The organism is Tsukamurella ocularis (genome assembly GCF_965138335.1).
In the GTDB taxonomy this organism is placed as follows: Bacteria; Actinomycetota; Actinomycetes; order Mycobacteriales; family Mycobacteriaceae; genus Tsukamurella; species Tsukamurella ocularis_A.
The window spans coordinates 1-54,737 of record NZ_CBCSDV010000026.1; the positions used below are offsets into that span (position 1 = coordinate 1).

54 protein-coding genes and 1 pseudogene (1 of these 55 running past the window's edge) are annotated in these 54,737 nt (G+C 71.9%); 25 read left to right on the forward strand and 30 right to left on the reverse strand.

Features of this window, described 5'->3' with window-relative positions; all coding sequences use genetic code 11:
• The first annotated feature begins 230 nt into the window (after positions 1 to 230).
• The gene (locus ACNAYW_RS19430) at positions 231 to 1,547 is read left to right on the forward strand and encodes an ABC1 kinase family protein (protein ID WP_415851291.1); all 1,317 of its coding nucleotides are present in this window, start codon (positions 231 to 233) and stop codon (positions 1,545 to 1,547) included.
• Positions 1,548 to 1,555: 8 nt separating this feature from the next.
• Here ACNAYW_RS19430 and ACNAYW_RS19435 read toward each other — a convergent pair whose 3' ends face one another.
• On the reverse strand, positions 1,556 to 1,975 hold the full coding sequence (locus ACNAYW_RS19435; RefSeq protein ID WP_415851292.1) for a MarR family winged helix-turn-helix transcriptional regulator: 420 nt from the start codon (positions 1,973 to 1,975) through the stop codon (positions 1,556 to 1,558).
• A 48-nt stretch (positions 1,976 to 2,023) separates the two neighbouring features.
• Between ACNAYW_RS19435 and ACNAYW_RS19440 the strand changes: the two genes are divergently transcribed.
• Entirely contained in the window at positions 2,024 to 2,374 is a 351-nt protein-coding gene (locus tag ACNAYW_RS19440) for a VOC family protein (RefSeq protein ID WP_415851293.1), read from the forward strand.
• On the opposite strand, the gene ACNAYW_RS19445 is transcribed toward ACNAYW_RS19440, so the two are convergent.
• The 4 genes from ACNAYW_RS19445 to ACNAYW_RS19460 form a co-directional block, all read right to left on the reverse strand.
• Positions 2,375 to 4,354, reverse strand: a complete 1,980-nt coding sequence (locus ACNAYW_RS19445; RefSeq protein WP_415851294.1) for an acyl CoA:acetate/3-ketoacid CoA transferase — start codon at positions 4,352 to 4,354, stop codon at positions 2,375 to 2,377.
• A 113-nt stretch (positions 4,355 to 4,467) separates the two neighbouring features.
• Complete coding sequence (locus tag ACNAYW_RS19450; RefSeq protein WP_415851295.1) at positions 4,468 to 5,676, reverse strand: acyl-CoA dehydrogenase family protein; 1,209 nt, start codon at positions 5,674 to 5,676, stop codon at positions 4,468 to 4,470.
• A gap of 206 nt (positions 5,677 to 5,882) precedes the next feature.
• On the reverse strand, positions 5,883 to 6,188 hold the full coding sequence (locus ACNAYW_RS19455; protein WP_415851296.1) for a WhiB family transcriptional regulator: 306 nt from the start codon (positions 6,186 to 6,188) through the stop codon (positions 5,883 to 5,885).
• Between the two features lie 551 nt (positions 6,189 to 6,739).
• Positions 6,740 to 8,830 carry an ATP-dependent DNA helicase UvrD2 gene (locus tag ACNAYW_RS19460; protein ID WP_415851297.1) on the reverse strand — a complete coding sequence of 697 codons (2,091 nt, stop codon included), beginning with the start codon at positions 8,828 to 8,830 and terminating at the stop codon, positions 6,740 to 6,742.
• 77 nt (positions 8,831 to 8,907) lie between these two features.
• On the opposite strand from ACNAYW_RS19460, the gene ACNAYW_RS19465 reads away from it, so the two are divergent.
• Positions 8,908 to 9,147, forward strand: coding sequence for a mycoredoxin (locus ACNAYW_RS19465; RefSeq protein WP_068522052.1), 240 nt, complete (start codon positions 8,908 to 8,910; stop codon positions 9,145 to 9,147).
• Positions 9,148 to 9,224: 77 nt separating this feature from the next.
• On the opposite strand, the gene ACNAYW_RS19470 is transcribed toward ACNAYW_RS19465, so the two are convergent.
• Together ACNAYW_RS19470 and nudC are read right to left on the reverse strand one after the other, a co-directional pair.
• Positions 9,225 to 9,770, reverse strand: a complete 546-nt coding sequence (locus ACNAYW_RS19470) for a hypothetical protein (protein ID WP_415851298.1) — start codon at positions 9,768 to 9,770, stop codon at positions 9,225 to 9,227.
• Positions 9,771 to 9,965: 195 nt separating this feature from the next.
• The gene (nudC, locus tag ACNAYW_RS19475) at positions 9,966 to 10,868 is read right to left on the reverse strand and encodes an NAD(+) diphosphatase (RefSeq protein WP_415851299.1); all 903 of its coding nucleotides are present in this window, start codon (positions 10,866 to 10,868) and stop codon (positions 9,966 to 9,968) included.
• A gap of 14 nt (positions 10,869 to 10,882) precedes the next feature.
• Here nudC and ACNAYW_RS19480 point away from each other — a divergent pair, with 14 nt between their 5' ends.
• From ACNAYW_RS19480 to ACNAYW_RS19490, 3 genes are all read left to right on the forward strand, one after another.
• Positions 10,883 to 11,677 (forward strand): sulfurtransferase, encoded by a 795-nt coding sequence (locus tag ACNAYW_RS19480; protein WP_415851300.1) that lies wholly within the window; start codon positions 10,883 to 10,885, stop codon positions 11,675 to 11,677.
• Positions 11,678 to 11,757: 80 nt separating this feature from the next.
• Entirely contained in the window at positions 11,758 to 12,108 is a 351-nt protein-coding gene (locus tag ACNAYW_RS19485; RefSeq protein WP_415851301.1) for a hypothetical protein, read from the forward strand.
• Positions 12,109 to 12,168: 60 nt separating this feature from the next.
• Positions 12,169 to 13,038, forward strand: coding sequence for a TIGR03621 family F420-dependent LLM class oxidoreductase (locus ACNAYW_RS19490; protein WP_415851302.1), 870 nt, complete (start codon positions 12,169 to 12,171; stop codon positions 13,036 to 13,038).
• Here ACNAYW_RS19490 and ACNAYW_RS19495 read toward each other — a convergent pair.
• Positions 13,035 to 14,138 (reverse strand): potassium channel family protein, encoded by a 1,104-nt coding sequence (locus ACNAYW_RS19495; protein ID WP_415851303.1) that lies wholly within the window; start codon positions 14,136 to 14,138, stop codon positions 13,035 to 13,037. The two genes, ACNAYW_RS19490 and ACNAYW_RS19495, sit on opposite strands and share 4 nt — an antisense overlap.
• A gap of 96 nt (positions 14,139 to 14,234) precedes the next feature.
• Here ACNAYW_RS19495 and ACNAYW_RS19500 point away from each other — a divergent pair, with 96 nt between their 5' ends.
• Positions 14,235 to 14,642, forward strand: coding sequence for a DoxX family protein (locus tag ACNAYW_RS19500; protein WP_415851304.1), 408 nt, complete (start codon positions 14,235 to 14,237; stop codon positions 14,640 to 14,642).
• On the opposite strand, the gene ACNAYW_RS19505 is transcribed toward ACNAYW_RS19500, so the two are convergent.
• Complete coding sequence (locus tag ACNAYW_RS19505; RefSeq protein WP_415851305.1) at positions 14,639 to 17,953, reverse strand: ATP-dependent DNA helicase; 3,315 nt, start codon at positions 17,951 to 17,953, stop codon at positions 14,639 to 14,641. The two genes, ACNAYW_RS19500 and ACNAYW_RS19505, sit on opposite strands and share 4 nt — an antisense overlap.
• The gene (locus ACNAYW_RS19510) at positions 17,946 to 21,254 is read right to left on the reverse strand and encodes an ATP-dependent helicase (RefSeq protein WP_415851306.1); all 3,309 of its coding nucleotides are present in this window, start codon (positions 21,252 to 21,254) and stop codon (positions 17,946 to 17,948) included. The genes ACNAYW_RS19505 and ACNAYW_RS19510 overlap by 8 nt, the downstream gene beginning before the upstream one ends.
• Before the next feature lie 88 nt (positions 21,255 to 21,342).
• On the opposite strand from ACNAYW_RS19510, the gene ACNAYW_RS19515 reads away from it, so the two are divergent.
• Both ACNAYW_RS19515 and ACNAYW_RS19520 read left to right on the forward strand, forming a co-directional pair.
• Entirely contained in the window at positions 21,343 to 22,104 is a 762-nt protein-coding gene (locus tag ACNAYW_RS19515) for an alpha/beta hydrolase (protein ID WP_415851307.1), read from the forward strand.
• A 4-nt stretch (positions 22,105 to 22,108) separates the two neighbouring features.
• Complete coding sequence (locus ACNAYW_RS19520; RefSeq protein ID WP_415851308.1) at positions 22,109 to 22,399, forward strand: MGMT family protein; 291 nt, start codon at positions 22,109 to 22,111, stop codon at positions 22,397 to 22,399.
• On the opposite strand, the gene ACNAYW_RS19525 is transcribed toward ACNAYW_RS19520, so the two are convergent.
• The 4 genes and pseudogenes from ACNAYW_RS19525 to ACNAYW_RS19540 all read right to left on the reverse strand — a co-directional run bounded on the left by ACNAYW_RS19525 (position 22,387) and on the right by ACNAYW_RS19540 (position 24,392).
• Positions 22,387 to 23,073: a sirohydrochlorin chelatase gene (locus tag ACNAYW_RS19525; protein WP_415851309.1), complete on the reverse strand. Its 687-nt coding sequence runs from the start codon at positions 23,071 to 23,073 to the stop codon at positions 22,387 to 22,389. The genes ACNAYW_RS19520 and ACNAYW_RS19525 overlap by 13 nt on opposite strands.
• On the reverse strand, positions 23,061 to 23,774 hold a 714-nt coding region (locus ACNAYW_RS19530), incomplete at its 5' end, for a TIGR02569 family protein (protein WP_415851310.1). The genes ACNAYW_RS19530 and ACNAYW_RS19525, both read right to left, overlap by 13 nt.
• A 1-nt stretch (position 23,775) precedes the next feature.
• Positions 23,776 to 23,915: pseudogene (locus ACNAYW_RS19535) on the reverse strand (TIGR02569 family protein); the annotation flags it as partial.
• A 36-nt stretch (positions 23,916 to 23,951) separates the two neighbouring features.
• Entirely contained in the window at positions 23,952 to 24,392 is a 441-nt protein-coding gene (locus tag ACNAYW_RS19540) for a nitroreductase/quinone reductase family protein (protein ID WP_415851311.1), read from the reverse strand.
• Positions 24,393 to 24,430: 38 nt separating this feature from the next.
• Here ACNAYW_RS19540 and ACNAYW_RS19545 point away from each other — a divergent pair, with 38 nt between their 5' ends.
• On the forward strand, positions 24,431 to 25,018 hold the full coding sequence (locus ACNAYW_RS19545; protein ID WP_415851312.1) for a hypothetical protein: 588 nt from the start codon (positions 24,431 to 24,433) through the stop codon (positions 25,016 to 25,018).
• A 1-nt stretch (position 25,019) separates the two neighbouring features.
• Here ACNAYW_RS19545 and ACNAYW_RS19550 read toward each other — a convergent pair whose 3' ends face one another.
• Complete coding sequence (locus tag ACNAYW_RS19550) at positions 25,020 to 25,712, reverse strand: alpha/beta fold hydrolase (protein ID WP_415851313.1); 693 nt, start codon at positions 25,710 to 25,712, stop codon at positions 25,020 to 25,022.
• A gap of 97 nt (positions 25,713 to 25,809) precedes the next feature.
• On the opposite strand from ACNAYW_RS19550, the gene ACNAYW_RS19555 reads away from it, so the two are divergent.
• Complete coding sequence (locus ACNAYW_RS19555; RefSeq protein WP_415851314.1) at positions 25,810 to 27,339, forward strand: acyl-CoA synthetase; 1,530 nt, start codon at positions 25,810 to 25,812, stop codon at positions 27,337 to 27,339.
• Here the strand turns inward: ACNAYW_RS19555 and ACNAYW_RS19560 are convergent.
• Genes ACNAYW_RS19560 through ACNAYW_RS19570 form a run of 3 tightly spaced genes read right to left on the reverse strand, consistent with a single transcriptional unit; the run spans position 27,314 to position 30,653 of the window.
• Positions 27,314 to 28,030 carry a hypothetical protein gene (locus tag ACNAYW_RS19560; protein ID WP_415851315.1) on the reverse strand — a complete coding sequence of 239 codons (717 nt, stop codon included), beginning with the start codon at positions 28,028 to 28,030 and terminating at the stop codon, positions 27,314 to 27,316. The two genes, ACNAYW_RS19555 and ACNAYW_RS19560, sit on opposite strands and share 26 nt — an antisense overlap.
• A complete protein-coding gene (locus tag ACNAYW_RS19565; protein WP_415851316.1) occupies positions 28,027 to 29,124 on the reverse strand; it encodes an alpha/beta hydrolase fold domain-containing protein in 1,098 nt (365 codons plus the stop codon). Before ACNAYW_RS19565 ends, ACNAYW_RS19560 begins: the two co-directional genes overlap by 4 nt.
• Positions 29,121 to 30,653 carry a flavin-containing monooxygenase gene (locus ACNAYW_RS19570; RefSeq protein WP_415851317.1) on the reverse strand — a complete coding sequence of 511 codons (1,533 nt, stop codon included), beginning with the start codon at positions 30,651 to 30,653 and terminating at the stop codon, positions 29,121 to 29,123. The genes ACNAYW_RS19565 and ACNAYW_RS19570 overlap by 4 nt, the downstream gene beginning before the upstream one ends.
• Positions 30,654 to 31,029: 376 nt before the next feature.
• Here ACNAYW_RS19570 and ACNAYW_RS19575 point away from each other — a divergent pair, with 376 nt between their 5' ends.
• Positions 31,030 to 31,890: a phytanoyl-CoA dioxygenase family protein gene (locus tag ACNAYW_RS19575; protein WP_415851318.1), complete on the forward strand. Its 861-nt coding sequence runs from the start codon at positions 31,030 to 31,032 to the stop codon at positions 31,888 to 31,890.
• Positions 31,891 to 31,994: 104 nt separating this feature from the next.
• Positions 31,995 to 33,224, forward strand: coding sequence for a PucR family transcriptional regulator (locus ACNAYW_RS19580; RefSeq protein WP_415851319.1), 1,230 nt, complete (start codon positions 31,995 to 31,997; stop codon positions 33,222 to 33,224).
• Between the two features lie 84 nt (positions 33,225 to 33,308).
• On the opposite strand, the gene moeZ is transcribed toward ACNAYW_RS19580, so the two are convergent.
• The 3 genes from moeZ to ACNAYW_RS19595 form a co-directional block, all read right to left on the reverse strand.
• Entirely contained in the window at positions 33,309 to 34,499 is a 1,191-nt protein-coding gene (gene moeZ / locus ACNAYW_RS19585; RefSeq protein WP_415851320.1) for an adenylyltransferase/sulfurtransferase MoeZ, read from the reverse strand.
• 87 nt (positions 34,500 to 34,586) lie between these two features.
• Positions 34,587 to 35,249, reverse strand: a 663-nt coding sequence (locus ACNAYW_RS19590; RefSeq protein WP_415851321.1) for a DUF3152 domain-containing protein, incomplete at its 5' end; no start/stop codon positions are given.
• 430 nt (positions 35,250 to 35,679) lie between these two features.
• The coding region (locus tag ACNAYW_RS19595) for an alpha/beta fold hydrolase (protein WP_415851322.1) at positions 35,680 to 36,526 on the reverse strand (847 nt) is incomplete at its 5' end.
• Between the two features lie 216 nt (positions 36,527 to 36,742).
• On the opposite strand from ACNAYW_RS19595, the gene ACNAYW_RS19600 reads away from it, so the two are divergent.
• Entirely contained in the window at positions 36,743 to 37,414 is a 672-nt protein-coding gene (locus tag ACNAYW_RS19600) for a TetR/AcrR family transcriptional regulator (protein WP_415851323.1), read from the forward strand.
• A gap of 18 nt (positions 37,415 to 37,432) precedes the next feature.
• Here the strand turns inward: ACNAYW_RS19600 and ACNAYW_RS19605 are convergent, their stop codons facing one another.
• Complete coding sequence (locus ACNAYW_RS19605; RefSeq protein ID WP_415851324.1) at positions 37,433 to 38,581, reverse strand: DUF418 domain-containing protein; 1,149 nt, start codon at positions 38,579 to 38,581, stop codon at positions 37,433 to 37,435.
• Between the two features lie 76 nt (positions 38,582 to 38,657).
• Complete coding sequence (locus ACNAYW_RS19610; protein ID WP_415851325.1) at positions 38,658 to 40,283, reverse strand: DEAD/DEAH box helicase; 1,626 nt, start codon at positions 40,281 to 40,283, stop codon at positions 38,658 to 38,660.
• Positions 40,284 to 40,487: 204 nt separating this feature from the next.
• On the opposite strand from ACNAYW_RS19610, the gene ACNAYW_RS19615 reads away from it, so the two are divergent.
• The 3 genes from ACNAYW_RS19615 (at position 40,488) to ACNAYW_RS19625 (ending at position 42,745) form a co-directional block, all read left to right on the forward strand.
• Positions 40,488 to 41,159 carry a ferritin-like fold-containing protein gene (locus ACNAYW_RS19615; protein ID WP_415851326.1) on the forward strand — a complete coding sequence of 224 codons (672 nt, stop codon included), beginning with the start codon at positions 40,488 to 40,490 and terminating at the stop codon, positions 41,157 to 41,159.
• Positions 41,160 to 41,242: 83 nt separating this feature from the next.
• Positions 41,243 to 41,470 (forward strand): DUF3107 domain-containing protein, encoded by a 228-nt coding sequence (locus ACNAYW_RS19620; RefSeq protein ID WP_415851327.1) that lies wholly within the window; start codon positions 41,243 to 41,245, stop codon positions 41,468 to 41,470.
• 36 nt (positions 41,471 to 41,506) lie between these two features.
• The gene (locus tag ACNAYW_RS19625; protein ID WP_415851328.1) at positions 41,507 to 42,745 is read left to right on the forward strand and encodes an Rv3212 family protein; all 1,239 of its coding nucleotides are present in this window, start codon (positions 41,507 to 41,509) and stop codon (positions 42,743 to 42,745) included.
• A gap of 33 nt (positions 42,746 to 42,778) precedes the next feature.
• On the opposite strand, the gene ACNAYW_RS19630 is transcribed toward ACNAYW_RS19625, so the two are convergent.
• The gene (locus tag ACNAYW_RS19630; protein ID WP_415851329.1) at positions 42,779 to 43,582 is read right to left on the reverse strand and encodes a ParA family protein; all 804 of its coding nucleotides are present in this window, start codon (positions 43,580 to 43,582) and stop codon (positions 42,779 to 42,781) included.
• Positions 43,583 to 43,619: 37 nt separating this feature from the next.
• On the opposite strand from ACNAYW_RS19630, the gene ACNAYW_RS19635 reads away from it, so the two are divergent.
• The gene (locus ACNAYW_RS19635; protein WP_415851330.1) at positions 43,620 to 44,234 is read left to right on the forward strand and encodes an acid phosphatase; all 615 of its coding nucleotides are present in this window, start codon (positions 43,620 to 43,622) and stop codon (positions 44,232 to 44,234) included.
• 6 nt (positions 44,235 to 44,240) lie between these two features.
• Here the strand turns inward: ACNAYW_RS19635 and ACNAYW_RS19640 are convergent, their stop codons facing one another.
• Complete coding sequence (locus tag ACNAYW_RS19640; RefSeq protein WP_415851331.1) at positions 44,241 to 44,711, reverse strand: hypothetical protein; 471 nt, start codon at positions 44,709 to 44,711, stop codon at positions 44,241 to 44,243.
• A 40-nt stretch (positions 44,712 to 44,751) separates the two neighbouring features.
• Here ACNAYW_RS19640 and ACNAYW_RS19645 point away from each other — a divergent pair, with 40 nt between their 5' ends.
• Positions 44,752 to 45,747 (forward strand): diacylglycerol/lipid kinase family protein, encoded by a 996-nt coding sequence (locus ACNAYW_RS19645; protein ID WP_415851332.1) that lies wholly within the window; start codon positions 44,752 to 44,754, stop codon positions 45,745 to 45,747.
• Between the two features lie 373 nt (positions 45,748 to 46,120).
• Positions 46,121 to 46,375, forward strand: coding sequence for a WhiB family transcriptional regulator (locus tag ACNAYW_RS19650; protein ID WP_013125780.1), 255 nt, complete (start codon positions 46,121 to 46,123; stop codon positions 46,373 to 46,375).
• A gap of 65 nt (positions 46,376 to 46,440) precedes the next feature.
• On the opposite strand, the gene ACNAYW_RS19655 is transcribed toward ACNAYW_RS19650, so the two are convergent.
• Positions 46,441 to 47,934 carry a sensor histidine kinase gene (locus ACNAYW_RS19655; protein WP_415851333.1) on the reverse strand — a complete coding sequence of 498 codons (1,494 nt, stop codon included), beginning with the start codon at positions 47,932 to 47,934 and terminating at the stop codon, positions 46,441 to 46,443.
• A gap of 86 nt (positions 47,935 to 48,020) precedes the next feature.
• On the opposite strand from ACNAYW_RS19655, the gene ACNAYW_RS19660 reads away from it, so the two are divergent.
• Positions 48,021 to 48,095, forward strand: coding sequence for a 50S ribosomal protein bL37 (locus ACNAYW_RS19660; RefSeq protein ID WP_370452957.1), 75 nt, complete (start codon positions 48,021 to 48,023; stop codon positions 48,093 to 48,095).
• 102 nt (positions 48,096 to 48,197) lie between these two features.
• Here ACNAYW_RS19660 and rsrA read toward each other — a convergent pair whose 3' ends face one another.
• The 3 genes from rsrA to ACNAYW_RS19675 form a co-directional block, all read right to left on the reverse strand.
• The gene (gene rsrA, locus ACNAYW_RS19665; protein ID WP_415851334.1) at positions 48,198 to 48,479 is read right to left on the reverse strand and encodes a mycothiol system anti-sigma-R factor; all 282 of its coding nucleotides are present in this window, start codon (positions 48,477 to 48,479) and stop codon (positions 48,198 to 48,200) included.
• Positions 48,476 to 49,150 (reverse strand): sigma-70 family RNA polymerase sigma factor, encoded by a 675-nt coding sequence (locus ACNAYW_RS19670; RefSeq protein WP_415851335.1) that lies wholly within the window; start codon positions 49,148 to 49,150, stop codon positions 48,476 to 48,478. The genes rsrA and ACNAYW_RS19670 overlap by 4 nt, the downstream gene beginning before the upstream one ends.
• Positions 49,151 to 49,252: 102 nt before the next feature.
• Positions 49,253 to 49,723, reverse strand: a complete 471-nt coding sequence (locus ACNAYW_RS19675) for a nitroreductase family deazaflavin-dependent oxidoreductase (RefSeq protein WP_415851336.1) — start codon at positions 49,721 to 49,723, stop codon at positions 49,253 to 49,255.
• A 249-nt stretch (positions 49,724 to 49,972) separates the two neighbouring features.
• Here ACNAYW_RS19675 and ybaK point away from each other — a divergent pair, with 249 nt between their 5' ends.
• Both ybaK and ACNAYW_RS19685 read left to right on the forward strand, forming a co-directional pair.
• Positions 49,973 to 50,461, forward strand: a complete 489-nt coding sequence (gene ybaK / locus ACNAYW_RS19680; RefSeq protein WP_415851337.1) for a Cys-tRNA(Pro) deacylase — start codon at positions 49,973 to 49,975, stop codon at positions 50,459 to 50,461.
• A gap of 67 nt (positions 50,462 to 50,528) precedes the next feature.
• Entirely contained in the window at positions 50,529 to 52,628 is a 2,100-nt protein-coding gene (locus ACNAYW_RS19685) for an SDR family oxidoreductase (protein ID WP_415851338.1), read from the forward strand.
• A gap of 64 nt (positions 52,629 to 52,692) precedes the next feature.
• Here the strand turns inward: ACNAYW_RS19685 and ACNAYW_RS19690 are convergent.
• On the reverse strand, positions 52,693 to 53,223 hold a 531-nt coding region (locus tag ACNAYW_RS19690), incomplete at its 5' end, for a helix-turn-helix transcriptional regulator (protein ID WP_415851339.1).
• Between the two features lie 191 nt (positions 53,224 to 53,414).
• Between ACNAYW_RS19690 and ACNAYW_RS19695 the strand changes: the two genes are divergently transcribed.
• Both ACNAYW_RS19695 and ACNAYW_RS19700 read left to right on the forward strand, forming a co-directional pair.
• Positions 53,415 to 53,807, forward strand: a complete 393-nt coding sequence (locus tag ACNAYW_RS19695; protein WP_415851340.1) for a VOC family protein — start codon at positions 53,415 to 53,417, stop codon at positions 53,805 to 53,807.
• Positions 53,808 to 53,901: 94 nt separating this feature from the next.
• A protein-coding gene (locus ACNAYW_RS19700) for an NAD-dependent succinate-semialdehyde dehydrogenase (RefSeq protein ID WP_415851341.1) crosses the window boundary here: on the forward strand, positions 53,902 to 54,737 show its 5' portion. It continues 517 nt past the right edge of the window; only the first 836 of its 1,353 coding nucleotides appear in the window; the start codon lies at positions 53,902 to 53,904; its stop codon lies beyond the right edge, outside the window.

Here is a 54,737-nt window from a genome sequence, read left to right on the forward strand (position 1 = left end):
GNGCNGGCCACGGCACAGGTCCTGCGGATCACCGCGGCCGTGGCCGCACAGCAGGTCGCGACCGTCGCCGCGGGGCGGTGGGATGCGGCGGACCCGCCGGACGTCCTCGGCTGTACTTTGGAGGTCGAGGGCAGCGCGATCGCCGTCCGACGATGGTTCATGCACCCCGGGTGCGGATGCGGGGTCCCCGCCCCCGCGGCCGAGGCTGCTCGTTGAGTTCAGGGGGCCAGGTGTCCGAGATCACCCGGGGCAGCGCCAAACGTACGGCCAAGCTCGCGGGCCTACCGCTCGGCATGGCCAGCCGGACGGCGGTGGGCTGGGGCAAGCGGCTCGCCGGCGCCGACAAGGACGAGGTGAACGCCGAGCTGCAGGCCAAGGCCGCCGAGCAGCTCTTCGAGGTGCTGGGCCAGCTCAAGGGCGGAGCGATGAAGCTCGGCCAGGCCATGAGCGTGATGGAGGCGGCGGTACCGCCGGAGTACGCGGCCCCGTACCGCGATGCGCTCGCGAAGCTGCAGAACGAGGCGCCGCCCATGCCGGCGGCCACGGTGCACAAGGTGCTCGACCAGCAGCTGGGCACGGGCTGGCGCGACCGCTTCAGCTCCTTCGACGACGAGGCCGCCGCGTCGGCGTCCATCGGGCAGGTGCACCGCGGCGTGTGGTCGGACGGCCGCGAGGTCGCGGTCAAGGTCCAGTACCCGGGCGCCGATGAAGCGCTGCGCGCCGACCTCAAGGCCCTCGGCCGGCTCAGCTCGGTGCTCAAGCCGCTCACCCCCGGAGCCGACGTGAAATCTCTGGTCCAGGAGCTCACCGACCGCACCGAGGCAGAGCTCGACTACCGCTACGAGGCCACCAACCAGCGCAAGTTCGCCAAGGCCTTCGACGGCGACCCGAACGTCCGGGTGCCGAAGGTCTTCGCGAGCTCGCCGACCGTGATCATCAGCGAGTGGGTGACGGGGCGGCCGCTGCGCGACGTGATCGCGAACGGCACGCAGCAGGAGCGGAACGACGCCGCCCTGAAGCTCACCGAGTTCGAGGTCAGTGCGCCCGCGCGCACCGGCCTGCTGCACGGCGACCCGCACCCCGGCAACTTCATGATCGCGCCCGACGGGCGGCTCGTCGCCCTCGACTTCGGCGCCGTCGCCGAGTACCCCGGCGGCATCCCGCCGGCCGTGGGCAAGATCCTGAGGCTCGCGCGCGACGAGGACTACGACGCGCTGTTCCCGCTGCTCCGCAGCCAGGGCTTCATCCCGCCGCGGCTGGAGATCACGCCCGAGGACATCCGCAGCTACCTGGCGCCGTACGTCGACCCGCTGCGGTCGGAGAGCTTCCACTTCACCCGCAAGTGGCTGATGAAGGCCGCGTACACCGCGACCGACGTGCGCAGCGAACAGTTCCAGACGGGCCGCAAGCTCGCGCTACCGCCCGAGTACGTGATGCTCTTCCGGGTCCTGCTCGGCATGGTCGGCATCTGCTCGCAGATGGAGGCGGAGGCGCCGTACCGCGCCATCGTCGAGCATTGGGTCCCGCTGCTCGACGGCGAGGACTGACGCCGCGATCAGCCCTCGCGCAGCCGCCTGAGCACGCGCAGCGCCACGGTGAGGTCCGCGCCGTCGAGGTGTTCCGACCGACGTGCCGCCCACTCCGCGCGCGCGGGCGCGACGTCGCGCAGCGCGGCCCGGCCCCGGTCGGTGAGGGTCACCAGCGGCGCCCGGCGGTCCTCCGGATTCGGCTCCCGGACGACGAGGCCGTCGCGCGCGAGCCGTTCGACGGTCTCGCGCACGCTCTGCCTCCGCAGCCCCCGGCGGCGGGCGACCTCGGCGACGGTGGCGGCACCGTCGGCGAGGAGGCCCAGTACGCGCCACCCGGCGGCCGTCGTGCCGATCCCGGCGGCGAGCTCATCGCCCTCCGCGAGCAGGGCGGCGTTGAGCCGGAAGACCTCGTCGACCAGTTCCGTGAGTAGGTGCGGCCGGTCCATCCACTCCCCTTATTGACAGGTGCCTGTCGATCATCGTAGCGTTGCGGAATGGCCGCGTCGATCTCCCGCCTCGTCGTCTCCGTCGCCGCCCTGGGCCGCGCGCTCGCCTTCTACGAGGGGCTGCTCGGGCTCCGGCTCGCGCGGTCCGCCGGCGAACTGGCGTGGCTCGTCACGGCCGACGGGATCGAGGTCATGCTGCACGAGCGCCCCGCGACGCCCAGCGACACCGCCGTCGCCCTGGGCCTCATCGTCCCGGACCTCGACGACACCGTCGGCACGTGGGCAGCGCGCGGCGGCGCCGTCGTCGATCCTCCGGAGACCCGACCCTGGGGCGAGCGGATGGCCGTCGTGCGCGATCCCGACGGCCACCTCGTCTGCCTGTCGCAGGCGGTCGACTGATCACCCGTCGCTCGACGACGCGTGGGCGACGGCCTCCGTCCGGCTCTCGTACAGGTGCGGCGCGAGGCCGCGGTCGGCGAGGTGATCCGCCAACTTGAGCCGGAGGAAGGCAGACGTGGTGTACCTGGTCACCGATTCGTAGTACTTGCTCATCCTGCGGACCCGGGCGGCGTACTCGTCGACCAGATCGGGGCCGAGGACGAAGTTGTCGTAGTTGATCACGACGTGGACCGGGCGACCGATCTCGGCGAGCCTCCGCTCGATCTCGTCGCCGGCGCGCGCCACCTCCTCCTCCGTGCGCACCGCGATGCCCTCGAAGTTCATGAAGAACAGGTTCCGCGACTCGTCGTAGCTGAAGCGGGCCTCCAGCGGCACGGAGAGCAGATCCTCGCGCAGGCCCATCGGTTCGTCGCGGAAGATCCGCGGGTCCATGACGGCCGGCGGGGTGTCCATGATCGGCTCGAAGCCCAACAGGTCCAACACGTCGCGCTGCAGGTCGATCCCGGGCGCGATCTCGATGAGTTCCATGCCGCGCTCGGTGAGCCGGAAGACGCACCGCTCGGTGATGTACATGACGGGCTGGCCCGATCGGAGGGCGTACTCGCCGGAGAAGGTGCGCTGGTCGACGGACGCCACGAACTTGGGCGCCGCCGGGCCGTCGGAGGTGACGACGGCACCGTCGGCGATCTCCGTGCGCGACGGGGCCAGGAAGGTACCCAGGAAGTACACGGCCTTCGCGTTCTGGCTGATGTTGATGAAGCCGCCGGCGCCGGCGAGACGCGGCCCGAACCGGCTGACGTTGACGTTGCCGCCGCCGTCGGCCTGCGCCATGCCGAGGAAGGCGGCATCGAGGCCGCCACCGTCGTAGAAGTCGAACTGCGAGGGCTGCGCGAGGATCGCGTCCGCGTTGATGGCGGAACCGAAATCGGTGCCGCCGGCGGGCATGCCGCCGATGACGCCGGGCTCGGCGGTGAGCGTGAGGTACTCGAGGACGCTCTCCTCCGCGGCGACGGCGGCCACCCCTTCGGGCACGCCGATGCCGAGGTTGACCACGGAGTTCGGGCGCAGCTCCAGCGCCGCGCGCCGCGCGATGACCTTGCGCGGATCGAGCGGCATCGGGCGGATCCAGCCCATGGGTTGCCGGATCTCGCCGCTCATCGCCGGGTTGTACTGCGAGCCCCACGACTGGGTGTGCCGCTCGGGGCTGGTCGCGACGACGACGCAGTCGACGAGGGCGCCGGGGATCTTCACGTCGCGCGGGTTCAGCGAGCCGCGGTCGGCGATCCGCTCGACCTGCACGATCACCAGGCCGCCCTTGTTGTGCACCGCGATCGCCGTCTCCAGCGCCTCGAGCGTGAGCGCCTCCTTCTCCATCGTGACGTTGCCGCTCGGGTCGGCGGTGGTCCCGCGCAGGAAGGCGACGTCGAGCCGCTCGAAGGCCTTGTAGAAGAGGTACTCGCGGCCATCGATCTCCATGAGCCGCACGCGATCCTCGGTCGTGGCGTCGTTGACCTTGCCGCCGCCGAGGCGGGGGTCGGCGAAGGTGCCCAGACCGACGTGCGTGAGCAGTCCCGGCTTCCCCGCGCCGGTGTCGCGCAGGAGCTGCGCGATCACGCCCTGCGGCAGGTTGTAGGCCTCGATCTCACCGGAGAGCGCCAGCTTCTGCAGCGCCGGGGCCATGCCGTAGTGACCGCCCATCGCCCGCTTGAGCATGCCGTCGTGGCACAGGTGGACGGTGCCGCGCTCCCCGCGGTCCCCCTGCGCCACGGTGAAGACCAGCGAGAGGTCCTTGGGCGAGCCGGTCGCGAGGAAGCGCTCCTCCAGCGCCAGCACGAGCTCCTCGGCGAACCCCTGTCCCGCGAACCCCTCCAACACGAGGTTGTCGCCGTCGCGGACCAGCCGCACCGCCTCCTTCGCGGTCACCACCTTGTCCCGGATCGGGGACTTCGCCGTGGGCATCAGGATCGGGTCGATCGACATCGCGTACCGCCTCTCACTCGCCCCCTCGCGGTGGGGCCGCGACCGCGATGTGCGATCGCACTGTGATGTGTATCACGTGCCACGGACGCATTCGCGGGATTCCGCGACAGCGGTCAGACGAACGCGCTCTTGCCCGTGACCTCGCGCCCGACCAGCAGCGACTGGATCTCCGCGGTCCCCTCGTAGGTGACCAGCGCCTCCATGTCGCAGAGGTGCCGCATCACGTGGAAGTCGAGGGTGATCCCGTTGCCGCCCAGCACATCGCGGGCCAACCGGCAGACGTGCCGAGCCTTGACGCTGCAGTAGTACTTGGCGAGCGCGGCCATGGTGTCGGTGACCGCGCCCTCGTCGAGCAGGCGGCCGAGCCGGATGCAGTAGAGCTGCATCGCCGTGACGTCGCCGAGCATCTCGACGAGCTTGCTCTGCACGCTCTGCGTGGCGGCGATCGGCTTGCCGAACTGGGTACGGCGCTGCGCGTAGGTCAGCGCGATCTCGTAGGCGGCCACCGCATGCCCCGTCGACGACCAGGCGACGGCGTTGCGGGTGCCCATGAGGACCTTGGAGACGTCGGGGAAGCCGTTGCAGTTCACGAGACGGCGATCGTCGGGCAGGCGGACCTCGTCGAGCACGATGTCGGCGTTCTGCACCATGCGCAGGGAGACCTTGCCGCCGATCTTGGTGGCGCTGTAGCCGGGGTCGCCCTTCTCCACGACGAACGCCTTGACCTTGCCGTCGCCGGTGTCGCGGGCGAAGACCACGATGACGTCGCACCACGTGGCGTTGCCCGGCCAGCGCTTGAGGCCGTTGAGGATCCAGTCGCTCCCGTCGCGCGTGGCGGTGGCCTCCAGCGCGACCGAGTCGGAGCCGTGGTCGGGCTCGGTGAGCGCGAACGCGCCGATCTTGTCGAGGTTCGCCATCGCCGGCAGCCAGCGCTGTCGCTGTTCCTCGGAGCCGAGGATGTAGATCGACTGCATGGCGAGGCCGACGTGGACCCCCATGAACGTGGCGATGCTGCCGTCGATGCGGCCCAGCTCGTAGGAGACGAGCCCCTGCCCGACGGCGGTCATCGGGGTGATGCCGTACCCGGTCATGGTGTCGCCGACGATCTGCAGGTCGCGCAGCTTCGGCAGGATCTCGAAGGGGAACTCGCCGCGCTCCCAGTAGTCGTTCACGATCGGCAGCAGTTCCTTGTCGCCGAACTTACGGACCTTGACCAGCAGGTCCTTCTCCTCCTCGGAGAGCAGCGCCTCCATGTCCAGGTAGTCGGTGTCACGGGAGCGGGCGATGCCCTCCGCCAGGGACTCGGTGGTCTGATCCGTCATCGGGCGTCCTCACTTCGGGTCGATTCGACGTGGATCAACTGTGCTCCGCGTCACAGTGCGAACGCAGTGTTTTCGCGGACAACGCCGTCGCGACTTTCCGCTCGCCCAGCCCATTGCGCGGCGGGCGGGTGCCGCGCTCATCGCGGGGCGGTGCGGCCCCCGGAAACGAGTGAGCCCCGATCCACTCGGATCGGGGCTCACTGCGCTCAGGCCGCATTCTTCCGCGGCCGGCCGCGCGGGCGCTTGCGCGCGATCACGACGCCCTGCTCGAAGATCTGGCCGCCCCACACACCCCAGGGCTCGCCGCGCTCGAGGGCGGCGGCCAGGCAGGCGCGCTGCAGGGGGCAGGTCTCGCAGAGGGTCTTGGCTCGCTCAAGGTCCGACGGGGCCTCGGCGAACCACAGGTCGGGATCGCCTGCGCGACAGGGCACGCGGCTCTCGATGTTGATACTGACGGATTCGATGCTCCGGACGACCCCTTCCACGGGGCGCTCGTCCATGATGGTCGGCACTTCTGGTCACCATTCCACCTGTGTCTCAGGTGGCCTCGGTAGCGGCGCCCGGTCAGGCGCACGGGATGTTTCTTCCGGGTGGGTGCGCGAGCCGTGTGGCGGCCCTCGATCCCCGACGAGGCGGGGATGACGAGAGACCGCGAATCCACGGGGTCCGCGCGGCTGCGGGTCCCGTGGTGAATGTGAAGAGGTGGGTCCTGAGACCTAACCTCGTCGCGAAAGACACACGGGGCGCGTGAGCGGTTCGTGATCGACGGCGTACGTCGCCTGCTCCCGACGCAGTCGCCACAGGCGTGGCGACATACCGGGCAGGGCGTGGGAGGCCTCGACACGAACCGCTACTGCAGCGAACACTCCACCCTCTGCTGCGGTGAACTGCTTGCTTGCGTTGATGATTGCGTTGTTCATTTCGTTTGCCTCCTTTCGCGCGCTGGTCAATCACGTTCCGGCGGCGAGGCAGTACCTCGCGCGTCATCCCGTGCGGTCGTGTTCCACAGTATGCGGGCGAAACTATTCGCACAAGTTATTTTTGACCTGCGGTTTTGCGCCTCTCAGGCGTGCTCGGAAACGAGCGCCAGCACCTCGTCGCCGTACTTGTCGATCTTCGTCGAGCCGATGCCGTTGATCCGGACCAATTGGGCGCGAGTGCGCGGCTGGTGCTCCGCGATCGCGAACAGGGTGGCGTTGGAGAAGATCGTGTACGGCGGCACCTGCTGGTCGCGGGCCTGGCCGGTGCGCCAGATCTTCAGCGCCTCCACGAGCGCGTCGTTGAGGTCGGACGGGCAGTCCTCGCAGCGCGAGCGCAGCTTCTCCTCGCGGGTGTCGAGGATGCCGCCGCACACGCGGCAGACGTCCGAGGAGCGGCGCTTGCCCTTGCTCGGCCCGGACTCGGTGCGCGGCCGGCCCGCGTCCGCCTGGCCGGCGACGACGTCGAGGAATCGGGTGCGCTTGCGCGTCTTGCGACCGCCCTCGTTGCGGGCGAGCGCCCACGACAGGTGCAGGTGCTCCCGGGCGCGCGTGACGCCGACGTAGAGCAGGCGGCGCTCCTCCTCGATCGGCTCGGGATCACCCTTGGCGATGGCCTGCGAGATCGGCACCGAGCCCTCGGTGAGGCCGACCAGGAAGACCGCGTCCCACTCCAGGCCCTTCGCCGCGTGCAGCGACGAGAGCGTGACGCCCTGCATCGTGGGGGGATGCTTGGCCTCGGCCCGGGCGCGGAGCTCGCCGATCAGCTCGGCGAGGGTCAGCCCCGGCCGCTCCGTCCCGAGGTTCTCCGCGAGGTCCACGAGGGCGCCGAGCGCCTGCCACCGCTCGAGGGCACGGGCACCGTCGGGCTGCGCCTCCGTGAGGCCCAGTGGCTCGAGCGCGCCCCGAACCAGCGTCAGGAGCTCGGTACCCGAGACGCCGCCGAACTGTCCCGCGCGTTCCATGAGCGCGCGCACGGCCTGGCCGATCTCGGGTCGCTCGAAGAAGGCGCTGCCACCGCGCACCTGGTACGGGACGCCCGCCTCGGTGAGCGCGGCTTCGTGCACGGCCGACTGGGCGTTGATCCGGTAGAGGATGGCGATCTCGCTGGCGGGGACGCCCTTGGCGAGCAGTTCGCGGATCCGCTTGGCGACCAGCTTCGCCTCCGCCGGCTCGTCGTCCACCTCGGCGTAGACCGGCGCCGGCCCCTCGGGGCGCTGGCCGACGAGTTCGAGGCGGGTGCCGGCGACGCGGCCCTGCGCCGCGCCGATCACCTTGTTGGCGAGCGCCACGACCTGCGGGGTCGAGCGGTAGTCGCGCTGCAGCCGGACGATGGTGGCGTCCTCGAAGCGGCGCGTGAAGTCGAGCAGGTAGTTCGGGGTGGCGCCGGTGAACGAGTAGATGGTCTGGTTCGCGTCGCCCACCACCGTGAGATCGTCGCGGTCGCCGAGCCAGGCGTTGAGCAGCTGCTGCTGCAGCGGCGTGACGTCCTGGTACTCGTCGACGACGAAGCTGCGGTACCGGTCGCGGAACTCCTCGGCGACCACGTGGTTGTCCTCGAGGATCGCGGCCGTGACCAGGATCAGGTCGTCGAAGTCCAGCAGGCGGTTGCCGTCCTGGTCGGTCTTGCGCCGCTCGTAGGCCGCGTAGACGTCGGCGACGGTGCCCGGCGCCATCGGGGCCGTACGGCCCGCGTCCTCGACCGCCTTCGCGTAGGTCTCGGGGGTGACGAGGGAGGCCTTCGCCCAGTCGATCTCGCTGAGCAGGTCCCGGATGGTGTCGGTCTCGGGACGCAGGTCGCAGTCGCGCGCCGCGCGACCGATCACGGGGAACTTGTTGTCGAGCAGCTCCCAGCGGGTGTCGCCGATGGCGCGGGGCCAGAAGTAGCGCAGCTGCCGCATCGCGGCCGCGTGGAACGTGACGGCCTGCACGCCCGGCTGACCGTCGCCCCCGCCGATGCCGAGCCCGCGCAGGCGCGCCCGCATCTCTCCCGCAGCCCGCGAGGTGAACGTGACGGCGAGGACTTGACCTGCGGCGACGTGCCCCGTGGACACCTGATGCGCGATGCGGTGCGTGATGGTGCGGGTCTTGCCCGTGCCCGCGCCCGCCAGCACGCACACCGGTCCGCGCGGCGCGAGAACCGCCTCCTGTTGCTCCGGGTCCAGTGCTTCGATCACACCGTCGAGTATTCCAGCCGGGTCCGACAGGTCGGGCCCGGGGAAGAACTCCGGGCGCGGCGTGGTTGAGTCAAGGCATGAGCCAGCTGACGATGTACACCACCACGTGGTGCGGTTACTGCAACCGCCTCAAGACGGGCCTCAAGGCCAACGGGATCGAGTGGACCGAGATCAACATCGAGGAGGATCCCGCGGCCGCCCAGTTCGTGGAGGGCGTCAACGGCGGTAACCAGACGGTCCCCACCGTCAAGTACGAGGACGGCTCCACCGCGACCAACCCCTCCCTCGCCGACGTGAAGCGCAAGCTGGGCGTCTGACCCTCTCGATCGACCGAAGTCCGGTCATCCGCTCCAACGATCATGGAGACGGGTGACCGGACTTCTGCGTTCGGTCGTCACGCCGCGACGAGCGCGGCCCGCCGCTCCCCGATCCGCGCGACGTACGCCCGGGTGAACATCGCCGGTGCGGCGAAGCCCAGCGCCTGGACGGCGATCCGCACGGGCTCCGGCTCGCCCAGCGCGACACAGACCGCGCCGAGCAGAGCCGTCGTCGCGAAGGACGCCGACCACACCGCGGTGATGACCGTGTTGACGTGCAGGAACATCGGATGCCGCGCGGTCCGCTCGTCGACCGAGCGGCGCGCGACGGCGAGCGTGAACGGGCGTCCCGTCGCCAGCCCGATGCCCGCGATCACCGCGAGCCACGCCGCCGAGAGCGCACCGTCGTAGGCCTCGAGCGGCGAGTGCGGCGCGACCCGCGCGAGCACCGCGAGCGCGAGGAAGTAGGCGACCCCGCCGAGTTCGAGCGCACCGGCCCGGCGGTCGGCGCCGATCAGCACGAGGCCGGTGGCGAGAGCGCTCACCGCACCCCACTGCCAGCCGAAGGTCGACGACACGATCGCCAGGACGATCCAGGGGAGGAAACCTCGTACGTAGCTCATGGCGACAACGCTATGAGCGGCAGCGATGAACCGCCTCGGCCCACAGGTGGAGATCCGGGTGGAGACCGCCACTCGGTCGGGGAATCAGCCGGTTTCCGGCCGGCGACGCCCCATACGGATCGCCACGCCGGAATCGGCCGATTTCACGACGTCCCGGCGACCTCCACCGAGATGAAGGACGCTGCCCGTGACGTGCTACATCGCCGCCCAGGCCTCGGTGATCGCGCGGGCGATGGAGATGGAGTTGGGCAGCAGCAGCGGCGCGTCGGGGGCGTCGGTGCTCCAGTCCCCGGCGGCGAGCGCGTCGCGCACCTGCGTCCGGCTGAACCAGTGCGCCTCGGCGATCTCGCCGTCGCGGAAGTCGACGACCGCATCCCGGGAGGCACGCGCGGTGAAGCCCAGCATCAGCGAGCGGGGGAAGGGCCAGGGCTGGCTGGCGACGTAGGTGATGTCGTCGACCTCGATGCCCGCCTCCTCGCGCAGCTCGCGCGCGACGCACTGCTCCAGCGATTCGCCGGGCTCGACGAACCCGGCGAACAACGAGAACAGCCGCTCCGGCCATTGGTGCTGCCGGCCCAGCAGGACGTGGTCGGCACCGTCGTGCACCAGGGTGATCATCGCGCCGTCGGTGCGGGGGAACTCCTCGCGGCCGTCGGCGGTCGTGCGCACCCAGCCGGCCTTCCCGGGGAGCGTCGGCGCACCGTCGACGGGCGAGAACCCGGCGGTGGCGTGCCAATTGAGGATGCCGAGGGCCTGCGCGAGCAGCGCGGAGTCGACCGGCGAGAGCAGGTGGCCGCGCATCCGGAGGTCGGCGCCGTCGAACTTCTCGACCCGCAACGCGAAGACGATCGCCCCGTCGACCCGGCCCAGCAGCACCGCGTCGGCCGGTCGCGCCGGCGCGACCTCGTGCCCGCGGGCGAAGACGAGGTCGGTGCCGTCGAGGTCGAAGCGGCCGCGCGGATCGAGGCGCAGCACCTTCGCGGTCGCCCACGCCGCGTCGAGCGCGGCGTCGTCGGCGCGCAGTTCGTCGGCGCGGTCGACGTGATAGCGCGAGAGGAGCGGGGGCACGGTCAGACTGAGCTTCGCCACGCTCATCATCGTAGGCTGACCGCATGATCGAACCGTTCGTGGACGCCGCATGGGTGCGGGCCAACCCCGGCGTGATCCTCGCCGACACCCGCTGCTACCTCGACGGGCGGTCCACCCGCGAGGCCTACGACGCCGGACACCTCCCGGGCGCGGTGTACATCGACCTCGACGGCTTCCTCGCCGCCGAGCCCTCGCCCGCCGGGGGCCGGCACCCGCTGCCCACCCCCGAGGCCTTCGCCGCGGGCCTCTCCGCCGCCGGGATCGGCGACGGAGCGACGGTGGTCGCCTACGACGACGCGGGCGGCGTGATGGCGGCGCGCCTGGTCTGGTTGCTGCGGGCGCTCGGCGAATCGGCCGCACTGCTCGACGGTCCGCTCGGTCCCCTCGACGACACCGGCACGGTCGCGCCCACCCCTGCGAGCTTCACCCCGCGGCCGTGGCCCGCGGACCGCCTGGCCACCATCGACGAGGCGGCCGGCGGCGCGGTCCCGGTGATCGACGCGCGCCCCGCGGACCGGTTCCGCGGCGAGAACGAGACCGTCGACCCGCGCGCCGGCCACATCCCCGGGGCCGTCAGCGTGCCGTGTCGGGAGAACGTCGCCGACGGTGCGCTGCTCCCCCGCGCGGCCCTCCGCGCGCGGTTCGCGGAGGCGGGCCTGCGGCCGGGCGAGGACTTCATCGCCTACTGCGGCTCCGGCGTCACCGCCTGCCACGACCTGCTCACCTCCGAGCACGCCGGCTTCCCCGGCGGCCGCCTCTACCCTGGCTCGTGGTCGCAGTACGCCGCCACGGACCGACCCGCCGCGACCGGCGACTGACCGTGCGCGCCCGACTCGCCCTCGCCCTGGCGACTGTCGCGGCTCTCGTCGGAGGGTGTTCGTTGCCCGGAGGCGAACCGGTGGTCCAGCGCCACTGCGCCAACGACGACCTGCCGAAACTGCTGGCGGAAGCGCGGGTCCCGGCCGACTCCGAGCAGCTGGGGGTGCGACTCGTCCACGTGAGTTCGGACTGCGGCCTCGACATGGGCTCCCGATTCAGCATCGACGCCCAGCCCGCGGGCATCGCGACTCTGGTCCAGCGCATGGGCATGGATCGCAGTGGCGAACACGGCAGCGTCGGGTCGACGGGCTACTGGGTTCAGGATCGCGTCCAGACCGCGTCCTTCGGTTCGCTGGTCCGCGATCTGAAGATCGACTCCACGACGGCGACGGGCAACGTCACCGGCGTCCTGCAACTCTTCACCACCTGACCCACCGCGACCGGCGACCGACGCCCGGCGGGCGGCGTCCGCCGCTGATTCAATGACCGCATGGTGCACGACTTCCGCTTCGGTGTGGCCCTCGGCGCCGCCCCGTCCCGCGCGGCATGGCTGGACCGCTGCCGCCGCGCAGAGGCGCTCGGCTTCGACGTGATCGGCGTCCCCGATCACCTCGGCATGCTCGCGCCCTTCCCCGCGATGATGCTCGCCGCCGAGGCCACGGAGCGGGTCCGGCTGAACACCTTCGTACTCAATGCGCCCTTATACAGCCCCGCACTCCTCGCGCGCGACGCCGCCACCGCCGACCTGCTGACCGACGGGCGAGTGGAACTGGGGCTCGGCGCGGGCTACGCAGCCGACGAGTTCGACCAGGCCGGTATCCCGTTCCCGACGGCGCGCGAGCGCATCGACCGGTTGGACGCCACGGCGGCCGCGCTGCGCGCCGCCTTCGCGGACCCGAAGCACACGCCGCACCCCGCGCAACCCGGCGGGCCGCCGCTGTTCATCGCGGGCTGGGGAGACCGGCTGCTGGGCGTCGCCGCCCGGCACGCCGACATCGTCGGTCTCACCGGCGCGCGCACCGACGACGCCGGGCGCCTACGGCTCACCACCGAGGCCGCCGCCGCGGGCCGGATCGCGCACCTGAACACCTTGTTGGGCGAGCGCGCGGGCACCGTCGAGATCAACCTCGTGCTCCAGGCGCTCCTCCCGTTGGGGACGGGCCGCCCGGACGGGCTGACCCGGCGGGTCACGTGGGACGAGGACGCCGCGGAGGAGCACATCAGCCTGCTCGTGGGGACGCCGCGCGACATGGCGGACCGCCTGCTGGAGCTTCGCGCGCGGCTCGGCATCGGCTACCTCACCGTGCTCGACCACAACCTGGAGGCCATGGCTCGTGTGATCGAACTGCTCAGGGGCTAGCCGGACGCCTTCACGTCGGCATTGCGGACGAACAGCAACCGGTCACCCGCCTCGACCACCGACACCGCGGGCGAATCGACGCGGTACAGGTTGCCCTTGCGGACCACGCCCAACACGATGTTCGGCAGGTGCCGCGGCGAGCGGCCGACCTCGACGCGGGTCACCTCGCGCTCGGCGATGTTGAAGCCGTCGCCGGGCGAGAGCAGGTCCTCGATCATCTCCACGACCGACGGGGTGGTGGTCGCCATGCCGAGCAGGCGGCCCGCCGTCTCCGACGAGACGACCACGGAGTCGGCGCCGGACTGGCGCAGGAGGTGCGTGTTCTCGGACTCGCGGATCGACGCGACGATCTTGGCGCGCGGCGCCAGTTCGCGTGCGGTCAGCGTGACCATCACCGCGGCGTCGTCACGGTTGGCGCCGATGATGATCGACGCGGCGCGCGGCGCGCCGGCGAGCCGGAGCACATCGGCCTTCGTCGCGTCGCCGCGGACCGTGACCAGCCCGTCGATCTCGGCGACCTCGAGGGCGGCCTGATCGGTGTCGACGACGACGATCTTGCCGGGCTCGATGCCGTCGTTGATCATCGCGCTCACCGCGGTCCGGCCCTTCGTGCCGTAGCCCACGACGATCGTGTGGTTGTGCACAGCAGACCTCCAACGTTGGATCTTGAACGCCTGGCGGGACCGCTCCGTGAGCACCTGGAGCGTGGTACCGACCAAGACGATGAGGAAGAGAATGCGCAGCGGCGTGATCAACAGGACGTTGACCAGGCGCGCGGATTGGGTCACCGGGGTGATGTCGCCGTAGCCCGTGGTCGAGAGGGAGACCGTCGCGTAGTAGAGGCAGTCGAGGAAGGTCAGGGACGTCTTGCCATCGAGTCCCGCCTCGATCGCGGAGTCCCGGTACCCGTCCCGCTCGAGGTAGACGATGAACACTGCGAGGAACAGGGCGCCCAGGGCCACCAGGACGCGCGCGCCGATCGCCCGCCACGGGTTCGTGGAGTCGCCCGCCGGGATGCGGAGGACACTGACCAGCGCGTGGTCGGGGAGGTCCGTCAGTTCGGATTTGCTCCGTCTGCGGAACGTGGTGCGTGCGGACATACCTACCTGGACGATTCCTCACGAGAATTGCTGGTCGTTACCCATCCGGTCTAGCACGTCCGGCGGAGCCGACGAGCAATCTGCCACAATCTTCAGATGGTGTCCACAAACCGGCCCGCCCGTCGCACCGACAAACTCGCCCGAGGCATGGCGCTGTCCCTCGCCGGGATGGGCGCGCTGCACTTCGTCGCGCCGAAGCCCTTCGATTCGATCGTGCCGCCGAACCTTCCGTTCGGCCTCACGCCCCGCCGCGCGACGCAGCTCTCGGGCGTCGCCGAGCTGACCACCGCCGCGCTGCTCGCCGCGCCGAGGACCCGCCGGCTCGGCGGCGTCGCCGCGACCGCGCTCTTCGCGGCGGTGTTCCCGGCGAACGTGCACATGGCGCAGCAGTGGGCCGACAAGCCGCTGCCGCTCAGGCTGGGCGCCTACGCCCGCCTGCCGCTGCAGCTGCCGATGGTCGTCTCGGCCGTGAAGATCGCGCGCGACAGGGACCCGGCCGCCTAACCCTCCCCCGCGCTCGTGATCAGGTCCGCGAGGCCCTGATGCTCGATCAGATCCGACGGTGCCACCGTCTCCCCGGAGCGCACGTAGAAGAACGCCGCCCGCACGTCGCCGACGGGCACATCCCGCAGGCGTGCCCACGCGAGCCGGTACGCCGCGAGCTGCACCGCGGCGGCGCGCTCGTCCGCCGGCTCGGTGGGCCGCACGCCGGTCTTCCAGTCGACCACGGTGAAACCGCCCCCCGGGTCGCGGAAGACGGCGTCCATCCGCCCGCGCACGACGGTGCCGGCGGCCGCGATCTCGAAGGGCACCTCGATGTCGACGGGGGTGCGCGCCGCCCATTCGCTCTCCTCGAACCGCCGCTGCAGCAGCGCGAGGTTCTCGTCGGCGCCCGCGGCTCCGTCGGCCGCGCCGGGCAGCTCGTCGAGATCCAGCAGGCGCGACGCACCGTACCGCCGTTCGAGCCACGCGTGGAAGGCGGTGCCGCGCCGCGCGTACGGATTCGGCTTGAACGGCACGGGCCGGCGCAGCCGGCTCGCGAACGTGGCGGGGCTGCGCCGCAACTCCACCAGCTGGCTCACCGAGACCTCGCGCGGCACCGCGACTTCCAGCTCGGCCTGCGCCTGGCGGGCACGCTCCGCGAGGAGAGCGGTCACCTCGGCGGCCCAGCCGTACGGATCCGGCTCGTCCGCATCGGGTTCCGCGGCGCCGCGCGCGAGCTCGGCGAGCACCAGCTCGGCGCCGGCGTCCACGTCGGGGCGGTGGGCGCCGAGGAAGTCGCGCGGCCACGGCAGGCGGATCGGCTCCGTCTCCAGCGGATTCGGCGCGTCCTCGAGGGGCTCGCCCGCCCACTCCGTCACGGCGTCCGGCGCGTGGTCGCGCGCGGCCACGAGGAAGCGCGACGGGGCCTTCGGCGTCTTCACGTCCTCGCTCCAGTAGTGCCCGGACAGCAGGAGCACCGACTGGGTGCGCGTGACGGCGACGTAGAACAGGCGCTCGTCCTCGTGCATGTTCATGCCCTTGAGCGCCTTCCGGTGCGCGTCCAGGGCGTCCTCGAGGTCCTTGCGGTTGTTGCAGCCGTCGAGGTCGAGGCGGGGCACGCCGTCGGTCTCGCCGGGTTCGGCGAGGTCGCCGCGCAGGCCCGGCTGCAGTTCGGCGGGCGTCGACAGCCACGTGGGCAGCGCCCGGTTGGAGGGGAAGATGCCCTCCGAGAGGTGCGGCACCGCCACCACATCCCACTCGAGGCCCTTCGCGGAGTGCACCGTGAGCACCTGCACCCGGTCGGTGGCGACCTCCACGTCTCCGGGCGTGAGACCGCCCTCCACCCTCTCCGCGGCCGCGAGGAAGGCGAGCAGGCCCGGGAGGGTCGCGGTGGGTCGCTCGGCGTAGGAGACGACCACGTCCGCGAAGGCGTCGAGGTGCTCGCGGCCGGTCGCGCGGCCGCCGAGTTGCCGGGACGCGCGGATGCGGGTCTCGATGCTCACGCCCAGCACCCGCTCGGCCTCGGCCACGACCTCGGGCAGCGGATGCCCGAGCCGCTCCCGGACGTGCCGCACCTCGCGGTCGAGCGACCGGATCTTCGCCAGGCCCGCCGCCGAGTAGTCGGCGTCCGCCCCCGGGTCGGCGATCGCGTCACCGAGACCCGCGGCGTCGAGGCTCTCCGAGGGCAGCGTCGCGTCCAGCGCGGCGTCGAGCTGCTCCGGCGTGGCGACGGCGCCCGCGGCCGCGCGGCCCGTGGTGTGCGCGATCCTGCGCGCGCGGTTCCACAGCGCCCGGAGGTCGGCGGCACCGAGCTGCCAGCGCGGCCCGGTGAGCAGCCGCATCGCGGCGGTGCCGGCGAGCGGCTCGACGGCCAGCCGCAGCAGCGCCACGACGTCCTGCACTTCGGGGGTGTGCAGCAGGCCGCCGAGGCCGACCACCTCGACGGGCACGCCGCGCTCGCCGAGGGCGGCGGCGATCCCCGCGGAATCGGCGTTGCGGCGCACGAGCACCGCCACGGTCGGTGGCTCCTCCCCCGCCTCGATCCGCCCGCGCCACTGCTCCGCGATCGCATCGGCGGCCCAGTCGCGCTCGTCGATCACCGTGGAGTGCAGGGAGATCCGCAGGTCGCCCCCCGGCGCGTCGGGACGCGCCTTCAGCTCGGAGACGGGCACGCCGCGGCTGCGCAGGTCCTCCGAGACGGCGTTGGCGAGGCTGAGCGCGCTCGTCGGATTGCGCCAGCTCGTGAGCAGTTCGCGGCGCGGGGCGGGTCTGCCGTCGGCCTGCGGAAAATCGGTGGCGAACCGGGGGAGGTTCGCGGCCGACGCGCCGCGCCAGCCGTAGATCGATTGGATCGGATCGCCCACCGCGGTCACGGCGGCGGCACCCGACGGTCCGCCGAACAGCGACGCCAGCAGCATCCGCTGCGCGTGCCCGGTGTCCTGGTACTCATCGAGCAGGACGGCGCCGAACCGGGCCCGCTCGAGGCCCGCCACATCCGGATTGGCGAGCGCGAGCTGCGCGGCGAGCCCCATCTGGCTGCCGAAGTCGAGGACCTCGCGGGCCCGCATCTCCGCGGCCACGGCCCGCACCAGCGGGATCAGCCGGCGCCGCTGCTCCTGCACTTCGGCGGCCTTGAGCAGCGCGGCGTTCGGCGCGGCCCGCTGCCGCGGCCCGGGCGGGAGGAGGCCGATGAGCCGCTCCAGCTCGTCGTCGTCGGCCTCCAGCTGGTCGGGGGTCACCAGATGGTCCGCGAGCGCCCCGGACAGCCCGAGCACCCATTCGGTGAGGTTCGCCGGGTTCCGGTCGAGTTCGAGCGCCTCGTCCCATCCGGTGACCACGTCGTACGCGATCTGCCAGCGCTCGGTCTCCGAGACCAGTCGCACCGACGGCTCGACCGGCAGCAGCATGCCGTAGTCACCGAGCAGCCGCCCCGCGTAGGCGTGGTACGTGCTGATCTCGGGCTCGACGGTGCGCAGCGACGCCCGCAGCTCGCCCGACGGATCGATCCGGTCGACGACGGGCGCACCGGCGAGACGCGCGAGCCGCTTGCGCACGCGGATCATCAACTGCTGCGCGGCCTTGCGGGTGAAGGTGAGGCCCAGCACCTGGTCGGGCGTGACGTAGCGGTTCGCGATGAGCCACACCACGCGCCCGGCCATCGTCTCCGTCTTACCCGCGCCCGCGCCCGCGACCACGAGGCACGGCCCGAGCGGCGCCTCGATGACGGCGCGCTGCTCGTCCGTCGGCGCGAACGCCTGGCCCAGCTCGTGTGCCAGGTCCACCGCCGAGATCAGCGGCGCGTGCGGGAACCCGTCGGTCACTCCCTCAGTCATCGGTGACGCTCCGTCCCTTGTCCACGACCGGGCAGCAGGACGCCACCGCGCAGTACTGGCACGAGGCGTTGAGGGTGGCGGGGAACTCCGGCCCACGAGTGCGGCGCGCGGCCTCGCGGATCACGCCCAGCCACTCGTCCACATCGGCCGGGGTGAGCGCGTCCTGTTCGCGCACCGTCGCGCCGGTCTTGGTGTGCGCCTTGGCGACGTACACCAGCTTGCCGCCGCCCGGGGTCTCCGGCACGCCGTCGATCCCGCCGTGCGCGAGCGCCACCTGGTACGTGCGCAACTGCGCCTGGGCCTGCCCGTCCGCCTGGGTCGGGAGGGTGCGCCCCGTCTTGACGTCCACCACGACGGCACGGCCGAGCGCGTCGCGTTCGAGTCGATCGATCCGACCGCGGATCCGCACGTCGGGATCGGTGCCGCCGGCCGTGACATCGCCCGGGATCACCGCGTCGACGCCGATCTCCACGCCCGCCTCGGTGAGTTCGCCGCGGCTCCCGGCCAGCCAGGACCGGAAGGACTCCAACATCTCCTCGGTGCGCGCCAGCTCCCGCTGCGCGAACCAGTCCGCCTCGAGGTCGACGCGGTCCCACACCTTCTCCAGCGAGCGGGTCACCTCGTCCTTGGGGATCCGTCCCGCGACCGCCTGCACCAGGGTGTGCACCAGGTTGCCCGTGGCCTGCTTGGCGGAGTCGCCGTCGCTGCCGCCGAAGCGCTCCAGCATCCACCGCAGCGCGCACGCCGAGAGCGCTTCCACGTTCGACGGGGACAGCGCCACCGGCCCGTCCTCCGGCGTCCACAGCGGATCGTCGGTGCTCGCGCCCGCCATGCCGTACCAACTGTCCGGGTGCGCGCCCGGAACGCGGTCGGCGGCGAGCCGCGCGAGCTGCCGGGTGGCGTGGGCGCGCTCCTGCGGCTCGCGCGCGGGATCGCAGGCGGCGGTGCGCAGCACGGCCACCAGAGTGCGCAGGTCCAGTGCGGCCGACGGTGCGCTCTCCACCGCGGGCGTGTAGGTCTCCGGGTCCTCGTCGCCCGACGGCGCGATCCCCTGCAGGAACCGCGACGGCACCAGGTCGCCGTCACCGTCCGCCGTGTCGACCGCGGTGATGAGCAGCGTGCGGCGGGCCCGCGAGCAGGCGACGAGGAGCAGCCGCCGTTCCTCCGCGAGCAGCGGCAGCGACCGCGACACCGTGGGCAGCGCCGCGGGATCCATCCCGTCGAGCGCATCCAGCAGCTCGTCGGTACCGAGCAGGCCGCCGCGGCGCCGCAGGTTGGGCCAGCGGCCCTCCTGCACGCCGGCGACGGCGACGACGTCCCATTGCCGCCCGACCGTGCTGTGCGCCGACAGCAGCGTCACCCCCGGAACGGTGGCCTGCCCGCTGCGGCCGCGGGCGCGGTCGGACCGCGGGATCTGCAGCTGTTCCAGGTATTCGACGAACGCGCCCACGGAGGCGGTGGGCAGGGTGTCGGTGAAGTCGGCGGCGGAGTCGAACAGCCCCATCACCGCGTCGAGGTCGCGGTCGGCCTGCTCGCCCAGGGTGCCGCCGCGCAGCGCGAGCGCGCCCCAGCGGGCGGCGAGCCCGGTGGCCGCCCACGCGGCCCACAGCACCTCCTCGACGGTGCCGTGCTCGGCGGCGGCGCCGGCGGCCCGGACCGCGGCGAGGACCCGCTCCACGGGCTCGGCCTCGAGCTCGGTGAGCACGGCCTTGTAGGGCGCGAACTCGGCGGCGCCGGTGAGCACCGCGGCGAGGATCTCGGCGGAGCCGCGGTCCTCCGCCGGATCGGCGCGTCGCACCGCCCGCCGCACCCGGCGCAGCGTCAGCGGGTCGCCGCCGCCGACGGGGCCGGACAGCAGGGTGACGGCCTCCGCCGGGTCGAGCCCCTCGGGGGCGACGGCGGCGCGGAGCACGAGGAGCAGTGCGTACACGGCGCGCTGCCGGGCGAGCGGCACGTCGTCCGCGGGCACGGTGACCGGAACGCCCGCGTAGGCCAGCGCGCGGCGCAGCGGCGCGATCGACGCCGAGACCGACCGCACGACGACGGCCATGTCCTCCCACGGGACGCCCCCCAGGACGTGCTCGCGCCGCAGCATCGCGGCGATCGCGTCGGCCTCCTTCGCGGGCGTGGAGAACAGCCGGACGGCCGCGGTGCCGGGCCGCGGCCGCTCGGGCGCGACGGCCCCGAACCGGTGCGGCAGGCGCGCGGAGATCCGGTTCACGGCGCCCGCCACCTCCTCCCCGAAGCGGAAGCTCCGCTCGAGCAGCACGTCCCGTTCCGGCGTGACGTCGAGGTTCTGCAGGAAGCGGGTGCTCGCGCCGCGGAAGGAGTTGACCGCCTGATCGGGATCCCCCGCGATCACGGTGAGCTCGGTCCCCGTACCGAGCAGCCGGATCAGCGCCGAGGCCAACGGGTCCAGGTTCTGCGCATCGTCGACGAGGAGGAACCGGATGCGCTCGCGCTGCTGGGCGAGCAGGGCGTCGTCGGAGGCGAGTGCCGTGACGGCCGCGTCGATGAGCTCCGCGGCGTCCACCGCCGGGGCCACGGCCTGCGGGCCGGCGAGGCCGACGGAGCCGCGCAGCAGCGTGGTCTCCTGGTACTCGCGCAGCGCGTTCGCCGCGGCGAGCCATTCGCCGCGGTTGTACCGGCGGGCGAGGTCCTCGATCTCGTCCGGACCCGCGCCGCGCTGCGCGGCCTGCGCGAAGAGGTCGCGCAGCGCTCCCGCGAAGCCGTGCGTGACCAACGCGGGACGCAGGCGCTCGGGCCAATGGGCGCCGCCGTCCTCGAGGTTGCCGCGCAGCAGCTCCCGCACCACCGCGTCCTGCTCCGAACCGGTGATGAGGCGCGGCGGCGGGCTGCCCGTGCCGGCGGCCTGCAGCCGCAGCACCGCGAAGGCCAGCGAGTGCACGGTGCGCACCAGCGGCTCCCCCGAGGCGTGCACCCCCTCGCTCCCCGCCAGCACCCGCGCCGAGAGCTCGCGCCGCAGGTCGGCCGCCGCTCGTTTGTTGCCGGTGAGGAGGAGCACCGATTCCGGTTCGACGAACGGGTCGGTGAGCTTCGCCACCGCGATGTCCACGAGCGCCGAGGTCTTGCCCGTGCCGGGCCCGCCGCGGATCCGGTACGGCGCCCAGCCGCCCACGTCGAGCGGGAGTTCCCCGGTGGCCGGCGCCGCCAGCGCGGCGATCGGCCCGACCCACTCGCGGACGGGGGGCGGTTCCGGAGGCGTGTACTGCAGGCGCAGGCGGGGGCGACGGTGCTTCCCCGCACCGTCGGCCCCTCGATTCCCTGTTCCGGCGTTCATGCGCACCCCCTCTCCGACCGCGTCCGTCGATCAGATCACAGCCCACTGACAACCTCGCGACGGCACGGCACAGGGCATGATCGGGGGCATGCTCAACACCCACGTCTACGGTCCGGACACCCCCCGCGCCCCCACCGTGCTCGCGATCCACGGCGTCACCGGCCACGGGGCGCGCTGGCGCCGATTCGCCGACGACGAGCTGCCGGGAGTGCGCGTGCTGGCCCCGGACCTGCGCGGGCACGCCCGCTCGACGTGGGCGCCGCCGTGGCATCTGGAGCAGCACGTGGCGGATCTCGTCGAGGTGATCGAGCGGCACGGCGACGGCCCCGTCGCGGTGATCGGCCACTCCCTCGGCGGCGCGCTCGCCTGCCGCCTCGCCGCCGCCCGCCCGGACCTGGTGCGCGCCCTCCTGCTGCTGGATCCCGCACAGGAGCTGGACCCTGAGCTGTGCGGGACCATCGCCGCGCAGACGATCGAGTTCTTCGACTTCACCTCGCCCGAGGAGGCGAAGCAGGAGAAGCGGTCCGGGGCGTGGGCGCGGGTCCCCGAGCCCGTGATCGACGACGAGATCGCCGAGCACCTGGTGCGCCGCGACTCCGGGCGCTGGGAGTGGGACATCAGCTGCGCCGCGGTGGCGGCGCTGTGGGGCGAACTGGCCCGGCCGGCGGTCGGCGCACCGTCGTCCGTCCCGACGGTGCTGCTGCGCGCCGACCGTGCCCACTTCGTCACCGACGCGCAGGTGGCCGCGATGCCGGGCGACGTCGAGGTCGTCGCGGTGCCGTCGGATCACATGGTGGCGCAGGAGATCCCGGCGACCGTCGGCGAGTACGCGCGCCACCTGATCGGATAGCCCCATGGCGAAGGTCACCGAGGAGCAGGTCGAGGCGGTGCGCGCGCTGATCGAGGCCATCCCGCCCGGCCGCGTGCGCACCTACGGCGACATCGCCGACGAACTGGGGTTGAGCTCGCCGCGGATCGTGGGCTGGGTGATGCGCACGGACGCTTCGGACCTGCCCTGGCACCGGGTGGTCCCCGCCACCGGGCGCCCCGCGGCGCACATCGTGCGCGAACAGCTGGAGCGCCTGCGCGCCGAGGGCGTGCTCGCCGACGGGGACCGCATCCCGCTGCGGGACTACCGGCTCTGAGCGAACCGGTCGACCAGCAGGTCGATCACCTCGGGCGCGGTGCCCAGCGGGGCGGCCGCCCCGTCGGCCCCCGCGTCGGCGAGCCGGGTGTGGAACAGGCCCTCCGCCAGCTGGTACGCGGCCAGGAAGAGCCGCCGCCCCGGGACCCGCGCGGCCGCGACCGCGTCGGCCACCGTCGGGCCGCCGGCGGCGAGGAAGCCCACCGGGACCGGGCCGCCGACGGCCTCCTCGAGGTATCCGGCCATCGTGCGCACGTCCGCGCGGGCGTGCGGGTCCGACGAGCCGGTCGCGCCGAGCACGACGGTGTCGCCGGGGCGCCACCCGGCCTCGCGGAGGCGCCGCACGAGCGCGCCCACCAGCGCGTGGTCCGGACCCAGCGCCGCCGTGACCGTGACCGCGCGGTGCCCGCTCGCCGCCACGTGCCGGGGCACGTCGGTGTGGACGTGGTAGCCGGCGGCGAGGAAGGCGGGCACGAGCACCGTCGGGCGGCCCGTCTCGCGCAGCAGGTCCGACGGTGACGGCCCCCGCACGTCGACGAAGGCCGTGTCGATCGGGCCCGTGCGGGCGGCGACGGCGTCGGCGATCGCGTGGACCGTGGCGATGCCGGACGCCGAGCGCGTGCCGTGGGCGACGAGGATCCGCCGCTCCGCGGGGGCTCCGCTCAGAGCAGCCACCGGCCGATCTCGACGATGTGCTCGAGGCCGGGCAGCGCCTCGGCCTCCGAGCGCGGGTGCACGGCGTGCACGGCGAGCCGGAAGATCAGGGCGCGTAGCACCATCTGCGGCCACTCGGGCAGGTCGGCCCAGCGCATGAGGAGGTTGTCGTCGGCGCCGCCCCAGGACAGCCCGTCCACGGCGACGACTGCCGCGGCCCACGTCGGCGGGCGCCAGTACGGCGTGAAATCCGTGATGCCGGGCGCGGCCGCGCCGGCGAACAGGACTGAGCTGGCGAGGTCGCCGTGCACGAGCTGCGGCGCGGCCTCCACGGGCGTGCGCAGCGCCGCGAGCTCCGTCACCAGCTCGACGGCGCGCTGCCGGTGCTCCTCCGTCTCGTCGAGCGCGCCGAGCTTGCGGGCCATGGCGAGCGGCTTGTCCTCCCACGCGGCGCGGTCGGCGAAGCCGAAGTAGTCGACCTCGGTGAACGGCGCGACGGTGGGCGAGGCGAGGAAACGGGGCCGCTCGAGCTTCGCCGTGACCTCGTGCAGCCGGTTCGCCATGGAGATGATCTCGTCGAAGCGCGGCTCGGCGGAGCCGGCGATGAACGTATCGGCGCGCCAGCCCGAGACGACGTAGCGCCCGTCGGTCGCGCGGAAGGGCCGGGCCAGGCGCATGCCGTCGACGTAGAGGTCCTCGCGCACCTTCGCGGACCACGCCGCNCGGGCGTGGTCCGCGATGAGCGAGAGCACGACCTCGCCGCAGCGCCATCCGCCGTCCCATTCCGCACCGAGTGCGATGGGCTCGGTCTCGTCCAGGCCGAAGGTGGACAGGACGTGCGCGGGGGGCTCGACGGGGCTCACCCTGTGAAATCTACCCGCGTGCGCGCGGTGAGGCCGCTAGGCGCGGCCCGGCTCGACGAGGAGGATCGGGATCAGGCGGTCCGTCTTCTCCTGGTACTCGGCGTACGGCGGGTAGGCGGCGACGCCGCGCGCCCACCACTCCTCGCGCTCGGCGCCGTGGATCTCGCGCACCGGGCCGGAGACCACGGTGGTGCCGTCCTGGACCTCCACCACGTCGTTGGCGAGCAGCGCCGAGTACCAGACGGGGTTGTCGGGCGCGCCGCCCTTCGAGGCGAACGCGGCGTACACGCCGTCGTGCTCCACCCGCATCAGCGGGCGGCGGTACAGCTTGCCGGACTTGGGGCCGCGGTAGGTGAAGACCACCACCGCCATTCCCGCGACCGCCACCGAAGCGGTGGTCCCGGTCTCGTCGATCTTCGCCAGCTGGTCCGCGACCCAGCCGGCCTTCTCGGTTGCGTAATCACCTTCGAGGGCCATGCCCCCACCCTAGAACGATCTTCTGGACAATGGAGGGCGTGCCAGACTCCCACCCCGTCGTGACCGTCTCCGTCCAGTTCCCCGACCTGTCGGTCGCCGAGTTCGACGATGTCCGGGCCCGCCTCACCGCGGGCCGTCCGGGCCGGGTCGTGGTGCCGCACGAGGCGCATCGCTGGTACGCCGCGTCGTCGGATCCGGAGACGGTCCGCGCCCTGGTCTCCGCGCTGCGGGCGGCGGTCGAGGGGCGCCGGCTGAGCTTCGACGACGAGGAGGCCCTCGACGACCTGGGCCAGGAGTACGCGGACTGGCTGGAGGAGTCGGAGGATCGCGACGACGCCGAGCCCGGCCCGGTCATGAGCTTCTCGGTGCACCTGCCCGCGCTGGAGCGCGACGAGTTCACCGCCCTCGCGGACGCGCTGCGCGCCGCGCACTCGCGGCGGATCGTGCTCGGGGAGCAGCAGGGCCTGAGCCACCACGAGCTCTCGGAGCGCTCCCGCATCGCCGCGCGCGTGCCCGGGATCCGCGCCGCGCTGCGGGGCGAGCCGATCGGCGCCGTCGACGCGCTGCCCCTGGTCGCGCTCCTCCACGACTACGCGGCGTGGCTGTCCGCGAATCCGGCGGAGTGAGTCAGCGGATCGCGGCCACGATCAGCTCGCCCAACCGCTCGGGGATCGAGAACTGAGGCCAGTGCCCGGAGCCGATCCGGACCACCTCGTGGTCGGCGATGGCCCGGTACTCGGCGGCGTGGGCGGGCCATTGCGCCAGCACGGACTCCACGCCGGCCGCGTCGAGTCCGCCCATGAGCAGCGTGACCGGGATACCGTGCCGCCGCTCGTCACCGAGGGTGATCGGATCGTGTGGGATCCGCTCCGGCACTGCGCCGGTCAGCGCCGCGGTCCGGGCGCGGACGGCCGAGTCGAGGTCGTGGACCTCCTCGTCGTCGAAGAAGTCCCAGCCGGGAAACGGCACGACGCCGTCGACGGCCTCGAACTCGTTGATCGGCGCACCGTCGGGCGGCGGGACGGTGTCGACGAACACGACGCGCGCCACGCGGTCGGGGCGCGCGTCGGCGGCGCCCCACGCGGCGTTCCCGCCGCCGGAGTGCCCCACCAGAACGACGGGGCCGTCGGCCGCATCGATCGCCGCCGTGACCGAGCCGATCCAGTCGGCGAGGCCCACCTCGGCCGCGCTGTCGGACGGTGCGCCGAGCCCCGGCGGGCGGAGCGGGATCGGACGATGCCCCGCGGCGGCGATCGGCGGGAGGACCGCGTCCCAGCTCGCCGCGTCCAACCACAGGCCCGGAATGAGGATGACGTCCATGCCGCCATCCTTCCAGTCCTGCGACTTCGCTTGAACGCCTTCCACCAATCGGGACCGGCGCTACCGTGAGAGCACCTCGAAGTTAAAGGCGGTTCTCATGTTCCCTGGAGCCTTCGCAGAGCTCTCCCCCGGCAAGCCCGCAGCGATCGACGCCGCCACCGGCGAGATCCTGAGCCACGCTCGCCTGAACGAGGAGTCCACGCGGATCGCGCACCACCTGCGCGCGCTGGGGCTGCGGCGCGGCGACACCGTCGCGATCGTGGCCGGGAACGATCTGCGCATCTTCTGCGCGTACGCCGCGGCCATCCGCAGCGGCCTGTACGTGACCGCGGTGAACGTGCACCTCACGCCCGGCGAGGTCAACTACATCCTCGCGGACTGCGAGGCCAAGGCCCTGTTCGCGGGCGCCGATGTGGCCGAGGCGGTTTCGGAAGCCCTGACGCTGCCCGCCCTCGCCGAGCCGGGCCGTGCGATCGCCTGGGGCGGACCGATCCCGGGCTTCGCCGACTACGACGCGGTGCTCGCGGAGGCCGATGCCACGCCGCTCACGGACCAGCCGCGCGGCACGGACATGCTCTACTCCTCCGGCACCACGGGTCGCCCGAAGGGCATCAAGATCCCCCTCCCGGAGGGGCAGGTCGACGAGGCGCCGGACGCCTACACCGCGATCTTCGCCCCGATGTACGGCATGGACGCCGACACCGTGTACCTCTCCCCCGCGCCGCTGTACCACGCTGCGCCGCTGCGCTTCTGCGGCGTCACCATGTCGGTCGGCGGCACCGTGATCATGATGCACCGCTTCGACCCTGAGGAGGCGCTGGCACTCATCGAGAAGTACCGCGTGACCCACAGCCAGTGGGTGCCCACGATGTTCGTCCGGATGCTCAAGCTGCCCGAGGCGACGCGGGCGCACTACGACACGAGCAGCCTCAAGGTCGCGATCCACGCCGCCGCTCCCTGCCCGGCCGAGGTGAAGCAGTCGATGCTCGCGTGGTGGGGACCGGTGATCCACGAGTACTACGCCTCGACCGAGGCTGCCGGCGCCACGTTCATCAGCCCGCAGGAGGCGCTGGAGCGCCCCGGGTCCGTGGGTCGCGCCGGTCTGGGCGTCGCCCGGATCTGCGGCGACGACGGTGCCGTCCTCCCCGCCGGCGAGATCGGCACCATCTACTTCGAGCGCGAGCAGATGCCCTTCCAGTACCACAACGCGCCCGAGAAGACCCGCTCCGCACAGCACCCCGATCACGAGAACTGGGCGACCACCGGCGATGTCGGCTACCTCGATGGGGACGGCTACCTCTATCTCACCGACCGCCAGGACTTCATGATCATCACCGGCGGGGTGAACGTCTACCCGCAGGAGTGCGAGAACGCGCTCATCATGCATCCCGCCGTCGCCGACGTGGCGGTGATCGGGGTGCCGCACGACGAGCTCGGCGAGACCGCGCTCGCGTGCGTGCAGTTGGCGCCGGGCGTGGAGCGGTCGGATGCGCTGGCGCAGGAGTTGATCGACCACGCGGGCCGAGAACTGGCCCGCTACAAGCTCCCCCGCGCCGTGCGCTTCGTCGACAGCCTGCCCCGCACGCCCACGGGCAAGCTGGTCAAACGCCTGATCTCCGTGGAGTAGTGCCGTCCGGAGCCGCCGTGCGTGCGGCGTCCGCGTCGGCGTTGATCCGCTCGAGCGCGAGGTAGCCGCGCGAGAAGGTGACGATCATCAGCGCCCAGATGGAGAGCGAGACGATGTAGAACACCGAGTGCTCCGCGTCCTCGCCCGGGAGGGTCACGTAGTCGTAGATGATCGCCACGAACGCCCCGAGCGCGGTCCCGATCGCCACCCAGGCCGCGTTGCCGCGATCGCCCGCGCGCCACAGCTTGGGCACCATGAAGCCGAACACGAACAGCGCCGCACCGAGGTTCATCACAAGGTAGAAGATCGCCCAGCTCGGCTCCACGTCGCGCGGCTCGAGAGCGCGGTTGAGACCCACCCCGACGCCGGCGAGGATCGCCACCGCCTCGACGGCCCACGTGGGCCGGTAGCGGTGCGTGACCGCCATCAACCCGACCACCAGGATCAGCGTCATGCCGAACGACCGGGAGAAGGCGTCGAAGAAGACCATGACCCGGTAGCTGAGGCTCTCGTGGTCCACTCCGGTCGCCGCGAGGTACAACACGTTCACGCCGGAGACCGCCATCACGACCCACTCGAGGCCGAGTAGGAAGTTGCGGAAGCCTCGGAGCAGTTTGTAGCCGTAGTAGAAGCCGGCGCCGACCATCGCGAGGTCCGCGAGGAGGATCAGGATCATGCGGGTGGTGCTCATCGGGACTCCTTGAGGGCAGTTCGGATCGCACCGGTCACCCGATCGACTGCGGCGCGGGCCGCGGGGCTGATACGGGTCATCGAGACGTGGCCGTGTACGAGGCCGCTCTCGCGGAAGACGCGAACCGGGACGCCGGCTTCTTCGAGTCGTGCGGCGTACGCGAGCGCCTCATCCCGGAGCGGATCGAAGCCGGCCACGGTGATGAGCGTCGGCGGCGCCCCGGACAGGTCCTCGGCGCGCATCGGCGAGACCCGAGGATCCAGCCCGTCCACCCGGTCCGGCAGGTAGTGGTCCGTGAGCCAGGCGATCTGTTTCGCCGATAGCGCGGAGCTCCCGGCGAACTCGGTCCGCGACGGGTAGTCCCCGACCGCGTCCACCACCGGGTACATGAGCACCTGCAGGTAGGGCCGGATCTCCTCGCCCGCCAGGTCGTTCGCGAGCACCGCACAGAGGTTGCCGCCGGCGCTGTCGCCCAGCAGCACGATCCTGGTGGGGTCGATCCCCCACTCGGCGGCGTGCTCCACGGCGTAGTACCAGGCCGTCACCGCGTCGTCGACGGGGCCGGGGAACGGCGACTCCGGTGCGAGGCCGTACTCGACGGAAAGCACATTGACCCCCGCGCCGTCCGCGATGAGGCGGACGGGCACGTCGTAGTCCTGCCGGCTACTGAGAACGAAGCCGCCGCCGTGCAGGAACAGGACCAGCGCGTCCGACGGTGTCACGGGCCGGTACAGCGTGGCGCGCAGTCCATCCGGCATCACGATCTCCGGCTCGACGCGCACGCCCGCCGGCGCCTCGTCGGCGAACACGCGGCAGTCGTTCGCGACGATCGCCCGCGCCTCCTCGGGAGTGCCGTCGCTGAAGTCCGGCGCACGGGCGGTCAGCTTCAGCAGCAGCGCGATCTCCGGCGCCATCACGTCGCCGTCAGCGTTCACCACTCGGGGTGCGAGCCGGCGCATCACGCCGCCGGGAACCCCGGCGAGGAGCGCGGTGAAGGCAGCGCGCTGGAGTCGCTCCGACCGGCTCAGCTCGGCCGGCACCTGGGTGGGCGCGGGAACGTTGGCGGGAGCCGACGTCTCGGCAGGCGCGGTCATGCGCGCGCCTCCTCCACGACGGCGCGGCCGCCGAGCTCGCGCTCGAGGCGCGAGCTGAACTTCAGGTTCTCGTCGATCACCGAGCCGCGGTACATCTTCCGGTCGTCCATGAAGACGTTCTCCATCTTCCAGGGCACGGCGTCGCCCTGGCGCGGCAGGTCGTCCCTGGAGCGCTGCATGTAACCCGAGTTGAGGTCGAGCATGGAGCGGGTGCCCACGCCGGCGGGGGCGTGCGGGACGGCGGTGTCGTAGCCGTGGGTGTCCATGTGCCGCAGGATCTCGATGATGCTCTTGCCGAGCAGGCCGATCTTCAGCGTCCACGACGACTTGGTGTAGCCGATCGCGTTCATCCAGTTCGGCACGCCGGAGAGCATCATGCCGCGGTAGACCACGGACTTCGGCAGGTCGACGGGGCGCCCGTCCACGGTGAGGTCGATGCCGCCGAAGAGCCGGAGGTTCAGGCCGGTCGCGGTGACGATGACATCGGCGTCCAGGTGCTCGCCGGACTCGAGCTCGATGCCCGTCTCCGTGAAGCGGACGATCTTGTCCGTCACCACGGAGGCGCCGCCGTCGCGGATGGACTTGAAGAAGTCGCCGTCGGGCGCGAGGCACAGACGCTGCTCCCACGGGTTGTAGGGCGGGTTGAAGTGCTTGTCCACGTCGAAGCCGGCGGGCAGCTCCTTGACGTTGACGCTGCGGATGTACTTGCGCGCGGTCGTGGGAAGCTTCGTGAGAAATGCGACCACGGCGGCGTCCACGACGATGTTCTTCCACCGGGTGGCGAGGTAGCCGCCGCGTTCGCCGAGCAGGCGGGTGAGCTTGAGGTTCAGGGAATCCACGCGGGGCAGGGTCAAGATGTAGGTCGGGGTGCGCTGCAGCATGGTCACGTGCTTCGCGGCGCCCTCTCCCTTGAGCATCGACGGGATCAGCGTGATCGCGGTCGCGCCGCTGCCGATCACCACGACCTTCTTGCCGGAGTAGTCGTACCCCTCGGGCCAGTGCTGCGGGTGGATGATGTCGCCCCGGAAGTCCTCACGGCCCGCGAACTCCGGGGTGAAGCCCTCCTCGTACTTGTAGTAGCCGGTAGCGCCGAACACCCAGCCTGCCTTGATGATCTCGCGCCGGACATTGCCGTCGGCGTCCGTCACGTCGACATTGAGCAGCCACTGCGCGTCGTCGCTCGACCACGCAGCGGAGACCACCTTGTGGCGGTAGCGGATACGGTCGGACAGCCCGTACTCGTCCGCGGTCTCCTTGAGGTAGTTCAGGATCAGTGGAGCGTCGGCGATCGCGTTCTCGTCCTTCCAGCTCTTGAACTCGTACGCGAAGGTGTGCAGGTCGGAGTCGGAACGGATGCCGGGGTACTTGAACAGGTCCCATGTGCCGCCGATCGAGTCTCGACCCTCGAGCATCGCGATCGACTTGTTCGGGAACTCCTGAGTGATGTACGCCGCGGCGCCGATCCCCGAGATTCCTCCACCGATGACGACCACGTCGAAGTACTCCGGGGCCTGTGCCGTGTTGCTCATGGTGTCGCTACCTTCCTGCGCCGAGCGCTTCATGATGCGACTCAGACTGCCGATGTTCGTGTGGCACGGACCACACCGAAACTCAGCGTTTTGGCACGAACGGTGGTGCGAATCGCACCCCTTCTCGCCGACGGCGCCGGTCCACAGGTCGAGAGGGCCGAAGACGGCGCGACGATCGTGGTCGGTGGCGTCGGGCGACCCGCCGCCCCTCCTACCGGACATCGGCGAGAACAGCTCCAGTCGGCGCCGGCCTGCGAGAGCGGTGCGAATCGCACCACTGTCAGCCGGAATCGGTTGCGACGTGATGCTGGTCACGCCCGCCCGTCGCCGGAAGCATGGTTGCCCGTACCCGCCGCTACGAGAGATCGGACCCACCATGACCACAGTCGACGCCACCCTCCAGCGCGTCCCCGCCACCACCCCCGTCGCCGAGATCCGGGAAATCGTCGCTCGCGACGGCGGCGTCATCATCGCGGGCCTGCTCACCCCCGACCAGGTCACGCGTTTCAACGCCGAGATCGAGGCCCCGCTGCAGGCCCTCGCCGCCGGCAGCACCCACGAACTCGAGATCGTGCAGGAGTTCCACGGCGCCAACACCAAGCGCCTGACCAACCTGGTGACCCACAGCCCCGTCTTCCGCACCGAGATCATCGACCACGATCTCGTGCACGCCCTCTGCGACGCCACCTTCCTCGAGGAGTCCGGCACGTACTGGATGACCACCGCCCAGGTCATCGAGATCGGCCCCGGCAATCGACCGCAGATGCTCCACCGCGACCTCGAGAACTGGTACCCCTTCGTCGGGATGGGCCCTGCCGGACCGGAGATCACGCTCAACTTCCTCATCGCGCTCACCGACTTCACCGAGGAGAACGGCGCCACCCGGGTCATCCCCGGCAGCCACCAGTGGCCCGACTTCCAGGACCGCGGCACCCCCGAGCAGACCATCCCCGCGATCATGCAGGCCGGCGATGCGCTCTTCTTCAGCGGCAAGACCGCCCATGGCGGCGGCGCCAACGTCACCACGGACGAGTACCGCCGCGCGGTGTCCTTCGCCTTCAACCCCGGCTTCCTCGTCGGCGAGGAGGCGTACCCCTTCCTGGTGGATCGCGACGTCGTCAAGACCCTGCCCGAGCGCGTCCAGCGCATCCTCGGCTTCCGCTCGCAGTACCCGCTGGGCTCCCCCGGACTCTGGCAGGTCGACTACCGCGAACTCGGTGACTACCTCGGCCTGTAGTCGACGATGCCGCACACACCCCTCGATGCCTCCGGTGCGCCCACGCACCGGAGGCATCGCGTCGTTCATCCCCACGACCCGCGGACGCGCGCCACACTCGGATCATGATGCCGGAGCAGCTGTGGCCCGAGGTCTCGGAACCCGTCCGCCGACTGATCCGCGGGCTGGCGGAGTCCATGCTCGCCCGGTCGGACGAGATCCTCGACGACCTGGCTCGCGCGTCGCTCGCTGATCCGCAGTTCCGGACGATCGCGGAGGACCCGGCTCTCGCCGAGGCGGACGGACGTCTGGTGGCCGCGAGTCTGCGAAGTTGGCTCACCGCCAACGTCGTCGCGCCCGGGGGCCGGGTCGTTCTCGTCGCGGAGAACGAGATCGGTACCTATGCCCGCGACATCGTGCTCCGGGGACTCTCGACCGACGACGCGGCGGGGTGGCGATCGGCGCAGCGCGTCGTCTGGAGGTGGTGGCTCACCGCGTGCTTCAGCGCGACCGACGATCTGGATGAACTGCGCGAGCTGATCGAGGTATCCGGCAATTCCTTGAACGCCTTCGTGGACGACTCCATGGCGGCGCTGTACGAGCACGTCCAGCAGATCCGCGAAGAGCTGGCGGGCGGCTCCCACCTCCAGCGCTACGCCACTGTCGAACTGCTGCTACAGGGCGCCGACATCGCACCGGCTCGCGCGGAGGCACAGCTCGGCTACGCACTCACGGGAACCCACGTCGGCGCGGTCGTCTGGGTCGAATCCGAGAAGGACGTCGGCGCTCTCGAACGCGCGAGCGAACAGGTCATGCGGGCGTGCGAGGCCCGGACCCGACTCACGGTCGTCGCCGGGAGCACCGCGCTGTGGTTGTGGATACCGGCGAGGACCTCGCCCACCATCGAATCCCTCGCCGAGCGGCTGGGACGCCGACGGGGCGTCCGCGTCGCGCTCGGCAGACCCGCCGCGGGCCTTCCAGGATTCCGCGCGACGCACATGGATGCCGCTGCGGCCCAGCGCCTCCTCGCCCGGCTCGACTCTCCGCTCCCCTGCGTCCGGTACGAGGACATTCACCTGATCGACCTCGTCTCCGCGGACGTCGCAGCGGCGGACCGGTTCGCCGCCGATGTTCTCGGCGACCTGAAGGATGCGAGCCCGGACCTGCACCGGACCGTGCTGACCTACGTCGATGAGGGCCTGAATCGCACGAGTACCGCCGAGCGCCTGTACACGCACCGCAACACCATCGACCGGCGTCTCGCCCGGATCGACGAGCTGCTCCCGGTTCCCCTCGTGGGCAGCCTCGTCGAGGTGACCACCGCGCTCAGACTGCTCCGCGTGCGCGGGCGCTGAGTTCTCGACGCGCCGACCGCAGGGGCCCTCTCGCTGGAAGGGATCGGCGACGGCGATCCGGTTGCGATCCGCTGCCGGTCTCGGTCAGTAGACGGGCAGCGACGGGTCCACCTGCCGGGCGTACGCGGTGATGCCGCCCTGCAGGTGCACGGCGTCGCGGTAGCCCGCGCCCTGGACGGCGGCGAGCACCTCGGCCGATCGGATCCCGGTCTTGCAGTACAGGACCAGCTTCTTGTCCGCGGAGACCTGGGCCAGGCCCTCGCCGGTCTCGAAGGCGCCCTTGGGCACCAGCTTCGCGCCGTCGAGATGGACGATCTCCCACTCGACGGGCTCGCGGACGTCCACCAGCTCGTAATCGACGCCGGCGGAGCCCATCTCGACGAGCTCCTTCGGCGTGATGGTGCTGCCGGCCGCGGCGCGCTGCGCCTCGTCGGAGACCACGCCGCAGAACTCGTCGTAGTCGATGAGCCCGGTGATGCGCGGGGCATCCGGATCCTTGCGGATCGACAGGGTGCGGTAGCTCATCTCAAGGGCGTCGTAGACCATGAGCCGGCCGAGCAGGGACTCGCCGATGCCGGTGATGAGCTTGACCGCCTCGGTGCCCATGATCGACCCGATCGAGGCGCAGAGGATGCCGAGCACGCCGCCCTCGGCGCACGACGGCACCATGCCGGGCGGGGGCGCGACGGGGTACAGGTCGCGGTAGTTCAGGCCCTGCTTCTCGCCGTTCGGGCCGTCGGGCGCGTCCTCCCAGAAGACGGACACCTGGCCCTCGAACCGGAAGATCGAACCCCACACGTAGGGCTTGTGCGCCAGCACCGCGGCGTCGTTGACGAGGTAGCGAGTGGCGAAGTTGTCGGTGCCGTCGAGGATCAGGTCGTACTGCTCGAACAGTTCCACCGCGTTCTCCGGCTCGAGCCGGATCGGGTGCAGATTGACGGTGACCAGCGGATTGATCTCCGCGATGGAGTCGCGCGCGCTCTCGCCCTTGGGCCGGCCGAGGTCCGAGACGCCGTGGATCACCTGCCGCTGCAGGTTGGACTCGTCGACCTCGTCGAACTCGACGATGCCGATGGTGCCGACGCCCGCGGCGGCGAGGTACAGCAGGGCCGGGCTGCCGAGCCCACCGGCGCCGATGACCAGCACCTTCGCGTTCTTGAGGCGTTTCTGCCCGGTGACCCCCATCTCGGGGATGATGAGGTGCCGCGAGTAGCGCGCGACCTCGTCGCGGGTCAGGTCGGCGGCGGGTTCCACAAGCGGGGGCAGGGTGCTCACCTCCTGCTCAACGACGGTGCGCCCCGCACCATTCCCTCGCCCGTTCCGCGGCCCGGGAGGGCGGTCACCGTCGGGCCGGGCGGACCGTCACTTGAGGACGGGCGCGACCCACGCGTTCGGCCGGCAGGCCAGGTCGTTGTCGAAGCCCTCGGACTTGTCCAGGTCGAAGATGTCGCGGTTCTTCACGCCGAAGGACTGCTGCATCATGATCGGCGCGAGCGCCCCCTGCGCCGGACACGGCACGTGCTGCGGATACCCGATCGCGTGCCCCACCTCGTGATTGATGGCGTATTGCCGGTATCCGGTGAGGTCGCCCTCGAACGCGGTGGCACCCCGCACCCAGCGGGCCAGGTTGAGCACCACGCGCCCGAGCTCGCCGTTGTAGCAGGACGATTCCAATTGGATCGTGTAGCCGCAGGCCGATCGGGTGGTGATCGGCGAGGTCAGCGAGATCGTGAAGGTGGGCGTGCCCCTGTCGATGCGCTGGAAGGCGACCGCCGGGTCGTGGATCCAGCTGCGCGGGTCCGCGAGGGTGCGGTCGATCATCGTGGCGAAGGGCTGGTCGCCGCCGAGCGCACCCATGTCGACGCCGTCCTCGACGGCGATCATGTAGGTGAAGACCTGCTGCTTGCCCTCGTCCTGCTTGCCGACGCGCGGTGTGGCGCCGGGCACGACGTGCCAGATGCCCTGCCCCTTCTCCGTGAACGCACCGCCCTCCGGGAGCATGCCCGCGGGGGGAACCGGGCCCGGNACCGTCTTCGACGGTGCGCCGACGATGGTCTTGCCCGGCGTCGGATTCCGGGAGAGCTGGCCCTCCGGCGAGGTCTCCGCGGTCTGCTTGGTCCCGAAGGTGTCGCCGCCGAAGGTCAGGACCAGCGCCACCACCGTGAGCACGGCCAGCACCGGCACCGCGTACGCGCGCCACCCGTAGGTGCGCAACAGGCGACCCAGGCGGCCCTGCTTGGCGTACACGCGCTCGCGCGGCGGCCGGTTGCGGTGATCGCCCGAGGTCGCGGCGGAGGAGTTGATGGGGTCCCACTCGGCCCGAAGCGGCGCACGCCCGTCCGGACGGGGACGCCTCGGGTTCGAAGGACTACTCACGTCCTCAACAATTCCACGATCAGCGCGGTCGGAGTGGAACCGACACGCGCCGGACTCCGGCGATCGCGATCATCGCCGATCAGTCCGGCGGTTCCGCGGCGGCGATGAGGTCGGCGACGATCCGCGCCGTCTCCGCGGGCTTCTCCATCTGCGCGACGTGCCCCACGTCCTCGAAGACCGTCAGCGTGCTGCCCCGGATGTGGCGCACCACCTTCGGGGCGACGCCCACGCTCACGAGCAGGTCCCGCGCGCCCCACAGCACCGCGGTCGGCACCGACACCGACCGGGCCGCCGCCCAGTGCGTGGCCCCGAAGTCGACGATCCAGCTGCGGACCAGGGCGTTGAAGCTCGCCGCCAGCGCGTCGGGCGCCCACGTCATCGACGCGCGCGCCGCCGCCTGGTCCACGGCCTGCTGCCGCCGCACGGGCCCCATCACCGCCGGGTCGACGAGGATCTCGCGGAACGTCTGGTCCACCTGCCGCTCCGGGTAGGCGCTCGCGATGAGCCGGAACCCCGCGGGGCCGACGCCCGGGATCCGCACCAGCGACAGCGGGAGGAACTGCAACCTCCGTACCCGGGGCCGCAGATCGGGGAACGCCGGGGAGATCAGCGTCAGCGACCGCAGCAGCTCGGGGCGGAGCATCGCGACACGCACCGCGATCGCGCCGCCGAGGGAGTTGCCGAGCAGGTGCACTCCCCCGCCCCGCACCGCGACGAGCGTCTCCAGGTACGCGATCACGGTCTGGGCGAACTCCTCGATGGAGTAGTCGCCGTCGGCCGGCGGGTCGGAGAGCCCGAATCCCGGGAGGTCGAGGGCGTACGAGGCGGCGACGGGCGCGAGCACCTGCCCCAGATCGGTCCAGTTGATCGACGAACCGCCGAGACCGTGGATCATCACCGCCGTGGGCCGCGGATCGGGCGGCGCCNNGGGCGCCGCCGCCGCGTCGACGTGGCGCGCGAAGACCCGCCGACCGCGGAGGGTGAGGAACTGGCCGGGCCAGACGTCGCTGGTCCGATTCACCTGTGCGAGTGCCGACACACCGGGCAGCTTGCCAGAGCAAGCGAAGGTCGGCGCGACGGTCGGGAGTATTGTCGACGGGTCAGGACCGAGCACGGCCCTGGGAAACGGTGAGGTGGACTACATGGCGGACCTGGGCGCGACGACCGCGGCGGGCGACTCCCGCGGCGGGACGAATCCTGCCCCGCGCCGCACCGCCCGCCTGCCGCGGAGCGCACGCCGCATCCAGTTGCTGGAGGCCGCGAGCAGCGTCTTCGTGGACCTCGGGTACCACTCCGCGGGCATGGACGAGATCGCCGTGCGGGCCGGGGTCAGCAAGCCCGTGCTGTACCAGCACTTCCCCGGCAAGCTGGAGCTGTACCTCGCGGTGCTGGGCGCGCACAGCGAGGCGCTGGTCACCGGCGTGCGCGAGGCCCTGAGCAGCTCCACCGACAACCACGAGCGCGTGATCGGCGCCGTCCGCTCCTTCTTCGACTTCGTCGACCGGGACAGCATGGGCTACAAGCTCATCTTCGAGTCCGACGTCCTCGAGCCCGTCGTGCAGGAGCGCGTCGAGGGCGCGGTGGACGCGTGCATCGACGCCGTCTACGACCTGGTCTCCGAGGATTCGGGGCTCGATCCGTACCGCGCCCGGATGCTCGCCGTGGGCCTCGTGGGCGCCAGCCAGGTCAGCGCCCGGTACTGGCTCTACGCCGACCGCCCCATCCCCAAGGAGGAGGCGGTGGCCACCACCGTCGAGCTGCTCTGGGGCGGCCTCAGCCACGTGCCCCTGCAGGCCCAGCGCCGCGCCCAGTAGGTCCGTCGGTCCCGCGGCTCAGGCCGCGCGGTGCATGAGCATCTCGATCGGGCCGCGGGGGAAGCGGCGCGTCCACAGCGCCGAGACCGCGAGCAGGCACGCCATCACCGCGACGTAGACCGCGACCGTGAACGCCAGCCGGTGCTCGGCGCCGTAGCGCGCCGCGAGCCCGAGGCCCCAGCCGTAGCAGAGCACCGAGGCCAGCACGTTCTGCAGCACGTAGCAGCTCAGGGCGGTCTTCCCCACGTTGCTCAGCGCGCCGCCCACCCGGCCCACCGCGCGCCGCTGGTAGAACTCGGCGACGAGCGCGAGCAGGCCCAGCGCGACCAGCGGAGCCACCGCGTACCGTCCGACGAAGACCGCCGGACCCGCGAGCCCCAGCGGCGCACCCGCGATCCCGATCGCGAGGTCGACCGGCGCCGCGACGCCGCCGATCCACAGCAGCCGGCGGCGGAGCGCCGCACCGTCGGGGGCGAACAGCCCGCCCTGGAACAGGGCCGCGCCGGTGAGGAACATCGCGATGGTCAGCGGGATCATGAAGAGCGTCTCCGCACGGAACAGCAGCGCGTGGTCCACGCGGAACAGCACCAGGTCCCCGAACGAGCCGTCGGCGTAGGGGTTCGCGCGCGCGGTCGCCGGCCCCGCCCCCACGCCGGACCGCTCCATCGTCATTCCGACCGACACCAGCGCCACCACCGCCAGGTGCAGCGCGGCGCAGCCGGCCGCCCAGCGCACGCGCACCCGCGGGCGCAGGATCAGCATGGCCGAGACCACGAACGACACCAGGGCGTAGCCCATGAGCACGTCGAACTCGGCGACCAGGAGGAAGTGCACGAGCCCGTCGAGGAACAGCACCAGCGCCCGGCGCCAGTAGCGGCCCGGCCACGGGCGGTCGTGCCGCGCGGCGGAGGCCTGCTGGATCGCCAGGCCCACGCCGAACATGAGGCTGAGCAGACCGAGGAACTTGCCCTGTGCGAGCGTCTGGAGCACGCGGATCGGCAGCGATTCCGCGCCGACGGTGTCGAGGTAGCCCAGCATCCCGCGGGGCTCGGTGAAGATCCACACGTTGGTGCCGAAGGTGCCGAGAATCGCGAGGCCGCGCGCGACGTCGAGGGAGGCGATGCGGCGCGTGGTGGGCGTGGTGGCCGGGGCGGACGTCGAGGTCATGCCGATCACCCTCCCCCGGAACGCGAGGACCCCGCGACCACCGGTCGGTGATCGCGGGGTCCGTCGTTCGGGGGATCTACTCCGACGCGGCCTCGGCGGTGGCGCCGTCGGCCTTCTTCGCGCCCGAGCGACGACGACGGCGGCGCTTGCGGGCGGGGGCGTCGCCCTCGGCACCGTCGGCCGACGGTGCCTGCGCGTCCGGCCCGGCGGTGGCGGGCTTCGCCTCGGCGGCGGGGGCGGCACCGTCGACCTTCTGGCCACCGCGGGTGCGCGTGCGCGACCGGGTGCGGGTGCTCTCGCGCTTCTCGCGCGGCTTGCGCTCGACCACCTCGCCCTCGGCGCGCTTGCGCACGCCGGGCAGGCTGCCCTTGACCTTGGGGTCGATGCCCAGGTCGGTGAAGAGGTGCTCGCTGGAGCTGTAGGTCTCGGCGGGCTCGGGCTTACCGAGGCCGAGGGCCTTGTCGATGAGCTCCCAGCGGTGCAGCTCGTCCCAGTCGACGAAGGTCACGGCGGTGCCGGTCTTGCCCGCGCGGCCGGTGCGGCCGATGCGGTGCACGTAGGTCTTGTCGTCCTCGGGGCACTGGAAGTTGATGACGTGGGTGACGTCGTCGATGTCGATGCCGCGGGCGGCGACGTCGGTGGCGACGAGCACGTCGATGGAGCCGTCGCGGAACTTGCCGAGCGCCTTCTCGCGGGCGACCTGGCCGAGGTCGCCGTGCACGGCGCCGACCTTGAAGCCGCGCTCGGCCAGCTCGTCGGCGACCTTCTGCGCGGTGCGCTTGGTGCGGGTGAAGATCATCGTGGCGCCGCGGCCCTCGGCCTGCAGGATCTTCGCCACCATCTCGACCTTGTCGAGGGCGTGGGCGCGGTAGACGAACTGCGTCGTGCGCTCGTGCACCGCGGAGTCGTCGTGATGCTCGGCGCGCACGTGCGTCGGCTGCTTCAGGAAGGTGCGGGCCAGGGTGATGATCGGGCCGGGCATGGTGGCCGAGAAGAGCATCGTCTGCCGCTCGGTGGGGACCATCGACAGGATGCGCTCGATGTCGGGCAGGAAGCCCAGGTCGAGCATCTCGTCGGCCTCGTCGAGGACGAGGATCTGGATCTTGCCGAGCACGAGGTGGCCCTGGTTGGCGAGGTCGAGGAGGCGGCCGGGGGTACCGACGACCACGTCGACGCCCTTCTGCAGCGCCTCGATCTGCGCCTCGTACGGGCGGCCGCCGTAGATCGAGGTGATCTTCAGGTCGCGCTCGCCCTTGGTGGTCTGCACGCGGACACCGTCGGCGGCGCGCTCCAGGTCCTCGGTGACCTGCACACACAGCTCGCGGGTCGGGACGATGATGAGCGCGCGCGGCGTACCGTCGAGCGCGCGCAGCCCGTCCTCGCCGACGTCGGCGCGGGCCTGCGTGATGAGGCGGTTGAGCAGCGGGACGCCGAAGCCGTAGGTCTTGCCCATGCCCGTGCGCGCCTGGCCGATGAGGTCGTTGCCGGCGAGGGCGAGCGGGAGCGTCAGCTCCTGGATCGCGAAGGTGCGCTCGATGCCGCGCTTGCCGAGGGCGTCGACGATGCCCTGGTCGACGCCGAGCTCGGCGAAGCTGGGCGAGACGTGGTCGTCGCCGATCACGTGCACGTCGGGCAGGCCCTCCGCGGCGGCGGGCTCGGTGTGGATGTCGTTGTTCGTGGTGGTGATGGTTCTGCCTTTCATCGGCGGCGAATGCGTCGCGTTCATTTCTCACGCGCGCACTGTTCCGGCCAATGAGTCCCCGGCCCGTTTCTCGGACCGTCATCGTCGCCTCGACGCCCTCGCCAGGAGGCGGTGGGGCGGAGTGCGCGCACAACTACCGGCGACCGAAGTCGATCGCTGCAGACCATCGTACCCCGCATCGCCGCCCGCACTAGCATGTGCGTCATGAGCGAACAGACGCAGGACCGGGGAATCAGCACCGAGCACCCGGGCGTCGCGGCCCTGTTCGCGGTGCTGGCGTACGGCGAGTTGGCCGCCTTCGAGCGGCTGGCCAAGGAGGCCGACATGGCGCCGGACCTGCGCGGCCGGATCGCCGTCTCGTCGATGGCATCGGCGCAGATGCGCAACTTCGAGCTGCTGGAGACCGAGCTCGACCGGCGCGGGCGGGACGTCGAGACCGCGACGGCGCCGTTCGCACCGGTGATCACCCGCTACCACGAGCGGACGACGCCGCGGAACTGGAACGAGTCGCTGGTCAAGGCGTACATCGGCGACGGGCTCGCCGCCGACTTCTACTCGGAGGTGGCCCGCGCGCTGCCCGGCGAGCCGGCCGCGGTCGTCGCCGCGGTGCTCTCCGACACCCGCGAGTCGGACTTCGCCGTGGACCGGGTGCGCGCGGCCGTCACCGCCAACCCGGCGCTGCGCTCCCCGCTCACGCTGTGGGGCCGGCGCCTGCTCTCCGAGGCCATCACGCAGGCGCAGGAGGTGCTCGCCACGCGCGACGAGCTGGCCGCCCTGCTCTTCGAGCACTCCGGCGATCTGCCGGGCGTGGCGCAGTTCTTCGAATCGCTGCAGACCCGGCACGCCGAGCGGATGGCGACGTTGGGCCTGGGCTGAGCGGCCCGCCGTTCGTGCTGCCCTGAGCGGAATCCGACGGTCCCACGACGGCCGACCGCGGCCGCTGCGGATAACCTCGTGCCATGGAGATCAAGATCGGTATCGCGGACTCGAACCGCGAACTCGTGGTGCAGAGCAAGGACTCGACGGAGGACGTCAAGAAGGCCGTCGCCGACGCGCTGGCCGGCCGCACGGAGCTGCTGGAGCTGACGGACGAGAAGGGCAAGCAGTACCTCGTGCCCGCCGCGCGCGTCTCGTACGTCGAGGTCGGCACGCACGAGAGCCGCTCGGTCGGCTTCAACGCCAGCTGACCGATCGCGGTACCGCCCGCCAGTAGGCTCGGCTCCGTGGTGAAACCCGAACGCAGGACCCGCGTCGATCTCGCGGTCTCGGCCGCGATCCTGGTCGCGGTCGTCGTCGCGGGCTTCGTGGCGTGGAACGTCGGTTCCGCGAGCAAGGCCGTCAGCGAGACCGCCCCGGCACCGTCGACGGTGCCCGCGTCCCTCGTCGAGCTGCCCGCGGCGCTCCGCGAGGCGTGGACCGCGCGCTCCGACCGGCCCGCCCTGTCGCTGAACGGCTCGCTCGTGCTGGCCCGGGGCGGCGAGGTCACGGGGCACGACCCCGCGACGGGGCAGCGCACCTGGCGCTACCAGCGGGAGACCGACGTGTGCGGGCTCATGGACAACGCCGGCCTCGTGCTCGCCTTCTACCGCGACGTCCGCGGCTGCGGCGAGGTGATGGCGCTCGACCCCGCCACCGGGCAGCGCCGGGCCAGCCGCACCAGTCGCGAGGACCACGACGTCACCCTCTCCGGCGACGGGAACTACGCAATCGTCCAGGGTCCGACGCGTGTCGACGTCTTCCGCTACGACCTGGTGCGCACCGTCGAGTACGGCAAGCCCGACGTCCCCGTGAACCCGGGCGTCCAGCCCCGGTCCGGGTGCACGATCGGCTCCGCGCTCCCCGCCGGCGCGTCGATCACCGTCCTCGAGGCCTGCCCCACCGAGCCCTTCCCCCGGCTCACCGTGATCGGCGCCTCGCCCAAGGAGGCGAGCGAACCGCAGGAGACCTCGTCGGTGGTCAGCCCCGATCTCGGCGCCGCCGCTCCCGAGGGCGCCGATCGCGCCCGGCTCATCACCGCCACCGCGAACGGCGCCGTCGTCTACGTGCCCGCCCAGGACGGCCGCCCCGCGCGGGTGACCAGCGTGGACCCGCAGGGCCGCACGCTGCGGTCCGTGGACGTCACCGCCGGCCCGGACGGCGCCCCGCGCGACGTCCCCGTCGTGACGGAGGCGGGCATCGCGTCGTTCTACACGGGCACCGCGACGGTGGTGATCGACGCGGCCTCGCTCGCCGCGGAGATGGTGATCCCGGGGACGCTCGGGCCGGGCGCGGTGATCGGCGGGCAGCTCGTGGTGCCGGGACCGACCTCGCTCACCTCGTACGACCTCAACACCCGGGCCATGACCCGCTCGACGCCGATCGCCAAGCCCGGCTACACCGACGGGCCGGTGCTCCTCGCCGAGGTGGGCACCACGGTGCTCGCGCAGTGGGGATCGACGGTCCAGGCCTACCGCGCGGCCTGAACCCGCCGCCGGATCCCGCCAGCTGCTCGGCCGCTACTCGGACGCCCAGGTGACCAGCGGCGCACCGTCGGACACGTGGGCCTTGATGCTCTGCGCGAGCTCGCGATAGGCGGTGGCGCCCTTGTTCTTCCGGCCCGCGAGCACGGTGCGGCCGGCGGCGTTCGCCTCGGCGAAGCGCACGGTGCGCGGGATCGGCGGCGACAGCACCGCCAGCTCGTAGCGGTCGGCGACGTCGGAGAGGATGTCGCGGCTGTGCGTGGTGCGCGCGTCGTAGAGGGTGGCGATGGCACCGAGCATGCTCAGCTCCGGATTGGTGATCGCCTGCACGTCGCGGACCGTCTTGAGCAGCTGCCCGACGCCGCGGTGCGCGAGGGTCTCGCACTGCAGCGGGATCGCGACGGCGTCGGCCGCGGTGAGGCCGTTGAGGGTCAGCACGCCCAGGCTGGGCGGGCAGTCGATGATCACCACGTCGAACCGGTCCCCCACCTCCGCGAGGGCGCGCTTGAGCGCGTACTCGCGGCCCGCGCGCATGAGCAGCAGCGCCTCGGCGCCGGCGAGGTCGAGGGTCGCCGGGAGCACGGTCACGCCGTCCTCGGTCTCGAGCAGTACCTCGTCGATCTGCTTGTCGCCCAACAGCACATCGTGCACGCTCCGCTCGATGCGGTCGGGGTTGTGGCCGAGCGAGAAGGTCAGGCAGCCCTGTGGGTCGAGATCCACGACGAGCACGCGCGCACCGAGCTCGACGAGGGCCGCCCCCAGGCTGGCGACGGTGGTGGTCTTCGCGACGCCGCCCTTCTGATTGGCGACGGCGAGGACGAAGGGCGTGTCACCGGTCATGCTGCGAGGGTACCCACCGATGCACCACGATGAACGGATGAGCACCGGACACCGCCTCGTGTACATCCGCCACGGCGAGACCGCATGGTCGCGCTCGGGACGCCACACCGGCGCCACCGACGTCCCGCTGACCGAGACCGGCATCGAGCAGGCGAGGGCGCTGGGGCCCGTCCTCGCGGACCTGGCGCTGACGAGCCCGACGGTGCTGGTCAGCCCGCGCGCGCGGGCGGCGACCACCGCGGAGCTCGCGGGCCTGACGGTGACCGCGGTCGACCCCGATCTCGCCGAGTGGGACTACGGCGACTACGAGGGCCGGACCAGCGCGGAGATCCGCGTCGACGATCCGGGGTGGACGGTGTGGCGGTCCGGCGCGCCCGGCGGCGAGTCGATGGCGCAGGTGGCCGAGCGGGTGGACCGGGTGCTCGAGCGGGCGCGGGCCGCCATGGCCGACGGTGACGTGGTCCTCGTCGCGCACGGCCACCTAGGCCGCGTGCTCACCGCGCGGTTCCTGGGCCAGGCACCGGAGTTCGGCCGGCACGTGCTGATCCTGCCCGCCTCGGCCGCGGTGTTCGGGTTCGACCGCGACGACGTCCCGCAGATCAGCCGGTTCGGCCTGACCGGCTACGCCGCCGCGCACTACACGGGGCGGTAGCGCCGGTCAGTCCCGGCGGTACTCGCCCTCGAGCCAGGCCACCGTCGGCGGGCTGAACAGCAGGGCCAGCACCACGATCGCGGGCACCAGCAGCGGGTACCCGAGCAGCGGCGAGCTCTGGGAGAAGGCACCACTGATGCCGGTGAAGCCGAGCAGCAGGTTGGTGAGCACGCCGACGGTGCGGCCCCAGCGCTTGCCGCGCAGCAGGGCGATGCCGCCCGCGAGCACCGCGGCACCCATCGGGATCATCCAGAAGGCCAGCCCGTAGGCGCCCGTGGTCGTGGCGGCGGTCCCGGCGATGCCGCGGACGAGCTCGACGACGCCCACGACGAGTGCGGCGAGGCCCTCGACCGCGACGAGCCACCCCGCGGCCAGCACCGTGGTGGGAGCGGCGGTGCGGGTATCGCCGGACCGCTTGCTGCGGGAGCGGGTGGCGGCCGGGCGGGATTCGCCGCCGCTTCCGTTGGTCGATGTCACGACCCCAGGGTATCGGGGCGGGCTGGGTAGGCTGCTCGGTGTGCGCGCCCTGTTGATCGTCAACCCCAACGCCACGTCCATCACCGCAGCGGGCCGAGACCTCGTGGCGATGGCGTTGGCGTCCACGCTCGACGTCACCCTGGCGCAGACCGAGCACCGCGGTCATGCGGCCGAGCTGGCGGCGGCGGCCCGCGACGACGGCACCGAGCTGGTGATCGTCCACGGCGGCGACGGCACGGTCAACGAGGTGGTGTGCGGCGTCCTCGGCCGGGAGGGGCTGCCGGGCGGCGCCGACCCCGTCCATCCCGACACGCTGCCCGCCGTCGCGGTGATCCCCGGCGGCAGCGCCAACGTCTTCGCGCGCTCGCTCGCGGTGCCCCGCGATCCGCTGCAGGCCACGGTGCATCTCACGGACCTGTTGGCGCGCCGCAGTTTCCGCACCATCGGCCTCGGCTGCGCCGACGAGCGCTACTTCCTGTTCAACGCCGGGATGGGCGTGGACGCCGAGGTGATCGCGAACATGGAGGCGCTGCGCGCGAAGGGCAAGGCCGCCACCTCGTCGCGGTACGTGCGGACGTCGATCCGGACCTTCTTCGCCGCGGCCCGGCGCGACCCGCAGCTCACCGTCCACCTGCCGGGCGAGGAGCCCGGAACCTGGCAGGACGTCGACGGCGTGCACTTCGCCTTCGTCTCGAACGCGAGCCCGTGGACCTTCCTCAACAACCGCGCGGTGTTCACCAACCCGGGGACGGATTACGGCACCGGGCTGGGGGTGTTCGCGTCGCGCTCGATGCGCACGATCCCGAACCTGATGCTGGTGCGGCAGATGCTGTCGGCCCGCCGCACGAAGGGCCCGACGGTGCGCCACCTCGTCCGGCACGACGACCTGCGCGAACTGCGCGTGAGCAGCGAGGTCCCCGTCCCCGCGCAGGTCGACGGGGATCACCTCGGCGACCGCACCGAGGTGCGGTTCTGGTACTCGCCGGAGCGGATCCGCGTGGTCGCCGACCTGCCGCCGCTGCCGCGCGTCCGCTGACCCCGCGCGACCCCACGACGGGCGTTTCCCACGGACTCCGCCTGACGCGATCCGCCGCACGGATTGAGCGATTCGTCACGACCGTGCAGAAACCTATTGCAAACCCGCAGCGTGTGAGGATATTCTTGCGGGCACGCCGCTGAACCGGCAGGAGTGTAGTACACCCCTCGGACTCGGGTCCTCACCGCCCCCGCTGTGAGATCCCCCACCTCTGAGTCGGAATCTATTGACTCTCGTCGGGAACGTGGAAATATTCATGACGTAACAACGCGGAAACAGTTCGGTTCTCTCTGCGTTAACAGCCTGGAAATTCGGTGTCGGATCGACACCTGCGATGAGTGGCGCGCCCGCGTGCCTGAAGGAGTGTACTGACATGGATTGGCGCCATAAGGCCATCTGTCGCGACGAGGATCCCGAGCTGTTCTTCCCCGTGGGCAACAGCGGTCCGGCCATCGCGCAGATCGCGGACGCCAAGCTGGTCTGCAACCGCTGCCCCGTGACCGCCGAGTGCCTGTCCTGGGCGCTCGAGTCCGGTCAGGACGCCGGCGTGTGGGGCGGCATGAGCGAGGACGAGCGTCGCGCGCTGAAGCGCCGCAACGCGCGTACCCGCACGCGCACCGCCGTGTAGGACGCGTTCCGCATCGACGAAGGCCCGGTGGATCACCACCGGGCCTTCGTCGTGCGCGGGGCGGCTCACACGGGCTGCAGCGGCACGTGGAGCACCGCGTCGGTGCCGTCGTCCTGCGACGTCAGGGTCAGCGTCCCGCCCAGCTCGGAGGTCACCAGCGTCTGCACGATCTGCAGCCCCAGGCGATCCGAGCCCTCGAGGCTGAAGCCCGGTGGCAATCCGGCACCGTCGTCCCGGACCGTGACCTCCAGCATCCGGGTCGACCGGTGCGCGAGGAGTTCGATGGTGCCCGTCTCCCCCGGCTCGTAGGCGTGTTCCATCGCGTTCTGGATCAACTCGGTGACGACCATCACGAGCGGCATCGCCCGATCGGCGTCGAGCAGGCCGACATCGCCCCGGCGCACGACGGCGACCGCCGCCGACCCGCCGGCCGGCGTCACGTCGCCCATGATCGGGATGAGCCGGTCGATGACCTCGTCGATGTCGACGTGCTCGTCGACGCTCATCGACAGCGTCTCGTGGACCAGCGCGATCGACGCGACGCGGCGCACCGACTCCAGCAGGGCCCGCTTCGCCTCGTCGTTGCGGGTGCGGCGGGCCTGCAGCCGCAGCAGCGCCGAGACGGACTGCAGGTTGTTCTTGACCCGGTGATGGATCTCGCGGATCGTCGCGTCCTTGGAGATGAGCGCGCGGTCGCGGCGCTTGAGCTCGGTGACGTCCCGGAGCAGCACCACGGCACCGTCGTGCCGCCCGCCCGGATGCAGGCCCAGGACCCGCAACACCACGGTGACGCCGCCCTTGGTGAGCTCGATCCGCGAGCCCTCGCCGCGGCGCAGCGCCCCGTCGAGGGCGGCGGCGAGATCCTCGGACTCGAAGCTGTCGCCGACGAGCTCCGCGGTGGCCTCGGCGAGCTCGCTGCCCTCCAGGTCGGTGTGCGCGCCCATGCGCCGGTACGCGGACTGCGCGTTGGGGCTCGCGAAGGCGACGCGACCGTCGCCGTCGAGCCGGATGAAGCCGTCGCCCGCCCGCGGCTCCGCCTCGCCCGAGGGCAACTCCTCCCGCTCGGGGAAGGTGCCCTCCGCGACCATCGTGCACAGATCGTCGGCGCACTCGGTGTACGCCACCTCGAGCGGGCTGGGCGTGCGCGGATGGGTCACGTTGAAATCGCGGGTGAGCACGGCGACGACCTCGCGGTCCGAGGACACCGGCACGGCCTCGCGCCGCACCCGGGACGGCCCCGTCCAGGCCGGCGTCACACCGCGCACCACGACGCCGCCCTCGAACGCGGCGTGCAGCGTGGGCGCCTCCCACGGCGGCACGACGACGCCGACGCCGTCGGTGTCGTAGACGGTCGAGGTCGTGTTGGGCCGGCACTGCGCGATGCAGATGTACGCCGGATCGGTGGTGTCCCCCTCCGGATCGTCACGGACCCACAGCCGCAGGTCGGCGAACGACAGGTCGGCCAACAACTGCCACTCGCCGGCGATGCGCTGCAGGTGCCGAGCGGCCCGGCCGGGGAGGTCGGTGTGGATCGCCAGGAGGTCGGCGAGGGAGGCCATGGAACCGCCTTTTTGTCGTCGTCGGTGCCGTCGTGAAACAATAGCCGGTACTGCGTATGAGCTTGACGGACAGGAAGGAGACCGCCATGGGAAAGCGTGGACGTAAGAAGCGCGCGCGGAAGAAGAACGCCGCGAACCACGGCAAGCGCCCGAACTCCTGATCCCTCAGGTTTCATGTGACTTGCGCACGAGGGCCCGTCGACATCGCGTCGACGGGCCCTCGTCCTGTCCACGGCGCCGGTGGCGCCGGATGCGGGTGGCGGCTACTCCGGGCGGAAGCGCACCTCGGTGTGCCGGATGGTGATGGTCAGCCGCTCGCGCAGCCCCTCGGGCGCGCGCTCACCGCCGCACTTGCGGTTCACCAGCGACTTGATCTGCTGCTCGATGCCGTAGTGCGAGAGGCACTGCGAACAGCCGTCGATGTGCGCTCGCAGGCGCTCCTTGGCGGCGGCATCGCACTCGTTGTCCAGCAGCAGCCAGATGTCCGCCATCACGGCGGAGCAATCGAGCTCCAGATCCGGGTTGCCGTCCGATGAGTACGTCACTGCTCGACCTCCTGATCGGCGGCGCCCTCGGCACCGTCGGAATCCTGCCCCCGGAGGAAGCCGCGCTCCCGCGCGACGCCCTCGAGCTCGGCGCGGAGCTGCCGCCGGCCGCGGTGCAACCGCGACATGACCGTGCCGATCGGGGTACCCATGATCTCGGCGATCTCCTTGTACGGGAACCCCTCCACGTCGGCGTAGTACACCGCCATGCGGAAGTCCTCGGGGAGCTTCGCGAGCGCCTGCTTGATCTCGTCATCGGGCAGTGCGTCCAGCGCCTCGATCTCCGCGGAGCGCAGGCCGGTGGAGCTGTGCTCCGCCGTGGCCGCGAGCTGCCAGTCGGTGATCTCGTCGGTGGGGTACTGCGCCGGCTGCCGCTGCTTCTTGCGGTAGCCGTTGATGTACGTGTTGGTGAGGATCCGGTACAGCCAGGCCTTGAGGTTGGTGCCCTTCTTGAAGCTGCGGAAGGCGCTGTAGGCCTTCACGTAGGTCTCCTGGACCAGGTCCTCCGCGTCCGCGGGGTTGCGGGTCATCCGCAGCGCGGCGCCGTACAACTGATCGAGCAGCGGCAGCGCCTCGGCCTCGAAGCGGGCCGTGAGCTCCTCCGGCGTCTCGGTCACCTCATCGGGGGCCGAGTCCGTATCCGCTACGTGCGTGATGTCCCCGTCCGTCATACCGTCGAAGGCTACCGGTCGCTCGAGGACCGCTGCGCCGCTACCTGCACTCACGACTTCTGCAACAGCGCCGCAGGGCGGCTTGTTCCCGCCGGGCCCGGATCAGCGCAGGCGGAGCCGAACCATGGGCAGGCCCTCCACCGGGTGCCCCACCGCGTGCTCGATCGCTCCGCGCAGCCGGTCCCAGGCCGCGGGGTGGGCGGAGCGGTACCGGTCGAGCACCGCGCCGGAGGCCTCGGGGCCCAACAGGTCGGCGTGCGCCGCTCGCTCGCGCCGCCCGACGGTGACCCGGCACTCCGGCTGCGCGCGCAGGTTGCGGTACCACTGCGCCGTCTCGCCGAAGCCGCTGCAGACGACGACGGTGTCGGCGTCCGGCCGGTCGACGACCTCGAGGACGACGTACCGCGGCGCGCCGGACTTCCTCCCGGTGTGCTGGATCATCACCATCCGCGGACCCAGCAGCGCGCCCAGTCCGTGCTGGAACAGCCAGATGGGCGCCCGCACCAGCCGTCTCGTCCGCAGCGCCCGCGCCGCCAGCGCAGTGGGACTGAGGTTCTCCGCGATCCGGCCCATGGCCTCGACGGTACCCCGCGCGCCGTCGCCGACCGGGGCCGCCGGGGGCGTGAGCGGAGGTACCGGGCGGGTCGGGTGTGTGCAGCGCCGGGCCCGCGGGCACACCGGGTGTGCGAACCACCTGCCGCGGGCAGACGGGTGTGGACAACGGCCCGTGTCGCCGACCGTGGACGCGGGCCCCGTCGACCCGCGGAGGACGGCGCGGGCCCGTTGTCCGGCGTCGGCATCCCTCCTGCTTGACTGGCGGTCATGGGTAGGAAGAACGCCGCGCCGACGCCGGCGATCGCGGCGCTGCAGGCCGCGGGCGTCGAGTTCCGGGTGCACGAGTACGCCCACGACCCGCGGGCGGAGTCGTTCGGCGGCGAGGCCGCCCAGGCGCTGGGCCACGACCCGGCGCGGGTGTTCAAGACCCTGGTCATCGGCGACGGCAAGCAGCTCGCCGTCGCGATCGTGCCCACCTCGGGCAAGCTCAGCCTCAAGGCGGCGAGCGCCGCGCTGGGCCTGCACCGCCCGGCCATGGCCGACCCCGCCGACGTGCGGCGCGTCACCGGCTACGTGCTCGGCGGCGTCTCCCCGCTGGGGCAGCGCAAACGCCTGCCGACCGCGATCGACGAGTCGGCGCTCGGTTTCGAGACCGTCTTCTGCTCCGCGGGCAGACGGGGCCTGGAGGTCGAGCTGGCACCGTCGGAGCTGGTGCGGCTGACGGAGGCGACGGTGGCGCCGCTCGCCGCGCCGTGATAATCAAGGGGTGACTAGCGGCCCGCCCGGGTTTGGCGGCGGACCCAGCGGAAAGTAGGTTCGTGATATGGCCAGCTACTTCGTCACGGGCGGGACGGGCTTCATCGGCCGCGCCGTCGTGGCGCGGCTCGCCGCCGCGGATCGCGACAGCACCATCTACCTGCTGGTGCGCGACGCCTCACTCCCCCGGTTCGAGCGGCTGATCGCGGACCTCGGCCACGACCTCGCGCCCCAGGTCGTACCCGTCGCCGGCGACGTCACGGAGCCCGGCCTGGGCATCACCCCCGGCGACCTCCCCGAGCACGTCGACCACGTGATCCACCTCGCCGCGGTCTACGACATGGAGGCGCCCGAGGAGCTCCAGGAGCTGACCAACGTGGACGGCACGCGCGCCGTGCTGGCGCTCGCGGAGCGGCTCGGCGCCACGATGCACCACGTCTCCTCGCTGGCGGTGGCCGGCAACCACGAGGGGTGGTTCGCCGAGTCCGACTTCGACGTCGCGCAGTTCTTCCCCACCCCGTACCACCGCACCAAGTACGAGTCCGAACGCCTGGTCCGCGACTCGCACGTGCCGTGGCAGATCTACCGGCCGTCCATCGTGGTGGGCGATTCGATGACGGGCGCGATCGACAAGATCGACGGCCCGTACTACTTCTTCCCGTTCCTGCGGCTCATGGGGACGATCCCGCACCACCTGCACGTGCCCTTCGCGAACCTCGGCTACACGAACGTCGTGCCGGTGGACTTCGTGGCGGCCGCGATCGTCGCACTGGTCACCGCGCCGCCCACGCCGGGCACCGTCTACCACCTGGCCGATCCCAAGGGCCAGAGCATGGCGACGATCTACAACGCGATCGCGCCCGCCTTCTCCGGCCCGAAGACCCTCCCGGTGCCCAGCGCGCCGCTGGGCGAGTTCGCGGCGCGGATCGGCCGGCGGGGCGAGGTACGGGCGCTGCGCGACACGATCGCGCGCCAACTCGGGATCCCGCCGTCCCTCCTGGATCACCCGTTCTACAACACCCGGTTCGACTCGGAGGCCACGCACCGCGTGCTGAGCCGGTACGGAGTGGCGCTGCCGCGCCTGAAGTCGTACGGGCCGCGACTGTTCCGCTACTGGGCCGAGCATCTCGACCCGTCGCGCAACCGCCGCGACGACCCTCGCGGCCCGCTCGTGGGCAAGCACATCCTGCTCACGGGCGGCTCCTCCGGCATCGGGCGGGAGGCCGCGAAGCAGGCGGTGCTCAAGGGCGCGAACGTCTTCATCGTGGCCCGCAAGCCCGAGGACCTGGCCGACGCCGTGCAGCGGATCGAGGCCGAACCCGGGATGCCCGGCCTACCGAAGGGCATCGTCCGGGCGTACCAGTGCGACGTGACCGATCCGGAAGCGGTGCGCACCACCGTCGCCCAGATCCTCGCCGAGCACGGCCACGTGGACGTCCTGGTCAACAGCGCCGGCCGGTCCATCCGGCGGGCCACCGTCGACTCCGTGGACCGCGCGCACGACTACCAGCGGACGATGGCGGTGAACTACTTCGGCGCCGTCTACCTGATCCTGGAGCTGTTGCCGCACATGGTCGCCCGCAAGTCGGGGCACGTGGTGAACGTCTCGTCGATCGGCGTGCAGGTGCGTGGCCCGCGGTTCGCGGCGTACATCGCCTCGAAGTCGGCGCTGGAGGCGTTCAGCGACATCACGGCGGCCGAGACCATGTCGGATCACGTGACCTTCACCAACATCCACATGCCGCTCACCCGCACGCGAATGATCGAGCCGACCGACGCCTACGACAACGCGATGGCGCTGTCCGTGGAGAAGGCGGGTCAGATCGTGGTGCGCGCCATCGTCGAGCGCCCGCGCCGCATCGACACCCCGCTCGGCACCCTGGCGCAGTTCGGCCAGTTCCTCTCCCCGCGCATCGCCGCCGCGGCGCAGCACCAGGGCTACCTCCTGTTCCCGGAGCCGGAGGGCGACGGCGAGGACGCGGCGAAGGTGCTGGAAGTCGATGTGGCCGAGGTCGATACGCCGCGCGGTCGACTCGCGGCGACGAAGGACCTCTCGAAGGACATCTCCACCGCCGCCGTGAGCCCGCTGTTCGGCATCTCCGGCGATCAGGGCCTGCGGCGCCTCGCCCGCAAGACCCTCAACCGGCTGCCCGGCATCAACTGGTAGGCGCCCCACGGCCGACAGCGGCTACGCGCCGGCGCGTGTGCACCGTCGACCACCCGTGAGGTAGTCAACGGTGCACACGGTCAGGAGCCACCAGTGCCCGCGGCGTGCAGCCCGTGAGTGCGCGGACCTCCCGCGTCAGGTGGGCCTGGTCGGCGTAGCCCGACGCGTCCGCCACCTCCGCCAACGCGCGGCCGGCGCGGATCGGAACAAGAGCCCGCTGGAAGCGCTGGATCCGCGCCAGCGTCTTGGGGCCGTAGCCGAAGGACCGCCGGGCCAGACGGTGCAGCGCCCGCTCCCCGAGTCCCGCGTCCGCCGCGACCTCTCCGACGGTGCGCCCGGCCCGCAGCCGCGCCGCCACGGCGCCGATCCGCCGGTCCAGGTCCACCCCGTCGAGGAGGGACAGCGCGATCGCCTCCGGATCGGTCGCCCGAGGAATCCTCCTGTGCGGCAGGATATCCGGGAGGCGCACGCGCATGCCGGTGATCTCGTCGGCGGCGATCCCCAGCAGCTGCGGCAGCATCCCGGAGGGGAAGCGCAGCCCCTCGATCCGGGCCCCGCCGAATCCCGCGACGCGCGCGGCGACGGCGTCCGGTCCNNNGNCGGTCGGCGCACCGTCGACGACGANGACGTCCATGCAGCCGTCGGGCAGGATCAGACCCGCGCCCGCCCCGCCCGATGCGGTCCACCGGACCGCTCCGGGGACCGACGACGGCCACTCGCTGTACACCGTTCGAGTATGTCCGAAACGTTCAAGACGCGGGCGACGCCGCGACATACCGTGGCCGCATGACACAACGGCTGCGCTTCGACGCGATCGGCATGGTGACCGAGGACCTGCCCGCCTCCCTCGCCTTCTACCGGCGACTGGGGCTCACGATCGACGACGGTGCGGAGAACCAGCCGCACGTGGAGGCCGAGCTCCCGGGCGGGATGCGGCTCATGTGGGACTCGGTCGCGGTCGTCCGCTCGATGGAGCCCGATTGGGTCAAGCAGCCCGGGCAGAACGCGACGCTGTGCGTGAAGTGCGCCTCGCCGGCCGTCGTCGACGAGGTGCACGCCGAGCTGGTCGCGGCGGGCAGCCCGAGCGCGATGGACCCGTTCGATGCGCCGTGGGGACAGCGGTACGCGGGGGTGCTCGACCCCGACGGCTACCAGGTGCAGCTCTTCGCCGAGCAGTAGCGGCGGACCGGTCCCGCCGAGCGGGCGCGCGGACGGCGCGGACTGCCTATCGTGGGTGGGGAACCGTTCCCGTCCCCCACAAGGAGATCCGACGATGCCCGACATCCAGTACGCGGTGACCGACCCCGCCACCGGCGAGGTGCTGCAGACCTACCCCACCGCGGAGCCCGCCGAGGTCGAGGCGGCGCTCGACGCGGCGTCGCGCGCGGCGCGGACCTGGCCGCAGCAGTCGACGGTCTCCGAGCGGGCCGCGCTGGTGCGTCGGGTCGCCGAGCTGCACACCGAGCGCCGGGAGATGCTCGCCGGGATCATCCAGCGCGAGATGGGCAAGCCCCTCGAGGACGCGCTCGGCGAGGTCGACTTCTCCGCCGCGATCTACACCTACTACGCCGACAACGCGGAGAAGTTCCTCGCCGACCAGCCCTTGGATCTGCTCGAGGGCGACGGCACCGCGGTGATCCGCCGCTCCCCCATCGGGGTGCTGTTCGGGATCATGCCGTGGAACTTCCCGTACTACCAGGTGGCGCGGTTCGCCGGCCCGAACCTCGCCGCGGGCAACACGATCCTGCTCAAGCACGCGCCGCAGTGCCCCGAGTCGGCCGAGGCGATGCAGTTGATCTTCACCGAGGCCGGGCTGCCGTCGGGCGCGTACGTCAACATCCGGGTCACCAACGACCAGGCGGCGGACATCATCGCCGACCCGCGGGTGGCCGCGGTCTCGCTGACCGGCTCGGAGCGGGCGGGCGCCGCCGTCGCGGAGATCGCGGGCCGCAACCTCAAGAAGTGCGTGCTGGAGCTGGGCGGCTCGGACCCGTTCATCGTGCTGTCCACCGACGATCTGGACGCGACCGTCGACGCCGCCGTCGCGGGCCGCCTCGACAACACCGGCCAGTCGTGCAACGCGGCGAAGCGCTTCATCGTGCACGCGGA

Excerpts from the sequence above, each read along its gene's own strand:
- ACNAYW_RS19620 (WP_415851327.1), top strand. The coding sequence starts at position 41,243 with ATGGAGATCAAGATCGGTATCGCGGACTCGAACCGCGAACTCGTGGTG.
- ACNAYW_RS19650 (WP_013125780.1), top strand. The coding sequence starts at position 46,121 with ATGGATTGGCGCCATAAGGCCATCTGTCGCGACGAGGATCCCGAGCTG.
- ACNAYW_RS19505 (WP_415851305.1), bottom strand. The coding sequence starts at position 17,953 with ATGACTGAGGGAGTGACCGACGGGTTCCCGCACGCGCCGCTGATCTCG.
- ACNAYW_RS19550 (WP_415851313.1), bottom strand. The coding sequence starts at position 25,712 with ATGGACGTCATCCTCATTCCGGGCCTGTGGTTGGACGCGGCGAGCTGG.
- ACNAYW_RS19555 (WP_415851314.1), top strand. The coding sequence starts at position 25,810 with ATGTTCCCTGGAGCCTTCGCAGAGCTCTCCCCCGGCAAGCCCGCAGCG.
- ACNAYW_RS19515 (WP_415851307.1), top strand. The coding sequence starts at position 21,343 with ATGCTCAACACCCACGTCTACGGTCCGGACACCCCCCGCGCCCCCACC.
- ACNAYW_RS19540 (WP_415851311.1), bottom strand. The coding sequence starts at position 24,392 with ATGGCCCTCGAAGGTGATTACGCAACCGAGAAGGCCGGCTGGGTCGCG.
- ACNAYW_RS19435 (WP_415851292.1), bottom strand. The coding sequence starts at position 1,975 with ATGGACCGGCCGCACCTACTCACGGAACTGGTCGACGAGGTCTTCCGG.
- ACNAYW_RS19440 (WP_415851293.1), top strand. The coding sequence starts at position 2,024 with ATGGCCGCGTCGATCTCCCGCCTCGTCGTCTCCGTCGCCGCCCTGGGC.
- ACNAYW_RS19685 (WP_415851338.1), top strand. The coding sequence starts at position 50,529 with ATGGCCAGCTACTTCGTCACGGGCGGGACGGGCTTCATCGGCCGCGCC.
- ACNAYW_RS19600 (WP_415851323.1), top strand. The coding sequence starts at position 36,743 with ATGGCGGACCTGGGCGCGACGACCGCGGCGGGCGACTCCCGCGGCGGG.
- ACNAYW_RS19570 (WP_415851317.1), bottom strand. The coding sequence starts at position 30,653 with ATGAGCAACACGGCACAGGCCCCGGAGTACTTCGACGTGGTCGTCATC.
- nudC (WP_415851299.1), bottom strand. The coding sequence starts at position 10,868 with ATGATGAGCGTGGCGAAGCTCAGTCTGACCGTGCCCCCGCTCCTCTCG.
- ACNAYW_RS19580 (WP_415851319.1), top strand. The coding sequence starts at position 31,995 with ATGATGCCGGAGCAGCTGTGGCCCGAGGTCTCGGAACCCGTCCGCCGA.
- ACNAYW_RS19575 (WP_415851318.1), top strand. The coding sequence starts at position 31,030 with ATGACCACAGTCGACGCCACCCTCCAGCGCGTCCCCGCCACCACCCCC.
- ACNAYW_RS19565 (WP_415851316.1), bottom strand. The coding sequence starts at position 29,124 with ATGACCGCGCCTGCCGAGACGTCGGCTCCCGCCAACGTTCCCGCGCCC.
- ACNAYW_RS19480 (WP_415851300.1), top strand. The coding sequence starts at position 10,883 with ATGATCGAACCGTTCGTGGACGCCGCATGGGTGCGGGCCAACCCCGGC.
- ACNAYW_RS19490 (WP_415851302.1), top strand. The coding sequence starts at position 12,169 with ATGGTGCACGACTTCCGCTTCGGTGTGGCCCTCGGCGCCGCCCCGTCC.
- ACNAYW_RS19510 (WP_415851306.1), bottom strand. The coding sequence starts at position 21,254 with ATGAACGCCGGAACAGGGAATCGAGGGGCCGACGGTGCGGGGAAGCAC.
- ACNAYW_RS19635 (WP_415851330.1), top strand. The coding sequence starts at position 43,620 with ATGAGCACCGGACACCGCCTCGTGTACATCCGCCACGGCGAGACCGCA.
- ACNAYW_RS19695 (WP_415851340.1), top strand. The coding sequence starts at position 53,415 with ATGACACAACGGCTGCGCTTCGACGCGATCGGCATGGTGACCGAGGAC.
- ACNAYW_RS19655 (WP_415851333.1), bottom strand. The coding sequence starts at position 47,934 with ATGGCCTCCCTCGCCGACCTCCTGGCGATCCACACCGACCTCCCCGGC.
- ACNAYW_RS19520 (WP_415851308.1), top strand. The coding sequence starts at position 22,109 with ATGGCGAAGGTCACCGAGGAGCAGGTCGAGGCGGTGCGCGCGCTGATC.
- ACNAYW_RS19450 (WP_415851295.1), bottom strand. The coding sequence starts at position 5,676 with ATGACGGATCAGACCACCGAGTCCCTGGCGGAGGGCATCGCCCGCTCC.
- ACNAYW_RS19675 (WP_415851336.1), bottom strand. The coding sequence starts at position 49,723 with ATGGGCCGGATCGCGGAGAACCTCAGTCCCACTGCGCTGGCGGCGCGG.
- ybaK (WP_415851337.1), top strand. The coding sequence starts at position 49,973 with ATGGGTAGGAAGAACGCCGCGCCGACGCCGGCGATCGCGGCGCTGCAG.
- ACNAYW_RS19445 (WP_415851294.1), bottom strand. The coding sequence starts at position 4,354 with ATGTCGATCGACCCGATCCTGATGCCCACGGCGAAGTCCCCGATCCGG.
- ACNAYW_RS19605 (WP_415851324.1), bottom strand. The coding sequence starts at position 38,581 with ATGACCTCGACGTCCGCCCCGGCCACCACGCCCACCACGCGCCGCATC.
- ACNAYW_RS19670 (WP_415851335.1), bottom strand. The coding sequence starts at position 49,150 with ATGACGGACGGGGACATCACGCACGTAGCGGATACGGACTCGGCCCCC.
- ACNAYW_RS19615 (WP_415851326.1), top strand. The coding sequence starts at position 40,488 with ATGAGCGAACAGACGCAGGACCGGGGAATCAGCACCGAGCACCCGGGC.
- ACNAYW_RS19495 (WP_415851303.1), bottom strand. The coding sequence starts at position 14,138 with ATGTCCGCACGCACCACGTTCCGCAGACGGAGCAAATCCGAACTGACG.
- ACNAYW_RS19470 (WP_415851298.1), bottom strand. The coding sequence starts at position 9,770 with ATGAGCTACGTACGAGGTTTCCTCCCCTGGATCGTCCTGGCGATCGTG.
- ACNAYW_RS19610 (WP_415851325.1), bottom strand. The coding sequence starts at position 40,283 with ATGAAAGGCAGAACCATCACCACCACGAACAACGACATCCACACCGAG.
- ACNAYW_RS19630 (WP_415851329.1), bottom strand. The coding sequence starts at position 43,582 with ATGACCGGTGACACGCCCTTCGTCCTCGCCGTCGCCAATCAGAAGGGC.
- ACNAYW_RS19500 (WP_415851304.1), top strand. The coding sequence starts at position 14,235 with ATGGTGTCCACAAACCGGCCCGCCCGTCGCACCGACAAACTCGCCCGA.
- ACNAYW_RS19465 (WP_068522052.1), top strand. The coding sequence starts at position 8,908 with ATGAGCCAGCTGACGATGTACACCACCACGTGGTGCGGTTACTGCAAC.
- ACNAYW_RS19560 (WP_415851315.1), bottom strand. The coding sequence starts at position 28,030 with ATGAGCACCACCCGCATGATCCTGATCCTCCTCGCGGACCTCGCGATG.